Genomic DNA, 57671 nt, shown 5'->3' on the forward strand with positions numbered 1-57671 from the left:
CATTGGCGATGAGCTGCAAGTGGCGCTTGGTCGCTCATTCAGAAGCTCATGAACAACCCGCCATTCACCGGAATATTCGCCCCGGTGATGAACCCCGCATCCTCGGCGGTCAAAAACTCCACCGTGCGCGCGATCTCGCTGGGCTTGCCGAGCCGGCCGACCGGGACGCTGTCGATGATCTTGCTGCGGATGTCTTCCGGCACCGCCATCACCATCGCGGTTTCGCAGTAACCCGGCGACACCGAATTCACCGTCACGCCCTTGCGCGCGACCTCGCGCGCCAAGGCCATGGTGAAGCCGTGCATGCCGGCCTTGGCCGCGGAGTAGTTGGTCTGGCCGAACTGGCCGGTCTGGCCGTTGACCGAGCTGATGTTGACGATGCGGCCGAAGCCGCGTTCGGCCATGCCGTCGACCGCGTGCCGGCACAGGTTGAACACGCCGTCGAGATTGACGTTCAGCACTTCGTCCCAGGCGCGCTTGTCCATCTTGCGCAGGCTGCCGTCGCGGGTGATGCCGGCGGCGTTGACCAGGATGTCGACGCCGCCGTCGCGCGCGCGGATGCGTTCGAACGCCGCGCCGCAGTCGTCGTAGTCGGCGACGTTGGCCGCTTCGAAGCGGATGTCGAACCCTTCGGTCTGCGCGGCGAACTCGGCGATGCGTTCGCTGCGCGCGCCCAGATCCAGCGCCACCACGCGGCGGCCGGCGCGCGCCAGCGACAGGCAGATTTCGCTGCCCAGGCCGCCGATGCCGCCGCTGACGACGGCGATGCGTTTGTTCATGCGTTGTCCCCACTGCACGGCGCGCGCGATGGCGCGAGCCTCAAGTCATACGGAAGGGGCGAAAGGCTTGCGCGTCGACGCGGAGGATTCACGCGTCCCGGCACCGTCCCCACGGCCCGCGAACGGATGCGCGCCGGCGCGCGGCGCGCAAGAAAAAAGCGCGGCTCAACGCTCGCGCTTGGTGTCGGGCTTGCCGTCGGCCTTCGGCTTGGGCGTGACCGGCTGGCCGACGCTGCCGGAAAGGTTCTGCTGGAACTCTTTCCACAGGGTGAGGTTGCGCTCGGTAAGCTGATTCATCATCGCCCACGGGGTCTGCCCGAGCATGCCGCCCATCTGGTTGCGGAACTGCTGCTGCTGATCGAGAAACACCTGCATCGAGCGTTCCAGGTAGTTGCCCATGAAGCCCTGCAGCGAGTCGCCGTAGAAACGGATGATCTGGCTGAGCAACTGGGTGGACAGCACCGGTTCGCCGTCCTGCTCGTGCTCGGCGATGATCTGCAGCAGCACTTGCCGGGTGAGGTCGTCGCCGGAGCGCGCGTCGCGCACTTCGAACTCTTCGCCGTCGACGATGAGCTGGCGCACGTCCTCGATGGTGATGTAGCTGGAGATCTCGGTGTCGTAGAGGCGACGGTTCGGATATTTCTTGATGACGCGAGTCGAGGCCATTGAGCTTTGGCTCTAAAACGTGGTGCCTTGCAGCATGGCGCAGGCCGAGAGGGCTTGCAACAGGGGCGTGGCCGGAAGCGCGCGCGGCGCGGGCGAGGGCGTGCGCGGCAGCCGCGCGAGCGGCGTTGCGCGCCTGCGGCGATGCCTGCGCGAGTGAGAAAAACCCCTTCGAATCAGCGCGAAAACGCGCAAGCGCCGGCGCCGTCCGAACGGTCGTGAACCGTGCGGGTTAATGAACCGGGCGGTTCGCGATCCGCGCGCCGGGGACGGTCTTGCGCGGTCGCTTGCGCGGAGCCGGAGACCTGAACAGGCCTCCGGTCCACGCCAGGCGCGGGCTTACCAACCCATGTACTGGCCGCCGTTGGCGGACAGATTGGCGCCGGTGATCCAGCTGGCTTCGTCGGGGATGAAGAAGCCCACCGCGTAGGCGATTTCTTCCGGCGTGCCCAGGCGGCCGGTCGGAATCTGCGCGACGATCTTGTTGCGCACGTCCTCGGGCACGGCCATCACCATGTCGGTGCCGATGTAACCGGGCGAGACGGTGTTGACGGTGATGCCGAACTTCGCGTTTTCCTGCGCCAGCGAAATCGTGAACCCGTGCATGCCGGCCTTGGCGGCGGCGTAATTGGCTTGGCCGTACTGGCCTTTCTGGCCGTTGATCGAGCTGATCTGCACGATCCGGCCCCACTTGCGCTCGCGCATGCCCTCGATCACCGGACGGGTGACGTTGAAGCAGGAGTTGAGGTTGGTGGTGATGACGTCGCTCCACTGCTGCGAGGTCATGCGGTGGAAGGTCGAATCGCGGGTGATGCCGGCGTTGTTGACCAGGATGTCGACCGGGCCGAGCTGGCGCTCCACATCGCGGATCAGCGCTTCGGCGTGTTCGGGCGAGGACACATCGCCGTGGGCGATGGCGACATCGATGCCCTGTTCTTTCAATTGCGCCTGCCAGGCGCGTCCTTTGGCTTCGTCTCGGTAATTGGTCGCGACCTTGTGCCCCATCTTGGCGAGGCGTTGGACGATCGAGGTGCCGATGCCACCGGTACCGCCGGTGACGAGTGCAACACGGGACTGCATGCTGAGCTCTCCTTGACCGCGAAGGGCGGTCTCGGCCCGATTCTAGACAGCATTCGTGCGATGGTCGTTGTGCATCGCGGCGAGACCGGCGGCGGCTTGCGGAATCTGTGCCGGACTGAACGAAACCCGTGCCGTATCGAGCAATTGCGTGACAGTTTCCACCGCAATCAATGCCTGTTCGTCCTGGCCCAGCGCCCGCCAGACCGCGCGCAGCGCCGGCAGCGGATCGCTCGGGTCGAGCGGGTGGGCGGCGTCGGATTTGGACAGTTTGCGGCCCTGTGCGTCGACCAGCAGCGGCAGGTGCGCGTAGCGTGGGGTCGCCAGGCCGAGCGCGCGCTGCAGCAGGATCTGGCGCGCGGTGGAGTCGAGCAGGTCGGCGCCGCGGACCACGTCGGTGATGGCCTGATCGGCGTCGTCGACCACCACCGCCAATTGGTAGGCCCAGTAGCCGTCGGCGCGGCGCAGTACGAAGTCGCCGACCGTGGCGGCCACGTCCTGGGATTGCTTGCCGAGCAGGGCGTCGTCGAAATCGACCGTGGCCCCATCGGCCACGCGCAAGCGGATCGCCGGCTGCGGCGCGCCGCCGGCACGCGCGCTCACGCAGCGGCGATGAATGCCGCCAGTGGCGGCGAGGTCGCTGCGGCTGCAATGGCAGGCGAAGGCCAGACCGCGGTCGAGCAGGTCGGTCAATGCGGCCTCGTACAGTGCATGGCGCCGGCTCTGCCGCACCACCGCCTCATCGCTGAGCAGGCCGAAACCGGCCAACGCCTGCAGTTGCCGGTCGGCGGCGCCGGGAACTTCGCGCGGCGGGTCCAGGTCTTCTATCCGTACCAGCCAGGCGCCGCCGGCCTGGCGCGCCAACAACCAACTGGCGAACGCGGCCAGCAGCGAACCCGCGTGCAGGTCGCCGGTGGGCGAGGGCGCGAAGCGGCCGCGGTAACCGGCGTCGGCGGCGGAAGCATGTCCGGACAATGAACGGGAACTCACGCAGCGGCGGGATCGGTGTGGATTCTCGTTGAATTAACGGCGACTTCGCCACATTTCAACGCAGACGGCGGGATTTCAGCGAATCCGCCGGGCCCGACAGGGATCGTCGAAGCAAGGCCGCGCCGGGCGCGCGGCCCAACGACGAGACGATTCGACTACGACCATGTTCAAACGCATAGCGCTTTTCCTCGCCACCAACCTGGCCGTCCTGGCCTTGCTCAGTATCGTCATGGCGGTGCTGCAAGGCGTATTCGGCATCCGTCTGAACAACACCGGCGGCTTGCTGGTCATGGCCACGGTATTCGGCTTCGGCGGTTCCTTCATTTCGCTGGCCATGTCCAAGTGGCTGGCCAAGCGCAGCACCGGCGCGTACGTGATCGAGCAGCCGCGCAACGAAACCGAGCGTTGGCTGGTCGACACCGTGCGCCGTCAGGCCGAGGCGGCCGGCATCGGCATGCCCGAGGTCGCGATCTACGACGCGCCGGAAATCAACGCCTTCGCCACCGGCGCCAGCCGCAACAACGCGCTGGTCGCGGTATCGACCGGCTTGATGCGGGCGATGGACCGCGACGAAGCCGAAGCGGTGCTGGCGCACGAAGTCAGCCACGTCGCCAACGGCGACATGGTGACCATGGCCTTGGTCCAGGGCGTGCTCAATACCTTCGTGATCGTGCTGGCGCGTCTGGTCGGCCGGGTCATCGACGGTTATCTGGGCGGTAGCCGCGACGGCGCGCCGGGCCTGGGTTACTACGTGATCGTGTTCGCGCTCGACATGATCTTCGGCTTGTTCGCCAGCATGATCGCGATGTCGTTCTCGCGTTACCGCGAGTTCCGCGCCGACGCCGGTGGCGCGCGTCTGGCCGGCCGGCAGAAGATGATCGCGGCGTTGCAGCGCTTGTCGCAGACCTATGGCGAGAGCACCTTGCCCAAGCAGGTGCAGGCGTTCGGCATCAGCGGCGCGGTCGGGCATGGGCTGTCGAAGTTGATGCGCAGCCATCCGCCGCTGGAGGAGCGCATCGCGGCGTTGCGCAACGCGGCCGATGAGCCGGTGCGGGCTTCGGGGCGGGTGGTGACTCGCTGAGGGGCGCGGTGGATCGGCGGGGCGGCATAAGCCGCTCCTGCGGTTCGCCGGGATACCGCTGGTTTCGCAGCGGTTACAGCTTCGCGGTCGCGGCTTGCGCCGCTCCTACAGGCAGTCGCCGCCGCAGCCGAAGCCCCTGTAGGAGCGGCGCAAGCCGCGACTGCGAGCCTTCGACTACGGTGCGAGCAAACCCGCCCGATCAAAGCAAAAAGCCCGCCGATCGGCGGGCTTTTCATTGCGCAAGTCTTCAGCTTTTTGAATCCCGAATCCCGGCCTTACTGGAAGTCGTAATCCATCTCCGGCCCCGCCGCCGCCAGGAAGTGGCCCTGGGCGTAGTCGAAGCCGGCTGCGAACAGAAAGCTCATGCTGGCCGCGTCCTGGACGAATTCGGCGATGGTCTGCCGGCCCAGTTCGCGCGCCTTTTCGGCGATCTCGCGCACTCGCTGCTGGTGGTCGGGGTTGGAGGTGAGGTCTTCCATGTAGCTGCGGTCGATCTTCAGGAACGCCGCATCGAAATGGTTGAGCAACTGGAACGAATTCAGGCCCGCGCCGAATTGCTCCAGACCCACGCGCACGCCGTAGTGGTAGATCCGCGACTGGAACTCCTGCGCCGCGCGCAGGTTGGTGAACACCTTGGATTCGGGCAGCTGCAACACCAGCAGCTTGCCGTCGGCGCCGTGCTTGGCCAGTTGTTCGACGATGTGCTGCTGCAGGCTTTCGTCCTGCAGCGAGGCCTGGGTGATCTTGACCAGCAAGGTGGTCCGCCGGCCCTGGCGCATGCGCTCGCCGATCACCTGGATCGCGCGGCCGACCACCCAGCGGTCGATTTCCCACAGCAGGCCGTGTTCTTCGGCCACCTGCAGGAACGACAGCGGCTGGACCAGCTCGCCGCCGCCTTCGTCGGCGCCCAGGCTCTGCATGCGCAGGTAAGCCTCGTACATCTCGATCGGCTCGCCGTGCAGGTTGATCAGCGGCTGGTAGTTCATGACGAAGCGGTCGGCGTCGAGCGCGTCGCGGATGCGCGCGACCCAGGCGGCGATGCGTTCTTCCTCGGCGCGGTCGGCCGCGCCGGGGTCGAACAGTTCGATCCGGTTGCCGCCGATGTCGCTGGCCGATTGCAGGCATTGCGCAGCCTTGCCCAGCACCGCGGTGACGCTGGCGATCTTCTCGCCGATCTGCACGCCGCCGACGCTGGCGGTGGCGCTGAGCGAGAGGTGGTCGGTTTCCAGCACGCTGGCGGCGAAGGCCGCGCGCAGCTTTTCGGCCAGGCCGGAGGTGTGCGAATGGTCGCTGTGCAGGGTCAGCACCGCGAACTGGTGCTCGCCGAAACGCGCGGCGATATAGTCCGGGCCGATCGCGCTGCGCAGGCGCTCGCCGCAGGCCTTGATCAGCTGGTCGGCCTGGTCCAGGCCGATTTCCTGCAGCAGTTGGTTGTAGTGGTCAGGTTCGATCAGCAGCAGGCCGTGATGGGCCGAGTTCTGCGCCGCATCGGCGACCGCGTCTTCCAGCGAGCGCAGGAAGGTGGCGCGGTTGAGCAGGCCGGTGACCTGGTCGCGCTGGCGCAGCGCTTCGACCTCGCGCGCCAGTTCCGGATCGACCTCCTGCCGGCGCAGCACCACCTGCAGGCATTGCTCGCCCTCGTAGGTGGCCGCGGTGAATTCCATGACCGCCGGGAAGGCGTTGCCGTCCAGCGCGCGGGCCTGGGTTTCGTAGTTCGGCGGCGGCGCATCGCCCTTGCTGAGCTGCTTGAGCAATTGCTTGAAGCCGTCGACCTGGCTCGGCGCGACCAGATCGAGCAGGGACATGCCCTCGATGTCTTCGAACGACTCGAACCCGAAGATTTCCAGGTACGCCGCGTTGGCGCGGATGTGCATGCCTTCGTGGATGTAGGCGATCGGATCGCGCGAGGAGTCGATCAGCGCGTCGCAGCGGCGTTCGGTTTCGCGCACCTGGGCTTCCAGGCGGCGCAGCGAACGGCGCGCTTCCAGGTCGGCCCATTCGGCGCGGACCACGTTCTGCAGGTGGCCGATGTTGGAGCGCAGCACCACCCCGCGCGCGCCGATTTCCATCACCCCGAGCAGGGCGGCTTCATCGACGGCTTCCATCAGCACCAGCACCGGCAGGTCCTTGCCGCTGGCGTCCACGCTTTGCATCAGTTTGAGCAGCGAGACGTTGCGCGAGTTGCGCGCGGCCAGGACCAGATCCGGCGGGTGTTGCAGGATCAGCGCGGCCAGTTCCTGCTCGTTTTCCGGGCGGGTGGGCCGCACCGCGATGCCGCTGTTGCGCAGTGCGCTGACGATGGCTTCGGCCGCCTCGACGCTGTCGTCGACGATCAGCAAGCGCAGCACCATGTCTTTGCCGAATTGCATTAACCACCTCCGTGGGCCGGTTTTATGACACGAAGCGCCGGCCTCGTCCATGCAAGGACGAGAATCTGTGACCTGTTGAAGGGTTCGATCACGCCGTGGATGCTTTGCCCGCGCGCTTGTGCTTGCGCCGACGTGCTACCGCTGCGTTCCCCGATCAAACCCCAGCCAGATTACAACCTTACAACGGACGCTTGCCTGGGTCGCCTGTCACTTCTCGCACCAGCTTGGGCACCAGGTAGCCGGAGATGCGCGCGGCCAGGGCGCGGTGCAAGTCGCGCGCGGCCTGATCTTCGATCTCGAAATGGGCCGAACCCTGGACCCGGTCCAGTTGGTGCAGGTAATAAGGCAGCACGCCGGCGGCGTAGCTGCGCTCGCTCAGCGCGGCCAAGGCCTCGACGCTGTCGTTGACTCCACGCAACAGCACCGCCTGATTGAGCAAGGTGGCGCCGGCGGCGCGCAGGCGTTGCATCGCCGCGTCGACATCGGCGTCGAATTCGTTGGCGTGATTGGCATGCAAAACCACCGCGACCGGCCAGGGCAGGGCCTGCAGCCATTGGGTCAGCGCGGCATCGACGCGTTCGGGCAGCACCACCGGCAAACGGGTGTGGATGCGCAGCCGCTTGAGGTGGGCGATCGGCGCCAGCGCGTCGGTCAGTTCGATCAGCTTGGGCGTGGCCAGCGACCAGGGGTCGCCGCCGGACAGGATCACCTCATCGATGTCCGTATCGGCGGAGATCGCCGCGACCGCGTCGCGCCAGCCGGCGGCGGCGGCGGTTTCCTCGGCGTAGGGGAAGTGGCGGCGGAAGCAGTAGCGGCAGTGGATGGCGCAGCTGCCGGTGGCGATCAGCAGGGCCCGGCCGCGGTACTTGCGGATCACCCCGTGGCCGGCCTTGGCCGCGCCGTCGCCGACCGCGTCCAGGCTGAAACCGGGCATCGGCCGCATTTCCTGGTCCAGCGGCAGCACCTGGCGCAGCAGCGGGTCGGCCGGATCGCCCGGGCGCATCCGCGCCACGAAGCCGCGCGGCACCCGCAGCGGGAACTGCGCGGCGGCCTCATCGGACAGGCCCAGCGCGGCCTCGGACAGGCCGAGCAGGGCCAGCAGCTCGCGCGGATCGCGCACCGCATCGCGCCACAGCGCCTGCCAGCGCGGCGGGGCGGCGGCCCCCTGGGGGGCGGCCGGATGCGGGACGGGTTGCGCTGCAGGTATCATGTGGGGCTAGCCTTCAGGGTTCCGATTACGGCGCCCGGGCTCCGACCACGCGGAAAACCGCTGCGGACGGGGCTGGCGCAGCCCGACATTCTAGCCTTCCGTCGCCGGCATGGCGGTCCGCACGCGCTTCAGGCGCCGGCGGCCCGGCCGCGGACGGGGCCGGCGCGGGGCGGCGCCGCGACGACGGCAGCGGACGGTCCCGGCCCAGCGGCGGGGGCGGCCGGACCCAATCACCGCCACATTTTCATTTGCAGGAGTTTCAGCATGGCCAGCCTAGGCATGAACGACGTCAAGACCGGACAGAAGATCCTGGTCAATAACGACCCGTGCGTCATCACCGAGACCGAGTACGTCAAGCCGGGCAAGGGCCAGGCCTTCACCCGCATCAAGTACCGCAGCATCAAGTCCGGCCGCGTGGTCGAAATGACCATGAAGGCCACCGACAGCGTCGAACAGGCCGACGTGGTCGACACCGACATGCAGTACCTGTACTCCGACGGCGAGTACTGGCACTTCATGAATCAGGAGTCGTTCGAGCAGGTCCAGTCCGACAAGAACGGCATGGGCGGTGCGGAGAAGTGGCTCAAGGGCGAGGAAGAGTGCGTGGTGACGTTGTGGAACGGCGTGCCGATCGCGGTGCAGCCGCCGAACTTCGTCGAGCTGAAGATCACCGAGACCGACCCGGGCGTGCGCGGCGATACCTCCGGCGGCGGCGGCAAGCCGGCGACCCTGGAAACCGGCGCGGTGGTGCGCGTGCCGCTGTTCGTCGGCCAGGAAGAAACCATCAAGGTCGATACCCGTTCGGGCGAGTACGTCAGCCGGGTGAAGTGACGTTTCGGCCCGTGGCCGCCCTGGCGGCCACGGCTTTGCCGAAACGTCATCCCCGCGGACGCGGGGATCCAGTGCCTTTGCTTTTGCCGTTGCGGTCGTTTCGCCGTTGCCGCGCGCAAGCAACAAAAGCAACGGCAAAATGGGTTCCGGCTTTCGCCGGAATGACGGTGGTGGGGTGTTCCGATCCACCCAGCGCCTCGCTCCGCCCGCTTGCGCGTACGACGCGTCCGCGCAGCGAGCCGCGGCGCTAAAGCGACACCCGAACGCGGCCCGCAGCAACGGCCGCGTTTTCGCAACACCCGGCCGGCCCGGCCACGGGGCGGCATTCCCCCATGCGGCCAGCGCATCGGCCCAGACAGCGAGCAGCGTATGACTTCCGAACTCCAGCCCGTTCCCTGCGACTTGTTGATCGAAGCGGGCTGGGTGGTGCCGGTCGAGCCGCATGCGCTGGTGCTGGAAGACCATGCCGTGGCGGTCAAGGGCGGCGTCATCGTCGACCTGCTGCCGATCCACGAGGCGCGCGAGCGTTACGCCGCGGCCGAGACCGTCAGCCGCCCCGATTCGGCGCTGATCCCGGGCCTGGTCAACGCCCACACCCACAACCCGATGACGCTGCTGCGCGGCATCGCCGACGATCTGCCGCTGATGGAATGGCTGCAAGGCCACATCTGGCCGGTCGAGGGCGCGGTGATCGGCCCGCAGTTCGTCGAAGACGGCATCACCCTGGCGATCGCCGAGATGCTGCGCGGCGGTACCACCTGCGCCAACGAAAACTATTTCTTCCCCGACGTGCAGGCCGCGGTCTACAAGCGCCACGGCTTCCGCGCCCGGGTCGGCCTGCCGGTGATCGATTTCCCCACCGCCTGGGCCAAGACCTCCGACGAATATTTCGACCGCGCCGGCGAAGTCCACGACCTGTGGCGCGACGACGCGATGGTCGCCACCGCGTTCGCGCCGCATGCGCCGTACACGGTCAGCGACGCCAATTTCGAACGCATCCGCATGCTCGCCGATCAGCTGGATCTGCCGATCCATCTGCACACCCACGAAACCGCGCAGGAAGTCGCCGATTCGATCAAGCAATACGGCCAGCGCCCGTTGGCGCGGCTCGATCGCCTGGGTCTGGTCACCGACCGCCTGATCGCGGTGCACATGACCCAGCTCACCGACGCCGAAATCGCCCTGTGCGCCGAGCGCGGGGTCAGCGTGGTGCATTGCGCCGAATCCAACCTCAAGCTGGCCTCGGGCTTCTGCCCGGTGTGCAAGCTGCAGCACGCCGGGGTCAATCTGGCGATCGGCACCGACGGCTGCGCCAGCAACAACGATCTGGACATGTTCGGCGAAACCCGCACCGCGGCGCTGCTGGCCAAGGCGGTCGGCGACGACGCCAAGGCGCTCGATGCGTTCAGCGCGTTGCGCGCGGCCACCCTCGGCGGGGCCAAGGCGATCGGCTTCGACGACAGGATCGGTTCGATCCAGATCGGCAAGCAGGCCGACCTGGTGTGCGTGGATCTGAGCCCGCTGGAAACCCAGCCGGTGCATCACGTGGTCTCGCAGCTGATCTACGCCACCGGCCGCCATCAGGTCGGCGACGTGTGGATCGCCGGCCGCGCCAAGCTGCGCGAGCGTGCGCTGGTCGACATGGACACTGCGGCGCTGGTCGCGAATGCGCGGCAGTGGCGTACCCGCATCGCCGCGATCCAGCGCTGATCCCAGCGCCCGCGGCGGCGGAGCGGGGCGCGTCGTCGCGCCGCGTTAACACCCGCCGGCCCGGGCTTGATTCAAACTAGTTTCGTGCGCGCCGTCAGCGGTCGCGCGGCATCGACGGCAGTGAAGAGCAGGCAGGCATGAGCGCAGCGAGCAACCCATCCGGTTCGAATCAGCACGGCTCCGACGGGCACAGCGCTGGCGAGCACGACAACTTCAGTCAAGCCGAACTCGACAAGTTCGGCGCCCTGGCCAACCGCTGGTGGGATCCGCAGGGGCCGCAGAAGCCGCTGCACGCGCTCAATCCGGTGCGCCTGGACTACGTCGCCCAGCGCGCGCCGCTGCGCGAGGCGCAGGCGCTCGACGTGGGTTGCGGCGGCGGCTTGCTGAGCGAAGCGCTGGCGGCCGCGGGCGCGCAAGTGATCGCGATCGATCTGGCTCCGGAACTGATCAAGGTCGCCAAGCTGCATCGGCTGGAAACCGGCGTCGCGGTGGATTACCGCTTGCAGCCGGTGGAAGCGCTGGCGGCCGAGCGGCCGGGCTCGTTCGACGTGGTCACCTGCATGGAAATGCTCGAGCACGTGCCCGACCCGGGCGCGATCGTCCGCGCCTGCGCGAGTTTGCTCAAGCCGGGCGGGCGCTTGTTCCTGTCCACCCTCAACCGCACCCCGGCCGCGTTCGCGCTGGCGATCGTCGGCGCCGAGTATCTGGCGCGGCTGCTGCCCAAGGGCACCCACCAGTACCGCGATTTCATCAAACCCTCCGAGCTGGCGCGCTGGCTGCGCGAGGCCGGGCTGGAACTGGAAGACGTCAGCGGCCTGATGTACGAACCCTGGCGCAACGGCGCGCGCCTCACCTCGCGCACCGACATCAACTATCTGGCCTGCGCGTACAAGCCCGACGCCGCGCAGGCGTCGGCCGCATGAGCGCGCCGGCCGCGGCGCCGAACGGCGCGGAACGTCCGCACACCGCATTTCCCAAGGCGGTGCTGTTCGACCTGGACGGCACCTTGCTCGACAGCGCGCCGGACATGCTGGCGGTGGCCAACGCCATGCGCGCGGACCGGCAGTTGCCGCCGATGCCGATGCAGCCGCTGCGCGCGCAGGTCTCCAAGGGTTCGCGGGCGATGCTCGGTGCGACGTTTCCCGATCTCGATCCGGCCGAACGCGATGCGCGCGTGCCCGAATTCCTGGAGCGCTACGAGCGCGAACTCGGCCGGCACGGCGCGCCGTTCGAAGGCGTGGAAGCGATGCTGTCGGCGCTGGAAGCGGCCGGTTGCGTATGGGGCATCGTCACCAACAAACCCGAATATCTGGCGAGCAAGCTGATGCCGCTGCTGGGCTGGCAGACGCGTTGCGCGGTGCTGATCGGCGGCGACACCTTGAGCGCGCGCAAGCCCGATCCATTGCAGCTGATCGTCGCCGCCGAACGGATCGGCATCGCGCCGCAGGATTGCGTGTACGTCGGCGACGACGAACGCGACATCATCGCCGCGCGCGCCGCCGGCATGGCGTCGGTGGTGGCGTTGTGGGGCTATCGCCTGGACCACGACGATCCGCTCGCCTGGCAGGGCGATGCGCTGATCGACTCGCCCGCGCAGTTGGTCGAGGCGGACGCATGGCCGGCGACGCGATGAATCCCAAGCTCGCCGCCGATGTCGATGCCGCCTCGCAGGAGCATGCACCCCAGGAGCATGCATCCCAGGAGCAGGCGCTGCAGGACTTCGCCGGCAAATGGCGCGCGCGCTGGCCGGAATGGTCGGTGGCCGAGGTGTTCGTGCCGCGCGCGCAGCGCGGCGTGGCGGTGGCCTGGGCGGCGTTGCAACAAGAACTCACCGACGCCGCCTGGGGCGGCGCCGACGCCTTGCCCGGCGAGGCCAAGCTGGGTTGGTGGATGGAAGAATTGCAGGGTTGGCGGATGAACCGCCGGCGCCACCCGCTCGGGCTGGCGCTGCAGCGGCTCAATGCGCCCTGGGGCGATCTGGCCCTGGCCATGCCCGGCCTGCGCGACAGCCGCGAGCGCCCCGGCGACCGCGGCGAAGCCTTCGACAGCCTGCTGCCGCTGGCCACCGCGATCAGCGCGATCGACGCGGCTCTGTTCGAACCGGTGCCCGGGCAGCTGCCCGAGGCGGCGGTGCCGGCGATCCAGTCGAGCCTGCTGGAATCGCGGCTGGTGCTGCAGGGCGACGCGGCGGTGCCGCTGAGCGTGGTGGCGCGGGCGATGGCGCGTCCGGGCGAGGGCGCGGCGGTGGAATGGAACCGCGAACTGCTGGCGCAATGGCCGGCGCGGTTCGGCGCGACCGTGCCGCGGCGGCTGTGGACCGCGCTGGCCCACACCCGGCTGCAGCGCGGCGACGCGGCCCGGCCGCTGTCGCCCTGGACCGCCCTGCTGGCGGCCTGGCGCGGCGCCCGCAACTGAGCGTTGCAGGGCCGGGCGGGGGCGATCCGGCCCGGCCCGGTAGAATGGCGCCGTTGCGTTGCCCCCCACGCGCCCCCATTAGTTGCGTTGTGAATACTCCCCAAACCCCCTCGCGTTCCGCCTTGCCCGATGTCGCCTTCGACGCCGCCGCCGCCGCGCGCGCGCTGGACTGGGTCGGCATGTCCAACATCGCCTTGCCGCTGCGCATCGCCGGCAGCGACGGCCAGCCGATCCAGGTCGCCGCCTCGGTCGACGTCTCGGTAAATCTGCGCGACGCCAACGCGCGTGGCATCCACATGTCGCGGATGTACCTGCATCTGCAAAACGCGTTCGCCAGCGAAACCCTGACCCCGGCCGGCCTGCGCCGCGCGCTGCAAAGCCTGATCGACGGGCAGGGCGGCATTTCCAGCGCGTCGCGGCTGGTGCTGCGTTACGAACAACTGCTGCTGCGCCCGGCGCTGGCCAGCCAGAACGCCGGCTGGAAGCGCTACCCGGTGGAGATCGACGCGCGCCTGATCGACGGCCATCTGCACCTGGGCCTGCGTTTCTCGGTCGAATACTCCAGCACCTGTCCGGCCTCGGCGGCGTTGTCGCGCCAGCTCAACGCCGAACGTTTCGCCGCCGATTTCGCCGCCGCCCATCCGCTGTCGACCGCGGTGGTCAGCGATTGGCTGGCCTCCGAGCGCGGCCTGGCCGCGACCCCGCACGCCCAGCGCAGCCGCGCCGACGTGCGCGTTGAACTGCGTCCGGCCTTCGATGAGCTGCCGTTGGTGGGCTTGATCGATGCGCTGGAACGCGCGCTCGCCACGCCGGTGCAGACCGCGGTCAAGCGCGAGGACGAACAAGCCTTCGCCAAGCTCAACGCCGAGAACCTGATGTTCTGCGAAGACGCCGCGCGCCGCGTGGCCGCGACCCTGTCGGCCGATCCGCGGATCGAGCGCTTCGACGCCGAAGTCGCGCACTTCGAAAGCCTGCACGCGCACGATGCGGTCGCGCGGGTCACCGGGCAGGGCGCGCGCGAGTAAACGCGCCGACCGATCGCGGGACACCGCGTTGAATCCGCCCGGATGGGGGCCAGGATCGGCCCGTTCCGGTAGCCGTGGCACATGCAGGGCACGGTGTAGGATCACGTTCTGATTCGGCAGAGTTGGTGCGGCAATGCATGGAGGCGTGTGCGCGGACACACTGCGAGGCGGAAACCGTGATGGTCCCCACCCCCGGGATGCAGGGCCCTTGGGCTATGCTCCGATCACCAGACTAGTGACCGGAAGGGGCATGGGGAAACCCTGGCGTCGTGGCTGGCAGGCCCTGTTGGTTCTGCTGGGGATATTTGCGGTGGCGGCGATCGCGTCGGCGCAAGACGTAAGCCTGCCTCCCGCCGATGCATCGGCCAATGCCATCGCGCAGGCCCCGGTTCCGCTCGAGCGTCCGGCGCCGCTGACCCGTTCCGACCGCGAACCCTACGACCCCAGTTCCTACCGCGCGCCTTCGCTGAGCCTGGCCCGGCTGGGACAGGATCCGGTGCCCGCGCGGGTGATCGCCGGCGAATTCGATCGCCGCTTCGAGGCGGTGTCCGGCAATGAAATCTGGGCGCCCAAACGCCAGCCGGTGTGGTGGCGGGTCACGCTCAATCAAGACGTGGATCCGATCGATTCGCCGCAGCTGACCATCTCGCGTCCGTATCGACGCGAAATCGAACTGTGGCGGCCCGGCGACGAATTGCCGTTGCGGCGTTCGATCTACGGACCCGACACCGACCTCAACCATTCCACCCGCAAGATCGTGTTCCCGTTGCCCCTGGGCTTGCGCAAGGGCGACACCCTGTACCTGCGGGTGATGGCGACCGATCTGTCGCCGTCGAAGGTGACGATCCAGCCGCTGGCCCAGGTCCAGCGCGACGACATGCGCCATGTCGCCCTGCGCAGCGTGGTGCTGACCGCGATGGGCGTGGTCGCGGTGCTCGCGTTCGGCTTCTGGGCCGGCTTGCGCGAACGCGGTTACGCCTATCTGGGCCTGACCCTGGTGCTGCAGATCCTGACCTTGACCTCCGACGGCGGCGAGATGCGGGTGGTGCCCTGGCTCAACGAGATCGCGCCCGACACCCGCGCCAACATCGTGCTCAACACCGCCGCGGTCTTGGCCAGCATCCGCTTTCTGATCTTCTTCCTCGGCTTGCGCACCACCCAGCCGCGGGTCGCGCAGATCCTGGATTGGTGCAGCATCTCGCTCGGCGCATTGCTGGCGCTGACCTTGTTCCGCACCTTCAAGTACAGCGCGCTGTACGGCAATCTCAATCTGCTGATCGTGATCGTGGTGATCCTGTACTGCGGCTTCGTCGCCACCTGGCGGCGGCAGCGCGAAGCGTATTTCCTGTTGCTGGCGTGGTTGCCGTTGATGGCGCTGCTGGTGGCCCTGGTCGGTTCGCGCCATCAGTGGTGGCCGGAGTTCGCCTGGCTGGAATACACCTTCCCGATCGGCCTGGCCTTCGGCGGCCTGGGGCTGCTGCTCGGCCTGACCACCAAGCTGCAACAACTGCGCCGCGACCGCGACACCGCCAACCGTCTGGCCACCTACGACAGCCTGACCGGCGCGATGACCCGCGCGGCGATTTCGCAAAGCCTGCGCACCGCGGTGGAAAGCGCGCAGCGTTCGCACCGGCCGTTGTCGGTGGTGTTCTTCGATATCGACCACTTCAAGCGCATCAACGACGAGCACGGCCATCGGGTGGGCGATGAAACCTTGCGCATCGTGTCCTTGCGCACCCGCAATCGTCTGCGCGCTTACGACTTGTTCGGCCGTTACGGCGGCGACGAGGTGTTGGTGGTGTTGGCCGATACCCATCTGCGCGACGCGGTGCGGGTGGCCGAGCACTTGCGCGAATCGGTCAGCGGCAGCCCGCTGTCGATCGACGGCCGCCTGTTGCCGGTCAGCCTGAGCCTGGGCGTGGCCGAGCTGATGCCGGGCGAAACCCCGGAGCAGTTGCTCGAACGCGCCGACGCGGCGCTGTACACCAGCAAGTCCGCCGGCCGCGACCGGGTCACCGGGCACAGCGTGGAGATCGAGCGCGAGGTGGTGTCGTGATGCCCGACGGCGGCTCGCCGGCGCTGGCGTTCCAGGCCGCGCAACTGCGCACCGGCGACGTGCTGCTGATGCGCGCGCGCGGCCCGCTGGCGGCGTTGACCGCCTGGTTCGGCGAGAGCGCTTACAGCCACGTCGCCTTGCTCGGCCGCGCCGGGTATCTGATCGAAGTCGCCGCCGGCGGCGTGGTCGAACGCGCGTTGTCGCAGCGCCTGGACGATCCGGCGCTGATCGCGGTGGACGCGCGCCGGCCGATGGGCACGGCCATCGACCTGCAGGACAACGAGCGCATCGCCGTGCTCGCGCATGCCTTGTCGCTGCGCCGTCAGGGCTTCGCCGGCGATGCGCTGGCCGCGCTCGGCCGCGCCGCGGCGCTGCGCGACCGCAGTCTGCCGGCGTCGCCGCAACTGCGCGCGGTGCTGAGCGAAGCCTTGGGCCACGCCGCGGCCGAACCGGCGGGGGCGATGAGCGCGAGCGAATTCGTGTACCGCTGCTTCGCCGAAAACCCGGCCCAGCCGCGCGGACGGCTGGCGCCGCTGCTGCCGCTGGCCGCGCCGTCCTCGGCGCCGTTTCCGTCGTTGGATTGGGACGGGTTGTGGCGCGAAATCGCGCCTTGTTTGCGGCCGGCGCGGCGCGAAGCGTTGCGTCTGGACGAACACGGCCAACCGGCGTCGGCGCAGCACGTCGGCGAGGACGAATTCGCCGAAGCGCTGGCCCAGGCCCGGCAGCGGCTGGGATTGATGGAGCGCGGCAACGGATTTCTGGCCGCGTCCGGGCCGCGGCTGCCCAATCCCAAGTGCGTGCGTTTGCGCGATCTGGAATCTTCGCCGTCGTTCGCGCCGCTGGGCGCGCTGCTCGACGCCGCCCCGATCTGATCGGCCGGCGTTACTGCGTCGCCTTGGCGCGCTCCAGCACCAGCAGCGGATCGATCCGCACATCGAACCAGTTCATGCCCCAATGCAGATGCGGGCCGGTCGCGCGTCCGGTCGCGCCGACCGCGCCGATGACCTGACCTTGGGCGACCCGATCGCCGAGCTTCACATCGATCCGCGACAGGTGCAGAAAGTTCGAACTCACCCCGTGCCCGTGGTCGAGCAACACGGTGCCGCCGGTCAGGTACAGATCGGGCCCGACGAAGGTGATCACGCCCGCGGCCGGCGCCTTGATCGCGGTGCCGGTGGGCGCGGCGATGTCCATGCCCGAATGGCCGGAGCCTTTTTGCCCGTTGTAGACGCGCTGATTGCCGAAGCGTCCGCTGATCCGCCCCTGCACCGGCCAGATGAAAGGCTGGGCGAAATCGGCGCGATCGTCGTCGCGCGCGCGCGCCGCCACCACCTGCGCCTGTTCGCGCTCGATCCGCGCGGCGATCTCCGGCGGCGGATTGACCGTCTTGGGCGGAACGCCCTGGATGTATTCGGTCGGAAACTCGCGCGGCGTCACCGCGATGCGCGCGGTTTCGGCCCGGCCCGGCGCGATCTCCACCTGCACCGTCAGCGGCCCGGTCGCGTCGCGGCCGACGCCGAACACCACGCTGCCGTAGCCGGTGGTGCGCAACTGCCTGTCGCCGTAAGTCACCTTGCTGCCGGCGGGCACCTTGCCGATCACCAATCCGCCTTGCGAAACCGCCGACGGGAACACCACCCGGGTATCGGCCGGAGCGGCCGCGGCGGCCGGGGTTTGCGCCAGCGACGCCGCGGCCGGCGCCAGCAACGCCAGCGCCAGACTCAATACAGCCAACTTCATCGATCGAAGGCCAGTCGCTGCCCGTTCGGCGTGCCGACCAGTTTGGCGCCGTCCCAGGCCAACACGCCGTTGACCCAGGTCGAGGCGATGCGCGAGCGGAAGGTGCGGCCTTCGAACGGCGACCAGCCGCACTTGGACAGCACGTCCTCGCGCTGCACGGTGTAGGGCGTGTCGTCGATCAGCACCAGGTCGGCGAAGTAGCCCTCGCGCAGAAAGCCGCGGTGCTCCACGTCGAACAGCTTGGCCGGCGCGTGGGCGAATTTGTCGACCACCTGGGCGGTGCTCAAACGGCCTTCGTGGACCAGTTCCAGCGCGGCGTTGAGCGCGAACTGCACCAGCGGCAGGCCGCTCGGCGCCGAGGTGTAGGGACGCGCCTTTTCTTCCAGCGTGTGCGGGGCGTGGTCGGTGGCGAGCACGTCGATCACGTCCGCGGCGACCGCGCGGATCAGCGCTTCGCGGTCGGCCGGGTCCTTGATCGCCGGGTTGCACTTGATCAGATGGCCGAGCTTGGCGTAATCCTCGCGGTCGAAGCGCAGGAAGTGGATGCAGGTCTCGGCGGTGATGCGCTTGCCTTCGATCGGGCCGGGCTGGAACAGCGCCAGCTCATCGGCGGTGCTGATGTGCAGCACGTGCAGGCGGGTGTTGTGCTTGCGCGCCAGCGAGATCGCCAGCTCGGTGGATTTCTTGCAGGCCTGGCGCGAGCGGATGTCGGGATGGAACTCGGCCGGGATGTCGTCGCCGTACTTCGCCTTGTAGATGGCGAGCTCGGCGTCGATCATCGGCGTGTCTTCGCAGTGGGTGATGATCGGCGTGGGCACGTCGCGGAAGATCGCGTCCAGGGTGACCGGATCGTCGACCAGCATGTTGCCGGTGGACGCGCCCATGAACACTTTCACCCCCGGCGCGGTGCGCGGATCCAGCGACTGGATCGCGGCGAGGTTGTCGTTGCTCGCGCCCAGGTAGAACGCGTAGTTGCCCCAGGCGCGGCCGGCGGCGCGGCGGTACTTGTCCTCCAGCGCGGCCGCGTCGAGCGTCGGCGGGTTGGTGTTGGGCATGTCCATGAAGGTGGTCAGCCCGCCGGCCACAGCCGCGGCCGACTCGGTGGCCATGTCGGCCTTGTATTCCATACCGGGTTCACGGAAATGAACCTGATCGTCGATCATCCCGGGCAGCAGGCGCCGGCCGTTCGCGTCGATCACGGTTTCGCCGCCGCGTCCGGACAGGCCCGCGCCGATCTGGGCGATGCGGCCGTCCTCGATGCGCAGGTCGCCGTCGTACTCGCGACCTTCGTTGACCAGGCGGGCGTTGACGATCAGGGTCGATGGCATGAGCAGTGGCTTCCGGGTGGCGAAGTGGGGGAATCGGGTCGGTCGTGCGGACCGCGGTCGGCGGTGTCCTCGCCGGTGCCGGGCACCGGGTCGTAGCCGCCTGGGTGCAGAGGATGACAGCAGCCGAGGCGTTTTAGCGTGAGCCAGCCGCCCTTGAGCGCGCCGTAATGCCCGATGGCCGTCATCGAATACGACGAACAGCTGGGATGGAAGCGGCAACGTTGGCCGAGCAGCGGGCTGATCCAACGTTTATAGCCACGAAGCAAGGCGATGAGCAGGCGGGCGATCACGTTTCCTTAATGCCGGCAACGGTAGTGACAGGAGCGGGGAATAAGCGTGCGGGCGTGCCCGCGCAGGGCGCTATTTTACGCCGCGATCGGCCGCGCACCGTGCGGTTGCCGCGGGTGCCGCAGCAGGGTATAACAGCGCGCTTTCCCCAAACAAGGCAAGTGCAAGACGAAGGTCCGCCGCGGCGCGGAAACGCTGTTGCCGAGCTGCACGGACCGGGCGAAAACCGGCGTACTGTCGGATTTCACTTGCGGTCATCGAACGCATGTGCATTTGATGGCCGGGTGGGTCATGCTTGGCCCGCGATGTCTCCGGACCGCGTTCGGAGGCGCCCTCAGGGAATAGAAGGACAAGCCGCTCGTGGCAGTGAAAAAACCTGCGAAGAAGGCCGTCAAGGCCGCCAAGAAGACCGTGAAGCCGGCTGCGAAGAAGGCGGCCAAACCCGCGGTCAAGCCCGCGCCGAAGAAAACGGCCGTTACCAAGCCCGCGGCCAAGAAGGCGGCTCCGGCGAAAGCGGCGGCCAAGAAGGCCCCGGCGGCCAAGCCGGCCGGCAAGCAGGTCGCGGTGGCGAAGAAGGCGGCCCCGGCCAAGCCGGCGGCGGCCAAGAAGCCCGCCGCCAAGCCGGCACCGGCGGCGAAGAAGGCGGCGCCCGCGCCGGCCAAGTCAGCACCGGTCAAGGCGGCACCCAGTAAACCCACGGCAGGCAAGGACGTAGCAACAAAGAAGCCGGAGCTTAAAAAAGTTGAAGCGAAAAAGCCCGAAGCTGTGAAGCCCAAACCTGCGCCCGCCGTCAAACCGCCCGCGGCGCAGCCCCCCGCCCAGGAGGCGGCCGCTGCCAAGCAGGCCGACCGCATCTCCGAACAAAGCAAGAACACAGTGACCCAATCAGCATCCAGCAAGACCCCGGCGGGCAAGCCCGCCACCACGACCGCCCCCGCGGCGGCCCCGCGTCCGGCCGGCAAGGTGGCCGTGGCCGTGACGGTCAAACAGCCGTCGGCGCCCGCGCCGAAGACCAAGGTCAAGGTCGTGCCTTACAAGAACGATCCGGCCACCGGCCGTCCGCTCGTGCCGGAAGGCTATAAGCCGGCCGCCGATGAGGAATACATGAGCGCATTGCAGCTCGAGTATTTCCGTCAGCGCCTGATGCAATGGCGCGCGGACCTGGTCGAGGAGTCCAAGCAGACCATCGAGAACCTCAAGGACGAAGTGCGCGACGTCGGCGACGAAGCCGAACGCGCGACGCGCGAGACGGAGAACTCGTTGGAGCTGCGCACCCGCGACCGTTACCGCAAGCTGATCAGCAAGATCGACAGCACCCTCAAGCGGGTGGACTCCGGCGACTACGGTTTCTGCGTCGACACGGGCGAGGAAATCGGCCTGGAGCGCCTGGAGGCGCGCCTGACCGCCGAGCGCACGATCGACGCGCAGGAGCGTTGGGAGCATCTGCAGAAGCAGATGGGCGACTGATCCCAGCCGCTAGCGCGTTGCGAAAAAAGCCCGGCTCCGGCCGGGCTTTTGCGTTTGCGGCGGCGCGGGCGAAACGCCAGGGTCGGTCCACCTGCGGCGGCCGCGACGCGGATAGGCTGTGAGCGTCGATGCCACCCGGAGCCGCGCCATGAACGTCCATTCGCCCGAGCACGCCGATTCCGGCCGCATGGCGTTCATGCGCGAGGCGTTGTCGCTGGCCCGCGCCAACGCCGCCGCCGGCGGCCGCCCGTTCGGCGCGGTGCTGGTGCGCGACGGCCGGGTCATCGCGCGCGCGGTCAACCGGATCCTGGAAACCGGCGATCCGATCGCGCACGCCGAACTGCTGGCGATCCGCGAAGCCGCGCAGGCGCTCGGTCTGGTCCGCCTGGACGGCTGCACGATTTACGCCAGCGGCCATCCTTGCCCGATGTGTCTGGCGGCGATGCACCTGGTCGGGGTGGAGGCGGTGTATTACGCCTACTCGAACGAGGACGCCGAGCCGTTCGGCCTCTCCACCGCCGCGGTCTACGCGCAAATGGCGCTGCCGCCGCCGCAGCAACGCCTGCCGCTGCAGCGACTGCGCCCGGACGGAGAAGCCGGCCTGTACGCGCAGTGGGCGGGCAGCGCCTGAGTCGATCCGGCGCCGCGCGCCGCGCCCAACGCGGTTAGGATGCAGGCACCTTCGGAGAATCGCCCATGGACGACGCTTTGCTGATTCTGGGGCCGGTAGCGGTGCTGGCCTGGAACGCGCTGCTGTGGCATTGGTCGCGCGGCTACCTGCGTTATGCCGCGGTGGCGATGTTCGTACTCAACCTATTGATCGGCTCGCCGCTGCTGGGCGTGCTGTGCTGGAACCTGGCGCGTCAGGACATCGAGACCAGCATGGCCGGTGCCGACGGCGATGCGTTGGTGGCCATCGGCACGGCGTTGTTCAACGGCGTGGTCGCGTTGATCGGCGCGGTCGCGGTGGTCTTGCGCAAGCCCAAGCCGGCGAGCCCGGAGCGAGCGGAGCGAACGAAGTTGCGCAGCGACTAAGCCTTGCCAACGAAATAGCGCAACTTACCCATCAGCACCGCGCAACGCACCCATCAGCACCGCGCAACTCACCCATCGGCACCGCGCAACTCACCTATCGTCATTCCGGCGAAAGCCGGAACCCATTTTGACTTTGCTCTCATCAGCCCGAACCAGGCCGTTGTTGTCGGCGGCTCTAAGCTCACGCCGCCGTCATTGCAGATCGCGCAAATCCAGCCGCCGCAGCTTCGGCGCCAGCTTGGCCGTGGCGCCGACCACCGCCAAGGTCATGCAGCCGCCGAAGATCACCGACGGCACCAATCCCATCAGCTTGGCCGCGAGCCCGGATTCGAACGCGCCCAACTCGTTGGATGAGCCGATGAAGATGCCGTTGATCGAAGACACCCGCCCGCGCATTTCGTCCGGCGTCGACAACTGCAGGATGGTCGAGCGCAGCACCACCGAAACCCCGTCGCACATCCCCGACAGCATCAGCATCGCCGCCGAAAGCCAGAAATCGCGCGATATCGCAAAGCCGATGATGCACAGGCCGAAGCCGGCGACCGCGTAGAGCAGCAGGCGCCCGGCGTTCTTCTGCGGCGGATGCTTGGCCAGCCACAAGCCCATCAGCACCGCGCCGGCCGCCGGCGCCGCGCGCAATACGCCGAGGGCTTCGGGGCCGTAATGCAGCACGTCGTGGATGAACGCCGGCAGCAGCGCGACCGCGCCGCCGAACAACACCGAGAACATGTCCAGCGCCTGCGCGCCGAGCACCACCTGGTTGTTGAACACGAAGCGCAGGCCTTCGCCGATGCTCTTGAACACCGGCGCGCGTTCGGCCTGCGGCGCGGGCTCGGTCACGCGCAGGGTGATGATGGCGATCGCCGCAGCCAGGGCGAACGCGGCCGCGACCAGATACGCCGAAGTCTTGCCGCCCCAGGCCACCAGCACGCCGCCCAGGGCCGGGCCCAGCACCAGCCCGGTCTGCATCACCACGCTGCCGACGCCGGCGCCGCGGGCGAAGTGTTCGCGCTTGAGCACCCGCGCGAACAACGACATGTACACCGGCGACAGGAACGCGCGGACCACGCCGTTGATGGCGATCGCCGCGTAGATGGTCAGGGTCGACAAGCCCAGGCCGCCGGCCGGCAACTTGCCGCTGGCGACGCCGGCCAGCATCAAGGTGGTCAGCAGCAGGCCCAGGCAGGCGAACATGCCCAGCTTGCGCCGCGGCAGATGATCGACCGCGTAGCCGGCGAACAAAGCGAAGCAGAAATACGGGATTACCTCGGTGAGCCCGATCAGCCCCAGCGCGAACGGGTCGCGGGTCAGCTCGTACACGTGCCAGCCGACCGTGACCGCGACGATCTGATACGACAGCATCGCCAGCAGCCGGTACAGCAGCAGGCCGGCGAAGCCTGGGTTGCGCAGCAGTTGCGCGGGGCCGGTCGGAGCAGTGTCGACTGCGATATCGCCGGCGCCGTCGTTGCTCACAGCCGGCGCTGCGCCTGTTCGCGGATGAACGCCAGCAGCGCGGCCAGGCCGTTGCTGCGGGTCGGCGAGAGGTGTTTGGCCAGGCCGATGTCGGCGATGTAGTCGGCCTGGGTGGCGACGATCTCGGTCGCGCTGCGGCCCGAATACACCCGCAGGGCCAGATAGATCAGGCCCGAGACGATGGCCGAATCGCTGATCGCGTGGAAGGTGAGCCGGCTGGCGTCGCCTTCGACCACGATCCACACCATCGACTGGCAACCCAGCAGGCGGTGTTCTTCGGTTTTCCACTCCGCCGGCAGATCCGGCAGCTTGCGGCCCAGGTCGATCAGGTACTGGTAACGCTCGGACCAGTCGCCGAAGAAGGCGAACTCATCGCGGATCGTCGCCTGTGCTTCGGCGGCGGTGGCCTCGATCGGGAACGGCGAGGCGAGGGCGGCGACGCTCATCGCGAACGCTTCCAGCGCACGCCGGCCGGGGTGTCTTCCAGCAGGATGCCTTCATCGGCGAGTTGCTGACGGATCGCGTCGGCGCGGGCGAAGTCGCGCGACTGCTTGGCGGCGTTGCGTTCGTCGACCAGGGCCTGGATGCGGGCGTCGTCGTTTTCGTCGGTGGCGCCGGAGAACCACGCCGCGGGGTCTTGTTGCAGCAGGCCCAGGGCCAGGCCCGCGCCGAGCAACTCGCGCTTGAGCCGCGCCTGCTCGGCCGGATCGGTGGCCTTGCGCGCTTCGCTGGCGATGCGGGCCACTTCGGCGAGCGCGCGCGGGGTGTTGAGATCGTCGTCGAGCGCGGCTTCGACGCCCGCCGGGATGACGATAGCGCCGGCGTCGACACCGGCCAGATCGCGCAAGGTGCCGTACAGGCGTTCCAGCGTGCGCGTGCATTGCTCGATCAGATCGCGCGACCAGTCCAGCGGCTGCCGGTAGTGCGCCGACAGCAACGCATAGCGCAAGGCCTCGGGCGAATAGGTCTTGACCAGGCCGTTGATGGTCATGATGTTGCCGATCGACTTCGACATCTTCAGACCGCCGAAATTGAGCATGCCGTTGTGCAGCCACCAGCGCGCGAACACCTTGCCGCCGTGCGCGCACTCGCTCTGCGCGATCTCGTTCTCGTGGTGCGGGAACTGCAGATCCACGCCGCCGGCGTGAATGTCGATGGTCTCGCCCAAATGCGCGGCGGCCATCGCCGAGCATTCGATGTGCCAGCCCGGACGGCCGCGGCCCCAGGGAGACTCCCAGCCGGGCAGGTCGTCGCTGGAGGGCTTCCACAGCACGAAGTCGCCCGGATCGCGCTTGTACGGCGCCACCTCGACCCGCGCGCCGGCGCGCATGTCCTCGATGTCGCGGCGCGAGAGCTTGCCGTAACCGTCGAAGCTGCCGATGGCGAAGAGCACGTGGCGTTCGGCCTCGTAGGCGTGGCCGGATGCGATCAGGCGCTCGATCATCGTCACGATTTCGCCGATGTGCGCGGTCGCGGCCGGTTCCAGATCCGGCGGCTTCACCCCCAGCGCGGCCATGTCCTCGCGGTAAGCGGCGGCGAACCGGTCGGTGATGACCGAGATCGGCACGCCTTGATCGGCCGCGGCGGCGTTGATCTTGTCGTCTACGTCGGTGATGTTGCGCGCATAGGCCAGACCGCCGTAACGCCGGCGCAGCAGGTCGGCGAGCACGCCGAACACCACCGGGCCGCGTGCGTTGCCGATATGCACATAGTTGTAGACCGTGGGGCCGCAGACATACATCGTCGGGCGCGAGGGATCCAGCGGCTGGAAGGGTTCGACCTGTCGCGACAGGCTGTTGTAGAGATGCAGGCTCATGGATAGACGGCTTGGGATCGGGTTCATTCTAGCGGCCATGCGCGCCCGCGCACGCCGCGGCGAGCGAATATTCCCGGCCGATCCGGGCAAATCGGCGAACCCCGGCCCGAGCGGCGCCGAAATTTTCTCTCGCCAGGCGTGTCAACCGATCTCCCCGACGTGCGTTGGCCGCCGGCGGGACACCCAGCCCCCGGTCCGGCGAGGTTGCCATCGCTAAGCAGGACGGGGTCTAAAGGCGCGATTCAGGCCGTGGGCGGACACTGCTCTTACACTTTATTCACGAATCCACGCCGCGAGCCCGATGAACCGAATCGTCCTGCAGACCTCGATCCTGGCGCTGTCCTGCGCCGCGGCGGTTCTGTGGGTCCGGCCCGTGGCGGCGCAGCCGCAGGGCGATAACGTGCGCACCGTGATTCAGGCCGAGAACGTGCGCTTCGACTACGCCCAGGTGCTGCGGGTGACCCCGGTCTACCAGACCCTGCGCGCGACCACGGTCGAGCAGCAGTGCGATCCCGAGCCCAGCGGCAAGCCCGATTCGCGGCTGTCGCGGGTGGTCGGGGCGGTCCGCGAGGCGCTCGGCCGCGAGCGCGATCCCAAGCCCAGCACCGGCGAGAACTGCCGCCCGGTGCCGGTGGAGCGCGAATTCCGCCGGCCCATCGCCTACGACGTGGACTACGTCTACAAGGGCAGCCGGTTCCGCTCGCGCCTGCCCGAAGACCCGGGCAACAAGCTCAAGGTCCGGGTCGCGGTGACCCCGGTCGTCGCCCCGATCAGCACCGCGCGCTGAGCCCGCGCGCCTGACCCGGTTCCCGTTTCCGGCCCGCGCGGCTTGCGCCGCTGGGCCTCGCATGCGAGCATTCGCGGCCTGATGAACCCGAACTACGCCGACGCCGACATCCTGACCTCTGCCTACATGGCGGCGGGGATGACCTCGCGCGCGCGTCGACCGTTGCCCTGCCAATCCGCTGGGTGACGGCGCTCGCCGTCGTTCGTGTAACAAGCCGCACACACGAAAAGCCCAGCCTAGCGCTGGGCTTTTTTGTTTTTCCGGCCCGGAAATCGGGAAGGGGGTCGGGACGTCTCTGGCCCCTCTCGCGATTGCCGGCCACCGCGCCACCGTTTTGCCGATTCTCCATTCCCGATTCCCGATTCCCGTTCCAGGACCCGAACCGACGATGAAGCACTTCCTCAACACCCAGGACTGGTCGCGCTCCGACCTCGACGCGCTGCTGGCGCGGGCCGCCGCGTTCAAGCGCAGCAAACTCGGCGATGAGCTCAAGGGCAAATCGATCGCGCTGGTGTTCTTCAACCCGTCCATGCGCACCCGCACCAGTTTCGAACTGGGCGCGTTCCAGCTCGGCGGCCACGCGGTGGTGCTGCAGCCGGGCAAGGACGCGTGGCCGATCGAGTTCGATCTGGGCACGGTGATGGACGGCGACACCGAGGAGCACATCGCCGAAGTGGCCAAGGTGCTGGGCCGTTACGTCGATCTGATCGGCGTGCGCGCGTTCCCGAAGTTCGTCGACTGGGCCAACGACCGCCAGGACAAGGTGCTGGCCAGCTTCGCCAAGTACTCGCCGGTGCCGGTGATCAACATGGAGACCATCACCCATCCGTGCCAGGAACTGGCGCACGCGCTGGCGCTGCAAGAGCACTTCGGCACCGCCGACCTGCGCGGCAAGAAGTACGTGCTGACCTGGACCTACCACCCCAAGCCGCTCAACACCGCGGTCGCCAACTCGGCGCTGACCATCGCCACCCGGCTGGGCATGGACGTGACCCTGCTGTGCCCGACCCCGGAATACGTGCTCGATGAGCGCTACATGGGCTGGGCCGAGCAGAACGTCGCCGAGAGCGGCGGATCGCTCAAGATCAGCCACGACATCGAAAGCGCCTACACCGGCGCCGACGTGGTCTACGCCAAGAGCTGGGGCGCGCTGCCGTACTTCGGCAACTGGGGCCCGGAAAAGCCGATCCGCGACCAGTACAAGCACTTCATCGTCGACGAAGCCAAGATGGCGCTGACCAACAACGGCGTCTTCAGCCACTGCTTGCCGTTGCGCCGCAACGTCAAGGCCACCGACGGCGTGATGGATTCGCCGCAGTGCATCGCCATCGACGAAGCCGAAAACCGCCTGCATGTGCAGAAAGCCATCATGGCCGCGTTGATCGGTCAGTAACGCCGAACCACTCCCTCTCCCGCTTGCGGGAGAGGGCTGGGGTGAGGGCACGACCTCGCCCCGAACCCACACCTCCCTCGTTCGCCCCCCACCCAACCCTCCCTCGCAAAGCGGGGGCGGGCGCCAAACAAGCAGAGACTTTCCGAACATGAGCAAAGACATCGTCCTCGCCTTCTCCGGCGGCCTCGACACCAGCTTCTGCGTGCCTTACCTGCAAGAGCGCGGCTGGGCCGTGCACACGGTGTTCGCCGACACCGGCGGCGTGGACGCGGAAGAGCGCGCCTTCATCGAGCAGCGCGCGACCGAGTTGGGCGTGGCCAGCCACGTCACCGTCGACGGCGGTCCGGCGATCTGGTCGGGCTTCGTCAAGCCGTTCGTGTGGGCCGGCGAGGGCTACCAGGGCCAGTACCCGCTGCTGGTTTCCGACCGCTATCTGATCGTCGAAGCCGCGCTCAAGCGCGCCGCCGAACTGGGCACCAAGGCCATCGCCCACGGTTGCACCGGCATGGGCAACGACCAGGTGCGTTTCGACCTGGCGGTGAAGGCGCTGGGCGATTACGAAATCGTCGCGCCGATCCGCGAAATCCAGAAAGAACACACCGAAGTGCGCGCCTACGAGCAGAAGTACTTGGAAGAACGCGGCTTCGGCGTGCGCGCCAAGCAGAAGGCCTACACCATCAACGAGAACCTGCTCGGCCTGACCATGTCCGGCGGCGAGATCGACCGCTGGCAGGCGCCGGGCGAGGGCGCGGTGGGTTGGTGCAAGCCGCGGGCTGAGTGGCCGAGCGAAACCTTGCAGGTCACGCTGAAGTTCGAGAACGGCGAAGCGGTGGCCTTGAACGGCGAGAAGATCGAAGGCCACAAGCTGCTGGCCAAGCTCAACGGTTTGTTCGCGCAGTACGGTGTGGGCCGCGGCCTCTACACCGGCGACACCACCATCGGCCTGAAGGGTCGGATCATTTTCGAAGCGCCGGGCCTGATCGCGCTGCTGACCGCGCACCGCGCGCTGGAAGAAGCGGTGCTGACCAAGCAGCAGAACCGCTTCAAGCCCGACGTGGCGCGCAAGTGGGTCGAGCTGGTGTACGAAGGCTTCTTCCACGATCCGCTCAAGACCGACCTGGAAGCGTTCCTGGCCAGCTCGCAGAGCACGGTCAACGGCGAAGTGGTGCTGCAGACCAACGGCGGCGCGGTCGACGCGGTGGCGGTGAGCTCGCCGCACATCCTCAACGCCAAGGGCGCGACCTATGCGCAGGCGGCCGACTGGGGCGTGGCCGAGGCCGAAGGTTTCATCAAGCTGTTCGGAATGAGCAGCACGCTGTGGGCTGAGATCAATCGCAAAGGCTGATGCCTTTGCTAGGAGTGAGCGGGGAGGAGTGAGGAGTGGGCGAAAGCCGCTTTTGCTTCTGCACTGGCTCAGTCCTCGCTTCTCTGCGCTCACTTCTCTTCCGCCATCCAAGCGAAAGCACCGAACCAGACCATGCTCTCCGAAGTCCTAAAACATCTGCAGGCCCTGGTGTCCTACGACACCCGCAATCCGCCGCGCGATATCGGCACCGACGGCATCTTCGATTACCTGCGCAGCCAGCTGGGCGGTTTCAATGTCGAGGTGATCGACCACGGCGCCGGCGCTGTGTCGCTGCTGGCCGTGCGCGGCAATCCGCGCCGGTTGTTCAACGTCCATCTGGACACGGTGCCTTCCTCGGAAGCCTGGAGCGCCGACCCGCATACCCTGCGGGTGACCGACGACCGCGCGATCGGCCTGGGCGCCTGCGACATCAAGGGCGCCGCCGCCGGCCTGCTCGCCGCGGCCGCGGTCACCAGCGGCGACGCCGCGTTCTTGTTCAGCACCGACGAAGAAGCCAACGACGCGCGCTGCATCGCCGGTTTCCTCGGCACCGACCACGGCTTCCTGGAAGCCATCGTCGCCGAACCGACGATGTGCGATGCGGTGCTGGCCCATCGCGGCATCAGCTCGGTGCAACTGCGTTTCCGCGGCGTCGCCGGCCATGCCTCCGGCGCCAACGCGATGCAGGCCAGCGCCTTGCATCAGGCGATCCGTTGGGGCGGCAAAGCCCTGGATCATGTCGAAGCGCAGTCGCATCAGCGTTTCGGCGGGCTCACCGGCCTGCGTTTCAACATCGGCCGGGTCGAGGGCGGGATCAAGGCCAACATGATCGCTTCCAGCGCCGATCTGCGTTTCGGCTTCCGTCCGCTGCCTTCGCAATCCATCGACGGCCTGCACGAAATCTTCGGCACCCTGATCGATCCCGGCGCGATCGAGCGCTACGAAGAAACCTTCCGCGGCCCGCCGCTGCCGGCCGGCGATGTGGCCTCGGCCGAAGAACGCCGCCTGGAAGCGCGCGATCTGGCCGACGCCCTGGACTTGCCGATCGGCAACGCGGTCGACTTCTGGACCGAAGCCTCGCTGTTCTCGGCCGCCGGCCTGACCTCGATCGTCTACGGCCCCGGCGACATCGCCCAGGCGCACACCGCCGACGAATGGGTCGCGCTGGAACAACTGGAACGCTACGCCCAAAGCGTCGCGCGCATCATGGGGAGCAACGGTTAATGAGCGTTTCCATGGACAACCACCTGCAGACCCGCCAGACCATCGTGCGGCTGCTGTCGAGCATGGCCAGCGCGAAGGAAATCTCGCAGTACCTCAAGCGTTTTTCCCAGCTCGACTCGAAGCGTTTCGCCGTGGTCAAAGTCGGCGGCGCGGTGCTGCGCGACGATCTGGCCGCGCTGACCTCCTCGCTGGCGTTCCTGCAGGACGTCGGCCTGACCCCGATCGTGATCCACGGCGCTGGCCCGCAGCTGGATGAGGAACTGTCCGCCGCCGGCATCGTCAAACAAACCGTCAACGGCCTGCGGGTGACTTCGCCGGAAGCGCTGGCGATCGTGCGCCGCGTATTTCAGTCGCAGAACCTCAAGCTGGTCGAAGCGCTGCAGTCCGGCGACGGCCGCGCCACCTCGATCATCTCCGGCGTGTTCGAAGCCGAGTACCTGGACCGCGACACCTACGGGCTGGTCGGCGAGGTCAAGAAGGTCAATCTGGCGCCGATCGAAGCCAGCCTGCAGGCCGGTTCGATCCCGGTGATCGCCAGCCTCGGCGAAACCGTCGGCGGGCAGATTCTCAACGTCAACGCCGACTTCGCCGCCAACGAACTGGTGCAGGTGCTGCAGCCGTACAAGATCGTGTTCCTCACCGGCACCGGCGGCCTGCTCGACGACAACGGCCGGGTGATCGACTCGATCAACCTGTCGACCGAGTACGAGCACCTGATCGAACAGCCGTGGATCAACGGCGGGATGAAGGTCAAGATCGAGCAGATCAAGGATTTGCTCGACAAGTTGCCGCTGACTTCGTCGGTGTCGATCACCAAGCCGTCGGAACTGGCCAAGGAACTGTTCACCCACAAGGGTTCGGGCACGCTGGTTCGGCGCGGCGAGCGCGTGTTGCAGGCGCAGAGCTGGGATCAGCTGGATCTGGTGCGTCTGCGTTCGCTGATCGAGTCGGCGTTCGGCCGCAAGCTGGTCGACGACTACTTCGAACGCACCGCGCTCAAGCAGGCCTACGTCAGCCAGAACTATCGTGCCGCGGTGATTCTGATCGAAGCCGAGGGCCGCACCTACCTGGACAAATTCGCCGTGCTCGACGACGCCCAGGGCGAAGGTTTAGGCCGCGCGGTGTGGCAAGTCATGCGCGAACAGAACCCGAGCGTGTTCTGGCGCTCGCGTCACGGCAACGCGGTCAATCCGTTCTATTACTCCGAATCCGACGGCTGCCTGAAGCAGGAGAAGTGGAAGGTGTTCTGGTACGGCATGAGCGGCTTCGACGAGATCGCCGAGTGCGTGGAGTATTCGAGCCGGCGCGCGCCGACCCTGGAGGACTGAGCGATGAGCGAATCCCTCGCGGCCGCCTGGAGCGCGCAACCGCGCCTGAGCGGCGAACACGTCACGCTGGAGCCGCTGAGCGCGGCCCACGGCGACGGCCTGCGCGCGGCCCTGGCCGGCGGCGAATTGGCCAAGGCCTGGTACACCAACGTGCCCGCGCCCGAAGGCGTCGACGCCTACATCGCCAGCGCGCTGGCGATGCAGGCCAAGGGCGTGGCGTGGGCGTTCGCGGTGCTCGACGCGGCCGGTGACGTGGTCGGCAGCACCCGTTACTACGACATGGACCCGGCAGTGCCGCGGGTTCAGATCGGCTACACCTTCTACGCGCCGCGCGTGCAGCGCACCGGTTTGAACACCCAGGCCAAGCTGTTGCTGCTCGGCCACGCGTTCGAGCGGATGGGCTGCATCGCGGTCGGGTTCGAGACCAGCTGGTTCAACCTGGCTTCGCGCGCGGCGATCGCGCGCCTGGGCGCCAAGCAGGACGGCGTGCTGCGCAACCACCGCCGCCACGCCGACGGCAGCGCCCGCGACACCGTCGCATTTTCGATCATCGACAACGAATGGCCGGCGGTTAAGCGTAATCTTCAGTACAAGCTGGACCAGCACATTCAAGGAACGCCGACTCATGGCTAAGACATTGGGCATCGTAGGCGCGCGCGGACACGTCGGCGCCGATCTGGTCCGTTTGATCGCCGCGCATTCGCAGTTCGAGCTGGCCTTCGTGTCCTCGCGCGAACTGGCCGGGCAGCGTCTGGCCGATCACATTCCCGAGTACGCGGCCAAGAATCCGGAACTGCGTTACAGCTCGCCGAGCCACGAAGAACTGCCGGGGCAGGGCGCGGACGCGGTGGTGTTGGCGCTGCCCAACGGCAAGGCCGCCGATTGCGTGGCCGCGTTCGATGCGGTCGGCGCCGATCCGGTGCTGATCGATCTGTCGGCGGACTATCGCTTCGACGATCACTGGTATTACGGCTTGCCGGAGATCACCCGCAAGGACTATCACGGCCAGCGCCGGATCAGTAATCCCGGGTGCTACGCCAGTGCGATGCAGTTGGCGATCGCGCCGTTGCTCAATGTGCTGGAAGGGCCGGTGCAGTGTTTCGGCGTGTCGGGGTATTCCGGCGCGGGTACGACGCCGTCGGACAAGAACGATCCCGAGAAGCTGCGCGACAACCTGATGCCGTACGCGCTGACCGGGCATATGCATGAGCGCGAAGTGACCCGGCATCTGGGGCATCCGGTCGAGTTCATGCCGCATGTGGCCGCGCATTTCCGCGGGTTGACGATTACTTCGAACCTGCATCTGTCGCGGCGTTTCGATCGCGAGGAGTTGGTCGAGCACTATCACCGGCATTACGACGGCGAGCCGATGGTGCGGGTGCAGGAAGAGGCGCCGTGGGTGAGCAAGATCGCTGGCAAGCACCATGTCGACATCGGTGGGTTCACCTTGTCGGAGGATGGGCGGCGGGTGGTGATCGTGTCGACGCTGGACAATCTGCTTAAGGGTGCGGCGACGCAGGCTTTGCAGAATTTGAATCTGGCGTTTGGGTTCGATGAGTTGACCGGGATTGAGGTAGAACCCGCCTAAGCCCGTGCTGTCGCTGTTGCCCCCTTTGAAAAAGGGGGCGAACGGCCGCGAAGCGGACGTGGGGGATTTGCTTTTGCTTTTGCTTCTTCATAGGAAGGCAAAAGCAAAAGCAAATCCCCCCTAGCCCCCCTTTTTCAAAGGGGGGAACTGTGGAGCGGAGTGGGGTGGGTTGGGCGAGTGGGTGGGGTGCGGTTGGATTTGGAATCGGGAGTCATCATGCGTCTGTCGCGTTACCTGTTGCCGACACTGAAAGAAAACCCCGCCGACGCGCAGATCGCCTCGCACCGGCTGATGCTGCGCGCCGGGCTGATCCGCCAGGAAGCCGCCGGCATCTACTCCTGGCTGCCGGCCGGTCTGCGCGTGCTGCGCAAGATCGAAGCCATCGTCCGCGATGAAATGAACCGCGCCGGCGCGCTCGAACTGCTGATGCCGACCCTGCAACTGGCCGACCTGTGGCGCGAAAGCGGCCGCTACGACGCCTACGGCCCGGAGATGCTGCGGATCAAGGACCGCCACGAGCGCGAACTGCTCTACGGCCCCACCAACGAGGACATGATCACCGCGATCTTCCGCGCCAACGTCAAGTCCTACCGCGCGCTGCCGATGAACCTCTACCACGTGCAGTGGAAGTTCCGCGATGAGCAGCGCCCGCGCTTCGGGGTGATGCGCGGCCGCGAGTTCCTGATGAAGGACGCGTACTCCTTCGACCTCGACGAAGCCTCCGCGCGCCGTTCCTACCAGCGCATGTTCGTCGCCTACCTGCGCGCGTTCGCCCGCATGGGCATCCGCGCGATCCCGATGCGCGCCGAAACCGGCCCCATCGGCGGCGACCTCTCGCACGAGTTCCTGGTGCTGGCGCAGACCGGCGAATCGGCGGTGTACTGCGACCGCGCCGTGCTCGACCTGCCGATCCCGGGCGAGGACACCGATTACGACGGCGACCTCAGCGGCATCGTCCAGCAATGGACCGAGCGCTACGCCGCCACCGAAGACGTGCACGACATCGAGCGCTTCGAACGCGAAGTGCCGGCCGAGCAACGCGTGCAGACCCGCGGGATCGAAGTGGGGCAGGTGTTCTACTTCGGCACCAAGTATTCCGCGCCGATGAAGGCGCTGGTGACCACGCCGGAAGGCGAAGAACGCCCGATCCACGGCGGCTCCTACGGCATCGGCGTGTCGCGCCTGCTCGGCGCGATCATCGAATCCAGCTTCGACGACGCCGGCATCATCTGGCCCGACGCGGTCGCGCCGTTCAACGTCGGCGTGGTCGATCTCGACCCGGCCGACGCGCAAATCGGCGAAGTCTGCACCCAACTCATCGCCGGCCTCGACCTGCTCGGCGTCGACGCCTTGCACGACGACACCGACGACCGTCCCGGGGTGAAGTTCGCGCGCATGGACCTGCTCGGCCTGCCTTGGCAGATCGTGGTCGGCCAGCGCGGGCTCAGCCGCGGCGTGGTCGAACTCAAGCGCCGCGCCACTGGCGAGCGCATCGAACTGTCGCCGGCCGACGCGGTCGCCCGCATCGCCGCGCACCTGCATCCCTTGTCCTGACCCGACTCCACCGATTCCGAGCATCCCCCATGTCCGATCTTCTTTGGCAAAAACCCGGCGTCAAGGTCGACGCGCGCATCCAGCATTTCCTCGCCGGCGAGGACGTGATCCTGGACCGCGAGTTCTTCGTGTTCGACATCCAGGCCAGCCGCGCCCACGCGCAAGGCTTGCAGCAGATCGGCATCCTCACCGCCGAAGAACTCGACGGCCTGTCGCGCGAACTCGACGTGCTGGCCGAAGACTTCAAGGCCGGCCGCTTCATCCTGGACGAGCGTTTCGAAGACGGCCACTCGGCGATCGAAGGACGGTTGATCGAACGCCTCGGCGACGCCGGCCGCAAGATCCACACCGGCCGCAGCCGCAACGACCAGATCCTGGTCGCCACGCGCCTGTGGCTCAAGAACCACATGAGCCGTCTGTACGCACTCTGCCGCGAGACCGCCGAAGTCGCCCTGGCGCGCGCGCAGGCCGAAAGCGCGCTGCCGATGCCGGGCTACACCCATCTGCAACGCGCGGTCGTGTCCAGCGCCGGCATGTGGTGGGCGGCGTGGGCGGAAGGCTTCATCGACAATGCCGTGCGCGCCAAGCAGACCCACGATTGGGTCGACGCCAATCCGCTCGGCAGCGCCGCCGGTTACGGCGTCAACCTGCCGCTGGCGCGCGATCACACCACCGCCGCGCTCGGCTTCGGCCGCTTGCAGGTCTCGGCCGCGTACGCGCAGCTCTCGCGCGGCAAGTTCGAGCTCGGCGCCATCGACGCGCTGTCCACCGCGGTGCTCGACCTGCGCCGCCTCGCCTGGGATTTGAGCCTGTTCACCAGCGCCGAATTCGGTTTCGTCGCCTTGCCGGCCGAGTACACCACCGGCAGCTCGATCATGCCCAACAAGCGCAATCCCGACGTGATCGAACTGATGCGCGCCAGCTACTCCAGCGTCGCCGCCGCGCGCGCCGAGATCGAACACCTGCTGTCGTTGCCCTCGGGTTACCACCGCGACCTGCAATTCTCCAAGGGCGCGATCTTCCACGCCTTCAGCCGCGGCATGAGCGCGCTGGAACTGCTGCCCGACCTGCTGCGCAACCTGGAATGGAAGCCGGACAAACTGCGCGCCGCGCTCGACCCGTCGATGTACGCCACCGACTTGGCCGTGGATCTGGCGCGCCAAGGCCTGCCGTTCCGCGACGCCTACAAACAAGCCGCCGACCCCGCGCGTTGGGCGCAGGGCGACCCCGAAGCCAGTCTGGCCGCGCGCGTCTCGCCCGGCGCCGCCGCCGACCTGCGCCTGGATGTCTTGCAGCGACGCTTGCAGGCACTGACATGAGCGCGGCAGAAAGGGACTTCGCAGCGCAACCGTTACCGCCCTGGCGGCGCGCCGTGCTCAAGGTCGGCAGCAGCCTGCTCGCCGGCTTCGAAGGCGGCGGCCTCGACCCGCGTTACGCCGCCGGGCTGGCGCGCTTCATCGAAAGCGCGCGCGAACAACAGCGCGAAGTGGTGCTGGTGTCCTCCGGCGCAGTCGCCGCCGGACGCAGCCGGATCAAGGCCGGCGGCGACGGACTGGTGTTGCGGCAGGCGCTGGCCTCGCTCGGCCAAGCCTCGTTGATCGCGTTCTGGCAACAACTCTCCAGCGTGCCGGTGGCGCAAGTGCTGCTGACCCACGACGACCTGCGCAATCGCCGCCGCTACCTCAACGCCCGCGCCTCACTGCGCGAACTGCTGCGGCTCGGCGCACTGCCGGTCATCAACGAAAACGACACCGTCGCCGTCGACGAACTCAAACTCGGCGACAACGACAACCTCGCCGCCGCGGTCGCCTCGCTGGTCGACGCCGACCTGCTGCTGATCGCCACCGACATCGGCGGCCTCTACAGCGGCCACCCGCAGCGCGATCCCAGCGCGCGCCCGATCGAACGCGTCGCCGCCGTCACCCCCGAACTGCTGCTCGCCGCCAGCGGCGGCGCCGGCACCCTCGGCACCGGCGGCATGCGCACCAAACTCGAAGCCGCGGCCAAGGCCGCCACCGCCGGCGTGGCGACCGCGCTGTTCTGCGGCCGCGACAGCGACGTAGTGGACGCACTCGCGCAAGGCTCGCTGCACGGCACCTTGATCGCGGCACAGAGCGACCGCCTGCGCGCGCGCAAACAATGGCTGCGCCACGCACCGGCCAGCGGCTGCCTGCGCATCGACGCCGGCGCCGCCAACGCCTTGCGCGTGCGCGGCGCCTCGCTGCTGCCCGGCGGCGTGATCGCGGTGGAAGGCGAATTCCGCCGCGGCGACGTGGTCGAACTGCGCGTCGCCGAAAACGACGACGCCCTCGGCCGCGGCCTGGTGCAGTACAACTCGGCCGAACTGGCGCGCATCAAGGGCCGGCACAGCCGCGACATCGAATCCGTACTCGGCTTCGGCTACGGCGAATCGGTAGTGCATCGCGACGACCTGGTGATGCTGGGCGACAAGACCGCCACGGCTCCGGCGACAGCGACTCAAACGTCCATCAACAGCGAGGCGGCACCGTGAGCGGCTACGTAAGAACCCTGGCCGAACGCGCCCGCGCGGCCTCGCTGATCCTCGCCGCGCTCGAAGGCGCCGAACGCGCCGCGTTGATCGCCGCCATGGCCGACCAACTCGACGCCCAACGCGACGCCATCCTCGCCGCCAACGCCGAAGACATCGAGCGCGGCGAGACTGCCGGCCTCAGCGCCGCCATGCTCGACCGCCTGCGCCTGGACCCGCAACGCCTGAGCGCCATCGCCGGCGCCCTGCGCGAAGTCGCGGCCCAGCCCGATCCGTTGGATGGCGTTACCCGCAGCGAAACCCGCCCGAACGGTCTGACCATCGAACGCAAGCGCGTTCCGTTGGGGTTGATCGCGATGATCTACGAATCGCGGCCCAACGTAACCGCCGACGCCGCTGCGTTGTGCTTGAAGGCCGGCAATGCCGTCCTGCTGCGCGGTGGCTCGGAAGCGCGCGCCAGCAACGCCGCCATCGCCGCCGCCTTGCATACCGCCTTGCGCGAACGCGGCTTGCCTGAAGCGGCTGTATCGCTGATCGAAGACACCGCGCGCGAGCACGTGCTGGAGCTACTGCAGCTGTCCGACCTGATCGACCTGGCCATCCCGCGCGGCGGCGAAAGTCTGATCCGCTTCGTCGCCGAACATGCGCGTGTCCCGGTGATCAAGCACTACAAGGGCGTCTGTCACCTTTACGTAGACCGCGCCGCCGATCCCGCTCTGGCGTTGAACCTCTTGATCGACGGAAAGGCCTCGCGCCCCGGCGTATGCAACGCGCTCGAAACCCTGCTGGTGCATCGCGGTATCGCCGACGCGTTCTTGCCGCAGGCGCTGGCCGCGCTGGCTGCGCGTGGTGTGGAGGTGCGTGGGTGTGAGCGCGTGCGTGCATACGCGCCGTTGCTCACGCCCGCGAGCGAGGCCGATTATGCCGCCGAATACCTCGACCTCATCATCGCCGCGCGCGTGGTCGACGATATCGATCAGGCGTTGGCGCATATCGCACAGCATGGTTCCGATCACACTGAGGTCATCGCCACCGATGATGCGGCGACCGCTGAAGCATTCGTCCGCCGCACCCGTAGTTCCGCGGTAATGGTTAACGCGTCCTCGCGATTCAACGACGGCGGGCAGCTTGGCTTGGGCGCGGAGATTGGCATCTCGACTACACGGTTGCATGCCTACGGGCCGATGGGTGTCGAATCGTTGACCATCGAGCGCTTCGTCGTGCGCGGGGCTGGGCAAGTACGCCACACCGAGTCCCTGGCCCCCTGAGCGCCCGTGCAGCGCCAAGGGCTACCTGTAGGAGCGGCGCAAGCCGCGACCGCGAGTCCGCCAGTTCGCATCGCAATCCAAGATCCGAGATGAGGCAAAACGCCCCAAACCCCCGCATCTTCGGAACTATCCCTCGATGCGATAGGAAAAGACGCCTTCTCGAAGAGGCTCGTAGGAAGGGTCTGTACCGACTCGCGACGTGAAATCCGCTTCCCGAGGTACGAACAGCCCTTGTTCTCTACCGAACACAGAAGGAGTTACGAGGTAGAGCCCATCCGTCGTTACATAGACACGCTCAGGACCCAGGCGGGAAATGGCGGACGGCCAGCGCTCCGGCGGAAGCTGCCCGAATCCGGAAGTGGTTAATACCTCGGCCCCCGCCTGGCTGAGGCCCTCGACCTGACAGGTGTCGATTTCACGACCGCATCCAACCAGGCAAGCCAGGGCCAGGACAATCGGGAACTTCATGTTCGCAGTGTCGGCTCCACTCGATCATTCGGGGTAGTCCCCGGTGCCAGCTTAGTCGATGCCTCCGAAAGCGCCAAAGCGGCGCCTCATCCGGTTCGCTCGGGCTTGCGTTCCGTCGTGAACTTCACCGACCGCTTCGCAACGCCCTTGCTCCACTGAGCCTGCACCGTCAACTCATGCTGCCCTTCGGCAGGTGCGGCCAGCCAACGCTCGCGACCGTGTCCGATCTGCACGCCATCGAGCCACCACGTCAGCTGATCGTCGGGCAACGGCTGACCGGAGCTGTCGGTGAGGTTGCCTTGCAACTGCATCGGACGACCGACACGGAAGGTCCCGCCGGCGGACGGGCTGACGATGGCCAGCACCGGCTCGCGCTCGGGTAGCTCCACGGTGATCGGTTCGGATTCGCTGGAATGGAAGCCGTCGTGCGCGATCAGCCGGACTTGGATGCGATGCGGCGGCAGGCCTTGCAGCGGCAACCGCGCCTGGTTGTCGCGCAATCCGATAACCAAGCCGTGCCAAGCGTCTTTGTCGTCGCGGCGCCATTGCGCCCAGACGTCCTTGATGTCCGCAGCGTCGAGCTTCCATTCAAGCACGAGTTCTTTCTCGCCGCTCACCTTGGCCGCTACATGCGTGAATCGCGGCGGCTGCGCGCCTGCCTTGCGGCTCCAGGTCTGTTTGTCCGGTCCATCGATCCGCAGCGACGCGCCCGGCGCGACGTTACGCAGATACGCCCGGAACGCGAACGGCGGCTCATCCTTCTGGCGATGGTCATGACCACCGCAGCAGCAACCGCCGCCTTGCGGCTCGCGCCGCATCAGCACCGCTCGCGACAGAACGCCGCCTTGCTCATCCAACAGTTGCGCGCTCCATTGGGTCGGGATTCCCAGCGCAGGCGCCACCACCTGGATACGCGCGACGGAATCGACTTCGATGCGCCCGTTCTCCAACACCCAACCTTGCACGGAGATCACCGGCGTCATGCGCCACTCCGGGCCTTGATAGCGCCACGGCGGGTCGGGCCACCACAGGTGTTCGAGATAGAACGGCCGCTCCAGCGGATCGAGCTCCGGGAAGTCCGGCGGCAACCATTCCGGCGCCAGACGCGGATGGCTGAGCAGGCGTCGGTGCTGATACAGCGACATCCAGCGCGGCCGGCAGTAGCTCATGTAGTCGGCGACCAGTTGCGGGTCGTGAATCGTGCCGTCGCGGATATCGAAACCGAACTCGCCGATCGATGCCGACATGTACGGCTCATAGGTCGGATAGTTGGGATCGGTGTTGCCGTTCGAACCGCACGGCGTGTGCTGGAAACCGTAGCCGTGTCCGGTTTCGTGCAGAAACGTCTGGTCGTTTCCGTTCGCCGCCGCGCCCAGCCCATCGTCGCCGCAGCCAGGCACGCCCAGCGGTATGCCGTTCGGCAGCAAGCCGTAATACACCACGTCGTCGCGATTGCCGTCGTTGTCGCGCAACAGCGACATCGCATCGAGCAGACTGTTCCAGTTGTCCGAACACTTGCCTGGCGCGACGCGCGCATCGTCCAGCGGCAAGTTCCAAGTCATGTTCGCGCAAACCGCAAACGATCCGGTGGCCTGCACCGGCATCGCCGCCAGCGCCGTCGCCGCGGTGCTTTGCAGATCCGCCAGCGTGGGCGCCGGCAAGGTCAATTGCGTCACCGGCGCGCCCGGCGTCGACGGCGCCGAGGTGCTGTCGCCGTCGTAGGCCACCAGAATGCCGCGCACGCGCAAGGTCTGCACCAGGTGCGCGCTCACACCTACCGATTTCTCGCTGTCGTCATGGCCGGTCAGGCGCGCGGTTAAACGCAGCGTCCCGTAAAACTCGCTGGCTGGGATCACGAAATTCAAGCTGTGGTCCAGATCGCTGCGTTCGGCCCGATAGATGAGGGCCTGTTCGGCGTCGACCGAGCCACCTTGCGGCGTGTAGGTGTCGACCAACTCGTATTGCAACAGCCGATTGCGACGCGACAGTTCCAGCGTGCCGGTTACGTTGGCGATGCTGCCCAACAGCCCGGCGCGCACATACACGCGCACCCACGCGGCCTTGAACGCGATCAGCTGCACCGAATTGTCGGCGCCGCGATCGGCCGAATCGGTCAAGTGCTCGTTCGCGCGGTGGTACTGAATGGCTTGAGTGACCTCGATCCCGCTCACCCGCGCCGACCACAGCCGATAGCGCTCGACGAATGATTCCTGCCAAGCGCGGTGGATGCCGGTTGCTATCTGATCGATGAGGCGGGGAGGCATGGCAAAGTCCTTTTGCGGAACGCAGCGCAGCGTCGGCCGCTTGCGCACGGGCGTGCGCAGGGCCGATCCATGCGTTGCGCATTGCGATCTGCGGAGCGGGGCGAATGCGGAACAGGCCACTGGATACAACGTGGGCGATCCGGTCGACCGGACATCCGGCGCGGGACGCGGGAGGTGAAGCCATCGCCTCGCACGATGGATCGACCGCCTTTTGAGGCCGGTCCCGTGCTCCAAGAGGCTGGCATATCGCGGAAGCAACGTTGCGTGGAGCGCGCCGCCGCGGCGTTACGAACGCGCCCCCACTTCGACCGCATCCGGATCCTCATCGGAAGGCGCACGCAAACAAGCAGCCCCCGCCGCAGCCAACGCGCTCGCGCACGCAGCCGCCGCAAACACGGCGCCGGTGCCGCTGCCTTGCTGGGCGTGGCCGGCGACCCAAGTGCCGATGCCATACCCGCCCCACATGAACGTCGCCAGCCAAGCGAATGCCTCGGTGCGCTGCGCCGCCGGAGCGTAGCGGCTGAGCGCCAATTGATTGAGCGTGTCGCGCGCGCCGCCGATAAGCCCGGCGCCGAGAAACAACGGCGCCACCGCCAGCATCCACGGCATCGCCGCGGCGGCCAGCATCAACGCGGCAGTGGCCACATGCAGCGCCACCAACTGCATGCGCAAACCGCCGGGCAGCGGGCGCACACCGAGCGCGAGGCCGCCGATCACTTCGCCGGCAGCGACCAGCCCCAACAACAACCCCGCCGCGCCGCCGGCGCCGCCGACCGCCGCGGCGCCGATTTGCTGGCTGCCGTAGACGAACGTATCCAAGGCGATGATGGTCAGCAGCAAGCGCACCCGCGCGTCGCCGAGCGGCCCGAGCCATGGGCCCGCGGGCCGATCCGCCGGCGCGCTCGGCATCGCGCGCAGCGCCGGCGCGCTGGCCAGCAAGGCATCGCCGCACCACTTGCTCGTGCCGGCCACGGCGATGATCGCGTAGGGCGACAGGCGCAGCAGCAACGCCGCGGCCAACAGCGGGCCGATCACGAACATCGCCGAGTTCAAGGTCGAGTCCAGCGCATAGATCGTCCGCCGCTGCTCTTGCGCAACCACCCGCGACCACAGCGCGCGGGTGATCGGCGCGGCCGGCGGCGTGCTCATTCCCAACAACGCGGCCGCCGCCATCAACACGCCGGTGCCGGCGCGCGCATGCAGCGCAGCCAACAGCGCCATGTAAGCCAACGCCAGCATGATCAAGGTCGCCACCAACACGCGCCGCGCGCCCAAGCGATCGGCAAGGCGGCCGCCCACCGGCGCGAACGCCGCCAACGCCAACGCATGCGCGCTGAGCACCGCGCCGGCTTCGACATACGAGCCGCGCAAGCGCAACACCGCCAACATCAGCGCCAGGCTGACCATCGAATTGGTGACCCGGCTCAGCATCGCCGCCGCCAACAGGCGCGCGACGCCGGGCGTCGCCAGCAACCGCAAGTAAGCACGCATAGGGCTTGTTACCAGCGAACCTTTGGACGATAGTCACTCTGTTCTCGCAAGATGTGACCTGTCAAGTGACATTAACCAGTAACACGAGGCGCCAAGCCGACCTCGCCGCCGGGCTGGTGAACCTGGTGGTCCCGGGCCAATCGGGAGGCCGCGACCACGCGGGCGCCGCGGGCGCGGCCGTGACCCGCGAATTCGTCGCCGCCCTGAGCGCGGCCATGGGCCGCAAGATCGCCGCGGCAGACCCCGGCGGCCGCCGACTGCCGACGCTGGCCCGCGCCTTGCACGCCGCATTCGCTGCGCCCGACACCGCCGCCGCCGCCGGCGTATTGAACGAACTGATGCGCCGTTACCGCTCGCGCCCCTATCTGACCGAAGACGTTGGCCAACCGTTTCATCTGCACTTCCACGGCGAAGCAGCGAACGCGGTCGATTCGCTGGGCGGCGAATTCGCCACCGCGTTGGCGTTGGTGATCGACGCCTACGGACACAAACGCTTCGGCCTGTGCCAAGCGCACGCCTGCGACCGTGCCTATGTCGACCTGACCCGCAACGGATCGCGCCGCTACTGCAGCGAAGCGTGCACAGCGCGAGCGAAGATGGCCGCGTACCGCGAGCGCAAAAGCGGCGCTTGATCCTGCGGCCGCACTGACCGCGCGAACCCGCGAAAACCGCAACGGCCGTCGAGCCGTTGCGGCGTCACGCCCGTCGAAGCGGGCACGACCTATCGCCGTCAGTTCACCCGACCCGTCGCACCGGCGCCGGTGCTGGGGTTATAGAACACGATGCCATTGGGCGAGTACGTCACCCGATTCCAACCCAACGCGAACGAACCGTTGGGATAAGTGACATGCGTGGTGTGATTGCCCGCACTGTCGAGCGTACCGATCGCCCCGGCGCCGGTCTGCGCGTTGTAGTACAGGATGCCGTTGGGCGTGTAGACGATGCTGGTCCAGCCGGTGGCGAACGAGAACGCCGGATAGCTGCGGATGGTGGTGTGATTACCGTTGCTGCTGACCCGGCCGACCGCGGCCGAACCGTTCTGCGCGTTGTAGTAGAGCAGGCCATTGGGCGTATCGACGATGCTGGTCCAACCGGTGGCGAACGAACCGGCCGGCCAGGTTTGCAAGGTGGTGAACGACTGCGCTTGCGCTTGCTGCGCGGGGAGGGAAAACGCCAACGGCACCAGCAACAACGCCAACCAACTGCTCTTGTTCACGATCACGTTCGAGAGGTTCATGTTCGTTCCTTTCCTTGGGAGTGAGTTGGGCGCGGCGGTGAGTCGGCTCGCGCGTCGCGGTGCCGGGGAGGCGGTGGGTTGCTGGGCGGCACGGGGGGATTCAATCGTGCCGATATGTAGGCCGCAAACGGTCGGTGCGGGTGCTCAAATGCTGCGTGACCGTGCGCGCAGGGGCGGTGAAGAATTTGGGAAAAATGCGATGGTGGTTACCGATGCGGAAACGCGGGGGAGGGAGGATGTGCGTCGCAGGGTAGAGCGCGATGATCCCTGGTCTCGGTACAACCTCTCGGCGGTCTGTAAGTGCGACACTAGTTGCGGCGTCGAGGTAATGGCTCGAACCGTTAGCTTGAACATCTTCGATGCTCCAGCTAAAAGGCCTATACGAGTGCGCTCGGCTTGCTGTAGGTGCGCTCTAGTCGAGGTTGTAGCGTGAACGTCCGCTTTAGGCCAATAGCGGACGCGACCCAGCAGGGCCGCAATGCCGAGCCTGAGGCCGAGGTCGCTGCAGCCAGGCACGATCGAGCGATCGTTAACTCCAAGCCGGAATGCGTCGGCGAGTGGCTTGCACCCGGAGCTCGACCGCCGATTCAAGCCGTGACGGTGTTCATCGACGGGTACCGCGAGGTGCAGGGTGCTGCCGATCGCTCTGTCGACCTACCATCTGCAGGTAGCGCGCCGGGGGGATCCGTCGCGCTGTACTGCCCGCGCGGCGGGACTCGGTGTTGATCGGCCAGATCGACCGGGTGTGGACGGAGAACTTCGAGATGTACGGCGCACGCAGGCTGTGGCGCGCGCTGCATCGCGTGCAGGTCCTGGTGGCGCGCTGCAGGGGTAGCGACTGATGCGCAGGCAGGGGATTCGCGGGGTCGTGCGCGGCAAAGTGGTTAAGACTACACGGCCGCACCCGGCGCAGCCGTGTCCGCGGGGCCTGGTGAACCGGCAGTTCAAGGCGGATCGGCCGAATGCGTGTGGGTCTCGGACTTCGCGTATGTGTCGGCCTGGCAGGGGATGGTCTACGTGGCGTTCGTGATCGACGTGTTCGCGCGGCGGATCGTGGGATGATGGGTGTCGGGCTCGATGAAAGCGCAGTTCGTGCTCGATGTGCTGGAGCAGGCGCTACACGCGCGTCGTCCGGCGAAGGAAATGCTAATCCACCACAGCGATCGGGGGTCGCAATACCTGTCGATCCGTTACAGCGAACAACTGGCGGAGGTGAAGATCGCCACTTCTGTGGGGGGTGTGGGCGACTCCTACGACAACGCTCCGGGAGGTGGTACACCGCCGGAGGTGGTCGACCCGGGAGGCGTTGTAACTGGCGACGTTGAAATGGGTAGACTGGTACAGCCATCGCCGACTGCTGATGGCCGATCGGGCACATCCCGCCGGCGGAGGCCCGGGAGGCTTACTATCGGCAACAGGTCTCGCTGCCCAAGGCGGCGTGACTTAAACCAAATGACCTCCGGGATTCCCGGGGAGGTTCAGTTTTAGCATCAATCACGCCCGTTCTGATGACAGAAGATGACCGTTTCGCAGGATGCACAGCGGCTACTTGAACGCTTGACAGCGCCAATTGAAGTGGGCGTTGCGCTGCTTGAACTATTCGAGTTTTGCGCTGAGCACCGCGACGCGTGCTGGGGTTGGATTCCGTTGGGCGACGAACAAATCGAGGGCTACCCGCTCGACAAGGTCATCAGCCGCGCACGCCCAACCCTCCGCGATGCGTTTCTGGAGGGGCGTCCAGTTGAAGGGGTCGCCAAGCTAGTAGACGTCCAATCATCGCTGCGCGCTATCGCGGGTTCGGGCCAAATAACAGCAGAAAACTCCGCAGAAGTCGTGCGCGGGCTACGTGCCATCGATGACGCACTCAGGGGCTTCCACTCGGCCCGGGTGGTGGGAGTCTCAGACTCGATGCAAGCTGCTTTTCTCCGGGGACAACTCCGAACGGGAAAACCGCTTGCAGTCATTGACCAATTCGCCCTGTATCCCCGCCCGGCCCGCGCCAAGATTCCGGAGCGCGGCCAAGGTGACCCTGGGATGTTGTTACAGCATGTCGCGGTCATCCGGCGCGTCGCGGACTTCGACGTTCGCCTAGCCGTGCACCTGCAAGATGCACTCGCGGACCAGACACAGTTCAAACGTGTCGGAGTTGTGCCGGTGGTTCATCACCACAGGGAACTCGTGTGGCAACCCATTGGCTCAAGCCGATACCGAGTTGATGAGGATCCGTCCACCTCGGATGCGATCAAGAGCCGTGTTGACCGGGCGCTGGACGAGATCGCGTCGCAGGACGCGCAGGTCGTATTGATGCCCGAGCTCGTCTCTGGCCCAAGGCTTCGCTCTGCAGTCGCAGCACGTCTAGAGGAACGATCCTCGCGCGGCGAGGCGACGCCCCTCATCACCCTCTGCGGAACGAGTCTCGAGGATGTTGGGGGTACGACACGAAATCAGGCTGCGGTCCTCGACGGTGAGGGCGATGTCGTCTGGACACAGAACAAGCTTCACGCCTACCGGTTTTCTGCCGAGGAACAGAGCGCGGTTGGGTGTCCTCTCGGTCCTGCCCCTACCGACCGACAGGAAGCGATCGACATCGCGCCAAGTGCGCTGGTTGTCGTGGACCTGAGCGCGAACCTGCGCGTAGTCGTGCTCATTTGTGAAGACCTGATCCAGGCGTCGCCCCACGCGGTCGCCATCCAGCAGATGGGCGTGACGACGGTTCTCGCACCCATCATGGACAAGGCGCCAAACCTGCGTCCAAACACCGCGTTACCTGACCTGGGCTGGCTCGAGCACGGCGCGCTCGCCTATATCCGGCATCCGGGTGCCAGCACATTCATCGCGAACTCCGGGACTTTGGTGGTGCAAAACCGCGGCCACCACTGGTCTTACGCCCACGCATTCACGGTCCCCCGCAGCACGAGCGACTGGAGAGCCGTTCCCGCGGATGTGGCAACAGCTCCGCCAATTGGTTGGATCCTCGACTTGGGTTGACCGGCGGCAAGAGCAATTGTATACAATTGTTCCCATGAAGCCCCTTCCCGAAACCCTCATTGCCCTCCTTGAACCGGCCATCTACGCGGTTCGCCAAGGGACGCCTACTGAAGTAAGGGTGGTACTAAGCGAGCTGGATGCCGCTAGACGCACGCTCGCCCCCATGATCGAGAGGTTTGATTACCCCTCTTACGCTGCAGGCGCCTTCGCGTCGCTTCGTGAGGTGGTGAACACGTCGCTTCATCGCGCTGGCCTGAATTCAGTGGTCGACGGCGTGCGGTCGGCCCAACGCGGCTTGGATGTCCTGCGCGCCGCAGGCCGAGCAGTCGTGCTGGGGCAGAAGCAGTCGCAGAAGGCGCTAGCGAATCAGATCGGAATGAACGAAGGAAACTTCAGCCGGCTTGCAAGGCGTCTGATGCAAATTGGTGCGCTTGAGGTTCATCGCGAAGGCGCTTTCTCGTACTTGCGTCCCACCGCAATCGGCGAAGCCGTATTGGACGAGATGCACGCCGGTTGGCGCGCGGCCGCACCTGTCGAAGAAGCTGGCCGCCCCAAACTACAGTTGAGTCAGCCATTTGGTGCGTCTTCCGCTCAACCACGGCCGCAAGCTTTTGGGAGCATGGTTGAGTTCGGACGCAACGCCAATCGAACGGTGCCGGAGACTAATCGCCGCCGGCCCAACCTGGTCGAGCAAACAGACACGGCTGCCACTGCCTAATGAGCGTTCCGACGGCAGCGACGCTGGCGACACCGGGCCATGAGGCCGATGCCTCCATTCGCGGCTATAACTATCAGGCCTACGTCGCAGCCGTCGAGTGGTGCTCACTGGGCGAAGATGAAGAGCTGCATCTGGAAATTGCCGAGGATGTGGCGATTACCGGTCCCTCAGGCGCGCGCGTAATTCAGGTCAAAGACGTTGCGCGCCGCCTCACCCTTCGCTCAGCGCACGACTTTCTCGATCGTGTCGTGAAGCGCATAGATGGTGCGGGTGCGCAGGCTCAGTTTCGTTATCTGACGACAGCAGCGTTTGGCAGCGATCCTGGTTGGCAGGGGGGCAGCACTAAATCGTTTCTTGACGCCTGGAACCGCTATGGAGAAGCGGCGGAAACACATGATGAGTTGGTGGGCTATCTGCGCAATGCGGCGCGCTCCACCTCGCTGCTGAGTAATTGGCTCCAGAAACGAACGAATCATGAGGTCGTAGACCTTCTTTTTCCGCTGGTCCATTGGATTGCCAAGGCGCCTAGCCTCACCGCTCAAGAGCAGCGACTCGCGCACCAAGTTGCTTCGTTCTGCTCGTCTGAGTTTGGCCTTGAACAGTTCAAAGGTAGACAGTTGGGGCGAATCGTTGCCGAGCGCATCAAGGAGCTATCCGCCGCTCGTGACTCCAGCCGTCGTACGCTGCGCCGTCAGGATCTCCGAGACCTGCTGCTTCCGCATGCGAAGGTCTCGCTGGAGCCGCGTGAGTACGCAGACATGGCACAGGCCGCCCGACTGGCCAAGCAAGTGCCGGTGGAGCTTTTGACACAACAACTCGTCAGCCGACTCGATGACCTCAAGGCCGGTCGATTTTTTTCTGAGCTTGATTCAGACATCGCTGCTCAGGCACTCGCAGCTGATGCCGCGGAGGATGGGGCCTATGCCTTGGCAACGCCTGCGGTGCGTAGTGAAGTCCTTGCTTGGTGCGCACGCGTCTTGGTCCACAAGGATCTCGAAGCTGCGCGCGCGTTATTAAATGCCTCCCTAGCGGTTGCTCCTGTCCCTCAACAGCGGCTTGTAACGGCACTGATCGAAGCCGAATCTGATGTCTCCGCTGCGCTTCGCACGCTTCTTGGGCTCGACACCGGTGAAGGCCAGACGGCTCGATACCTCGTCCTGCGCCGGAGGAAGTGCCAGGACGCCGTAATCTGGCTGACCGAAGAAACGTTGACGCCATCGGACTTCGACGAAGACGGTCAGTTCATGGTTCTCAACGAGGCCCTGAATCGTTTCGATTGGGAGCTCGCCTGGAATTGGCTCGAGAGTCTTGATCGGCCCGCCGAGTCCAAACACCCGGGCCTGCTTTGGGCTGCCGGGATAGCAAATTACTGTCTGGCGCAGCCCGATTACTTGCGCGAATGGGCCTTCAATTTGCGGCCACCGGTCATCGACGCCGACCTAAGCTCGACCTCCGAAGCTGTCGCTGCAAAGCTGCGCGCCATTGACCTGTTCGATGCTCTAGAAGCTCACTGCCGCGCGCGTGGCTGGACTGCCCGAGCGGACCTCGCACTAGAACACGCGCTTTGGCTGAAGCTGCATCACCCTGATACCCGGTTTTTCGCGCAGCAGCGTGCGGCAGATCTTTTTGAAGACAACCTTCTTTCGAAGTCTTCAGGCGAGCATGCATTCCGTTGGCTCCCGTTAGCACTTGCCGCAGCGCAGGAAGTCGACACGCGCGTCGTCCTCAATCGCATCAAATCGTACGCTAAGCGTTACGGCGAATTGAACGACGACGCGGCGTGGGCTCTATTCGCCTTGATGCAGCATATTCCGCCAGAAATGGTTTTGGAGGATTGGAAGTTCTTCTACGAATCGCTCTGCGACCGCGTCAACCCCATTCAGCTGTCTTCGATCAAGGTTCAAATCCTGGCGAGGACTGGGGACCGAACTGCGGCGGCGGAGGTTCTGGCAGAGGGCGGCCTGCCGACGGAAGTTGCTGAACAGCTCGAAGCACTCTATCTCTCTGAAGAACTCTCCAAAGATCAGATTGAAGCGACATCGCCATCAGCTCGGCGCGAGATTGCCCGTCGGCAGAAGGCGTCAGGTGATTCGCCACGTGCGATTGCGACCCTCGAAGAGGTGTATCGAGAAACGTGCTCGCTCATCGACGCATGCAACTTGGTAAGTCTGCATCTCAATGAGGGATCGCTATCCCGCGCGAACGAGATCCTGCAGGGCTTGGACTTGACTTTCGACACCGAGCCTCGAGTCGCACGCCTCAAGCTGCGCCTTGCACTACAACTGGGCAATTGGCAGGAAGCACTCGATCACCTGGAAGCTTCCGAGCTCGACGAAAGCGATTGCGTGCATCGGCGCATTGAGATCGCAATCCAATCTCTGGATTGGGATCGGATCCCAGGCCTGCTGCAAAGCGCCTTGGCCGTCGCAACGGACGATCCGCACGGTCTGCTACGAGTCGCAATTGCCGCCAACGCTTTCGGGCTTACGTCGATCGCTCAAACCGCCGCTGAGGGGGCCGCAGCGCTCGCCGACAAAGATGCGTCCATTCTTATGGCCGCTTATATGCTGGCGGTAAAAGGCAACTGGGCTGAAAAACCAAACGTTGGCGAATGGTTTCTGAAGGCGATTGCGACTAATGACGCGAAGCCCGAGGGTGAACAGGTCCTTCAGCGCAAGTCGCTGCAAGAACTCGTAGATATGGCGCCCCAGTGGAACGACCGCATTCGCTCGGTCAACGAGATGGTGAAGTCTGCTGAGCTATTTCTGGCGATGGCGGCAGATGCGAGCAACGAATCGCTGACGTCGATCATCTTCCAGGCAATGCGGCGAAACGCGGCGGCTTCAGATCCGTCAGCCCGGCATGTGGTGCCGCTGTTTGCAGGCAATGACCGAGCCACACAAATTCCTGAAAGAGCAAAAGCGGCGCTCGATTGCACGTCATTGATTGTGCTCGCCTATTTGGATCTCCTCGATTCTCTCCCACACATTTTCGATGAACTCTACCTGCCGCACGACTTTGGCCTTTGGTTGCTTAACGAGCGCGATCAGAGCGCCTATCACCAGCCCTCCCGCGTTACGCAAGCTAACGATCTCATTCGTTGGGTCGTGAAGCGGGACATCGACGTTGTCCCCGCGAAGGAGCAACGCGGTCGGCTATATAAGGAAGTCGGACGGGAATTGGCCGACCTTTTCGACGCTTGCGCAATCGACGGCTCCGATGGGATGAGCTTCGTCGTACACCCCTACCCAATCTATCGCGTCAGTTCTTCCATGACGCGCCTTGCCGACTTGCCCTTGGAGGCGACGACTCGTCTGGTGAGTGTTCGAGGATTGGTAAGTGCACTGGACGCAATGGGCATGCTCAGCGCCGAAGAGATGTCCCGGGCGCGGACCTTCCTGGCCGGTCACGATAATGGATGGCCAAATGAACCGTCGATCACTTCCGGAGCAACTCTCTACCTTGATGGTCTCACGCTCTCCTACCTGCGATCGATTGGCCTGATCGAGCGCTGTATCGCGGCGCGATTCAAGCTGAAAATCCATGACGAAACGTCTCGTGAAGCGGTCGCTCTTGCTTCGTACCAGGACGACAGCTCCTACCCGCGGGAACTTTTGACCCGGCTACAGACGTTCGGGCTCAATGGGCTTAAAAGCGGGTTTATCAGAAGCCTTCCAAAATCTCGCCGCGAACCCGATGACAAGGAAGATTGGTTCGCGACACGCCTGCTTAAACAGCTCTTCGTCGACATCCCGCAGGATGCGATGTTGATCATCGACGATCGCGCGGGCAATCGTTATTCGTCGATGACCGACGCATCAGGAATCGATCATCTTGTCGCCGATACTCTCGATGTTATCGACCGCTTGCGCGAAGTCGGGATTCTGTCGGAGCGAGACATGTGGGCCAAACGGGCGCTTCTGCGCAATTCCGGTTGCGCCCTTGTTCCGGTTCGACTGGACGAAGCACGCCATGCGGCCGAAGACCTTTCCATCGTCGATGGCGAGATCCGAGAGGGGTATTTTTCACGCACCCTGCGCGAGAGTATTCAACTGCTGAAAATCTCACGTTACGTCGCGCTCCCACTGGAAGAGTTCTGGCTGACAAGCAGCGCTTCGACATTTCGCGAAACGATTACCTCGCTCTGGGATAAAGATACCCGGGTGGGTGATGACGAGCGTGCGGATTGGCTTTTCCGCTTGGGCCGATTTTCGGACTTCAGTGCTTCGTTCCTCGGGGATTTTGATGCTCGGCGCGGCTTGATGCAGGAAGCGCTCGAAGTAGCACGTTACCTTGTTGATCCTTCGCAGACCCGGAATCAAGCCTACTGGACGTGGGTTGATGAACATCTATGCAAGCCGCTGAAGGATGATCGGCCCGCGGCGTTTAATCTCCTTCTTGAGGTGCTAAAGGCTCAACTGTTACGGCTCAAGAACGAGTACACACCAGAACTCGGCGCCTTGCTCGGAGCTAAGGAGAGTAATGCGCGCCGAGATTTGGCGGCGATTGCTGCGGCTTCTCTTTCGTCTATGCCGAGAACAGTCAAGGCGCCTTTGCTTGAAGATGAGGCATTCTGCCGCGAATTGGGCATCTCGGTTACCCGCCAGACGACCGCCCATACATCGAGCAGCCCTACGTTTGACACGGACAAGCTCTACGAAGCTGCTCGCATCGCATGGCACGGCGGTCCGTCCGCCGCGGAAGCAACCGACGATGAGCAGCGACTTTGGACGCTTGCCCGCCGCGACGAGGGCGTCGTCGCACTGCAGCAGGAGCTGTCGGAGCAGTTTGAAGTCGCATTTGCGCCCCTGCTCAGCGATCGAGTGGAGGACCGCGAGCGACATTTGTTGCAGCTCGTATCAGACGTGGGAGGTAGCGAACGCCTTGAACATCGTTGGCTGAGCCGCCTTGCCGACCGTCCGCTTGAAGTCAGTGAGGTCGGGACGCTGCGCCTTGAACTGCGCACCTCGCCCCTCGTTGTCCGATCGTCGATCAACGATGCCCTGCGGGCTAACCCGGTCCTTCCGCAGGCTCTCGTCCCGGAGGCCGAGAGCTACTTCCTCACCTTAGCCGGCCTGAGCCCCGAACACGCCAGTCTGCCCGTGGGCGGGGAGGGTCTTGCGCCTTGGGCATCTAGCGTCGCTTTAGAAGATCAGCTCAGGCTTTCGCTTTTCCGATGCATCCATTCGCGGTTTGCGCCAACGGCGCTTCTCGAGAAGGCAGGTATGGGCGAGCTTGAGCAGTGGATCCAAGCATGGATGCCAACGCTGGACGCGTGGTCGATTGTCGGGCTGATCGAAGCGCTTTGCCACAGCTCCCGGCCCGTGCAGGAGATCACAGGCGTCTTGCGACCCTTGTTAGTCCTGGCTAACGAGATCCTCGCCCCCAGTAGCACTCGAATGATCCTTTCGACTGCATTGGCAGCATTTGTCGATCAGCGGGTGGCACTGTCAGGGCTGCTAGGCGGAGTTTCACCGAGCGTCAGACGTCTCGCATCGTTTTCGCACGCGGCGATGATCGAGGCTGAGGTGCTGGATGCGCAGATCGATATCGCTCCGTTCGCCGACTGGCTTGAGCAGTTCCAAGCGCCTTTTCACGCCGTAAGTCTTGCCGACGTGCATTGGGAGCCGAGATGGAGCGCTGTGCTTCTATCCCCCGCTCAGCTGGGTTTCGAGTTGACCGGGCGCGTGGCGGCCGCGGTCAGATTGCGCCCTGAGATCGCCGAGACTGAAGAGCTTCGGGGGCTGCTGCACGATCCCGACGGAGTCGTGAGCCGCCACCATCTGGTGTATGGCGGTCTGCCAGGTCCCTTGGAGGGTGCGAGTGACCTGGAGCAAGCGTTACCCGAGCATTTCCAGGATCAGTTGCGAGAGTCTCTCGACGCACCAGGCGCAAATTTGGTCGAAGGGATTCGGTTAGTGGGACACGTCGGGTTGCTTGGACGAATCGATTCCGATATCACGCGTCGCGTGTGCGACGGGTTGACCACACTGATCGATTCCGATGCAACGCTCCTCGGGGCCGAAGACAGTGGGCAAGCATATGTGATGCTCTGTCACCTAGCGGCGTCGCTGCGAGACACAGAGTTGGCCAGGCTTTTGAATCGTGCAATGAATGACGAGGTCACATTGTCGACAGGCTTGAGAATCTATCTCAGATTCCTCTGCTGCGCGGCGAACACGGATCGTGCAGCTTGGGCCAAGGCTCTCGACCAACTCGTCTTTGAACTGAGTCGGGACGCGGGATCGCCGGCAGCGCGCCATGCGTATTTCATCCTGAAGTCCATCTGCTTAGTTCGAACCGACGTAGTGCCGCTCGTCCAGCACCGACTCGCGAGCTATATTGAGTAACGGCGATTCACGCGGTCGCGGGAAAGCTGTGACTAAGGCACAGCTGCCGGGCCACCTAGGCGCAACTGACGCCCGGCTGGCTGGCCTGCTCAGCCGTTCCACGCTTGAACTCCGCACCGAACTTCCTTCGCTTCGACATGAACACTCCTCATGGCCTGGATCGGCCTTCTCGTAAGTGTCCGTGATAGCAGAGGTGAACCCAGTCGCTACCGAAACACTGATGGCTGACGGCGAAAGAGGCGATTGTTGGTTGAAAGGCTTGCTAGACGAGGGGCGACTCTTGGTCGAATTGGGCAAGGATGTGCTTTCCGCTTGCCGGCCAGTGGCAGGACTGACTCAGGTAGGGGTTTAAGATCACGCCCGCAGTGCATCCCCACGGACATCTAGTAGGCGGGGTGTTTGAACTGCCAAGCCTCCTCAGTCGTGACGCGATGTCCGCTTTGGGTCGAGAGCAAATGTTGTCGCTGCCAGACTAATGTTTCCGGAATGCCCTCTGCAGTAATACGTATTTGGCCGATGAATTCGGACTTGTCTGATTGACGGTCGTTGGGCGGTTCCGCAAAGTCGCGACCAAGGAGCCTCTATACTCCTCAAACAGCGGAACCCACCTCCGAAAATCGGTGGGTTTTTCATGCCTGAAGTCTGGGTATGGTCGGCGCTGCGTCCTGCGTTGGGAGGGCGGCTAATACAACACCCGAAAGGGGAATACGCCCGCCGTCTGTTTGCGGTTAGAGCCTCCCGACACCCCGCCGGCCGCATTCCGCGCCGCGCGGGTTTCCCGCTCAAGGACAGGAGTGCCGCGTATGCCCCGTAAATCCGAACCCACGCCCCCGCAAGAAGGGGTGGTCATGCCCGTTGATGCGTTCAAAGCGCTTTCCGCGTTCCAGCAGGAGTTGCATGGGATCGCGCGGACGTTGCAGCCGGAGGTGTTGGTCGAAATCGGTTATCCCGCCGGGCAGGACCATCGGTTGCTGCGGGAGGTGTTCCAGGCGCTTGCGCGGCGGCTGGATCCGGTGATGGATGCCTGTGTGTGGTCGCCCGCCGGGGACGGTGGGGTGGGTCCGGTGGCGCCGGGGCGTCTGCACTGATTGGTGGGTGCCTTGGCCCGGTAGCGGGCAGGGCGGTGGCGACTCGCCAAGTCTCGCGGGTGTTTCGCTGGGGCTTGGTTTCGGCCCGGGTCGCTTCATCGGGTCTGGCGGATCATCCGCCGGTGTTCCGCCAGGTCATCGTGATGAGCCAGATGGAGAACAGCTGAGTCAGGTCCGAGATATTGGGCTCGAACTTCGCGCGCGTCTTGAACGTAAGGAAGTGCTCGGGTTCGACGACGCCGATCACGGTGTCGCCGAGGAGGATGTCGTAGCCGCGTGTTATCGGCGTTTGCGATCTCACCAGCAGGACTCCCTCTTGGCAGGTCAGGAGGTAGCCGTTTCGAAATAATCCGCGCGTCTTCGCGGAGGCGAGGGCGTTTCCGTCGCGCTCAAGGGTCCAGCATGGGTTGATCCAGCCTTCTTTGCGGACGCGGAGCTTGGTGTCGCCGAAGGCGATGGCGCCTTGGTCGGAAAAGGGTTCGAGCGTGAGGTGCGCGACGCCGGTGGCAAGGCCGGATACCGAAAAGTTCCACGAGAATGTCGATTGTGGGGCGCATATCAGCGTCATCGATGTGGGCTTTGCCGTGGCTAGGGTTTAAGTATGCTCTGCGTCGGATCGGCTTGGGGGCGGGCACGTCGACTTTCTTGGTGTGTGTAGAGCCTGTCTGCTCATTTGGTGAGCGAGGACAGGGGGGGGCGGCGGCCCTCACCCCAACCCCTCTCCCGCAAGCGGGAGAGGGGCTCGTTCGTTGCGGGGTGGTGCTTTATTTCTTGCACGCCACATTTGGGTCGGCCTTGACCGCATCCGCGCCCCACAGACAGACGATGCGATCCAACGCCAAGCCGCTACGCGAGTTGCTGAAGAACACGATGCCGTCGCCCGATGCGGGGCGCATCAGAAAGTTCGCGCGAAAGCCGGCTTGGTTGCGGCCGTCGTGGCCGATGGCGACGCTGCCGTCGGGGAGGCGTTCGATGAAGTGGCCCAGGCCGTAGACCTTGTCGTCGGGTGCGCGCGGTGCGCTCAACGGCGCGGGCGTGTGCATCTGCGTCAGCTGCGTGCGGTCCAGCGGGTGCGGGCCGGCGGTGTCTTGCATGCCGGCGATCATCCAGCGGGCGAAGTCGTTGACGGTGGTGGTCAGGGTCGAAGGCGCTTGTTCGACGTAGTAACGCATCGGCACGGGGCTGCCGTCGTCGCCGTGGCCTTGCGCGGCGCCAGCGAGGACGGCGGGCGTCATCGCGACGCTGCTGTGTTTCATGCGCAAGGGTTTGAACACCAGGGTGCGCGCGAGGTCTTGGTACTTGCGTCGGGTGGTGCGCTCGATGGCCAGTTGCAACAAGGTGTAGCCGCCGCCGGAGTATTGGAACTTGCTGCCGGCGGGGGCGAACAGTTCGACTGCGCCGCGGCCGTTGGTTTTGCCGGCCAGCGATTGTTGCAAGGTCGGCAGTTCCTTGAAGTCGAGCCAGCCTTGGTAGCCGCCCAAGGTGGTTCCGGCGGTGTGCGAGAGTAGGTGACGGACGGTGATCTGGTGGTAGTCGAATTGGTTTTGCGATAGCGGCCACGGCGACACGAGGTCGGCGACGGGTTCGTCGAGTTCCAGATCTCCGCGTGCGGCCAATCGCATCGTGACCCAGCTGGCGATGGGCTTGGCCAGCGACGCGGCGACGAAGACGGTGTCGGGGGTTACCGGTTGGGTGCCGGCGTGGTCGGCGTAGCCGAATCCGCGTGCGTAAACCAGTTTGCCGTCGACGATCAGGCCCACTGCGACGCCCTGGATTTTGGCGGTTTTCATCAGCGCGGGAACTTCGCGTTCGATGACTTGTGCGAACTCGGGCGGGGGCTGTGCGGTGGCGTGGGCGCTGACGCTCAGTGCGGCCAAGAGGGCGAATGCTGCGAGCGGTTTGGCTGCGGATGAAGCGGCGGCGCGGGCCGGGTGTCCGTCGGGTTCGTTGTGCATGGCGTCCTGTCTGGGCGTTGGGTGTGGGTGCGCGGCTGCGGTTCGACGAAAGCAGGGCTTTCGCGCAGGCGCGGCGACGCGGTGGCGTGCATGGGATTCGGCGGTCGGTTCCGTGCGCTGCGCCTGGGGATCGGCGCGGCGCGAGGTTGGGACACGGCTTGGATGCACGTCCGGTGGGGTGGGTTTAGTGCCGCTGACAGGGCTATGGGTTGGCGGGTGACAGGCAAATCAAAATGGGTTCCGGCCTTCGCCGGAATGACGGGGAGGGGAGGGCGTGGAGGGGTGGTTAGGTTTGCGGTCTTGGTTGCAGCGCTTGATGCGGACGCGGTGTTGGTGCGCGCTCCATTGGCATCTCCAATTCCAGCGTCGTGTCGCCGCTCAGCTTTGCCGCCCAGCGTCCCGCGGCGACAGAGCGCAGCTCATACAGTCCGAATGGGGTGACCAGCGCTGCGCGCGATAAGGCGCCGTCGTTGGTCAAGGCGACGATGCGCAGCCTGCCGCTCGGCCATGCGGTCGCTTTGGCGAAGTAGTCGCGGAGCGGCCCGGTTGCGGACAATTCGCCGACACAGCGGCCCTGTTCCAGATGGAATGTGGCCTGCGCATCGAAGCGAACTTGCTTGAGCGTGCCGGCCAAGCTGCCCGAGGCTGGGCAGGCCGCTGCGATCAAGCCGGCCGGTTGCGGCCGGAACGGTGCCGCCAGGACCGCGGCCGTGGATTCCATCGACGACACCCACAGCGCGTTCGACAGCACGCTCACTGCGGT

General features: G+C 66.1%; 46 protein-coding genes and 1 pseudogene (1 of these 47 running past the window's edge). 29 read left to right on the top strand and 18 right to left on the bottom strand.

Going from position 1 to position 57671, the window contains the following annotated elements; genetic code table 11:
* Positions 1-38: 38 nt before the first annotated feature.
* The 4 genes from phbB (V7787_RS18215) to gluQRS form a co-directional block, all read right to left on the bottom strand.
* A complete protein-coding gene (gene phbB / locus V7787_RS18215) occupies positions 39-779 on the bottom strand; it encodes an acetoacetyl-CoA reductase (protein ID WP_336088926.1) in 741 nt (246 codons plus the stop codon).
* Positions 780-944: 165 nt separating this feature from the next.
* On the bottom strand, positions 945-1445 hold the full coding sequence (gene phaR, locus V7787_RS18220; RefSeq protein ID WP_336088927.1) for a polyhydroxyalkanoate synthesis repressor PhaR: 501 nt from the start codon (positions 1443-1445) through the stop codon (positions 945-947).
* Between the two features lie 336 nt (positions 1446-1781).
* Positions 1782-2522: an acetoacetyl-CoA reductase gene (gene phbB, locus V7787_RS18225; protein ID WP_336088928.1), complete on the bottom strand. Its 741-nt coding sequence runs from the start codon at positions 2520-2522 to the stop codon at positions 1782-1784.
* Positions 2523-2564: 42 nt separating this feature from the next.
* Positions 2565-3509 carry a tRNA glutamyl-Q(34) synthetase GluQRS gene (gluQRS, locus tag V7787_RS18230; protein ID WP_336088929.1) on the bottom strand — a complete coding sequence of 315 codons (945 nt, stop codon included), beginning with the start codon at positions 3507-3509 and terminating at the stop codon, positions 2565-2567.
* 163 nt (positions 3510-3672) lie between these two features.
* On the opposite strand from gluQRS, the gene htpX reads away from it, so the two are divergent.
* Positions 3673-4590, top strand: a complete 918-nt coding sequence (gene htpX, locus V7787_RS18235; protein ID WP_336088930.1) for a protease HtpX — start codon at positions 3673-3675, stop codon at positions 4588-4590.
* Positions 4591-4865: 275 nt separating this feature from the next.
* On the opposite strand, the gene V7787_RS18240 is transcribed toward htpX, so the two are convergent.
* On the bottom strand, positions 4866-6959 hold the full coding sequence (locus V7787_RS18240; protein ID WP_336088931.1) for an EAL domain-containing response regulator: 2094 nt from the start codon (positions 6957-6959) through the stop codon (positions 4866-4868).
* A gap of 178 nt (positions 6960-7137) precedes the next feature.
* Complete coding sequence (gene epmB / locus V7787_RS18245; RefSeq protein WP_336088932.1) at positions 7138-8169, bottom strand: EF-P beta-lysylation protein EpmB; 1032 nt, start codon at positions 8167-8169, stop codon at positions 7138-7140.
* Between the two features lie 264 nt (positions 8170-8433).
* On the opposite strand from epmB, the gene efp reads away from it, so the two are divergent.
* The 8 genes from efp to V7787_RS18285 all read left to right on the top strand — a co-directional run bounded on the left by efp (position 8434) and on the right by V7787_RS18285 (position 17078).
* Positions 8434-9000 carry an elongation factor P gene (gene efp, locus V7787_RS18250; protein WP_336088933.1) on the top strand — a complete coding sequence of 189 codons (567 nt, stop codon included), beginning with the start codon at positions 8434-8436 and terminating at the stop codon, positions 8998-9000.
* Between the two features lie 369 nt (positions 9001-9369).
* Positions 9370-10710, top strand: a complete 1341-nt coding sequence (locus V7787_RS18255; protein WP_336088934.1) for a TRZ/ATZ family hydrolase — start codon at positions 9370-9372, stop codon at positions 10708-10710.
* 137 nt (positions 10711-10847) lie between these two features.
* Complete coding sequence (ubiG, locus tag V7787_RS18260; protein WP_336088935.1) at positions 10848-11633, top strand: bifunctional 2-polyprenyl-6-hydroxyphenol methylase/3-demethylubiquinol 3-O-methyltransferase UbiG; 786 nt, start codon at positions 10848-10850, stop codon at positions 11631-11633.
* Positions 11630-12343, top strand: coding sequence for a phosphoglycolate phosphatase (locus V7787_RS18265; protein WP_336088936.1), 714 nt, complete (start codon positions 11630-11632; stop codon positions 12341-12343). Before ubiG ends, V7787_RS18265 begins: the two co-directional genes overlap by 4 nt.
* Entirely contained in the window at positions 12340-13125 is a 786-nt protein-coding gene (locus V7787_RS18270; protein WP_336088937.1) for a hypothetical protein, read from the top strand. The genes V7787_RS18265 and V7787_RS18270 overlap by 4 nt, the downstream gene beginning before the upstream one ends.
* Before the next feature lie 89 nt (positions 13126-13214).
* The gene (gene folE2, locus V7787_RS18275) at positions 13215-14150 is read left to right on the top strand and encodes a GTP cyclohydrolase FolE2 (protein ID WP_336088938.1); all 936 of its coding nucleotides are present in this window, start codon (positions 13215-13217) and stop codon (positions 14148-14150) included.
* A gap of 250 nt (positions 14151-14400) precedes the next feature.
* Positions 14401-16206, top strand: coding sequence for a diguanylate cyclase (locus tag V7787_RS18280; RefSeq protein WP_336088939.1), 1806 nt, complete (start codon positions 14401-14403; stop codon positions 16204-16206).
* Positions 16206-17078, top strand: a complete 873-nt coding sequence (locus V7787_RS18285; protein WP_336088940.1) for a hypothetical protein — start codon at positions 16206-16208, stop codon at positions 17076-17078. The genes V7787_RS18280 and V7787_RS18285 overlap by 1 nt, the downstream gene beginning before the upstream one ends.
* Positions 17079-17088: 10 nt before the next feature.
* Here the strand turns inward: V7787_RS18285 and V7787_RS18290 are convergent, their stop codons facing one another.
* The 3 genes from V7787_RS18290 to yidD are packed head-to-tail and all read right to left on the bottom strand — an operon-like array spanning position 17089 to position 19561.
* Positions 17089-17946 carry a M23 family metallopeptidase gene (locus V7787_RS18290; protein WP_336088941.1) on the bottom strand — a complete coding sequence of 286 codons (858 nt, stop codon included), beginning with the start codon at positions 17944-17946 and terminating at the stop codon, positions 17089-17091.
* The gene (locus V7787_RS18295; protein WP_336088942.1) at positions 17943-19274 is read right to left on the bottom strand and encodes a dihydroorotase; all 1332 of its coding nucleotides are present in this window, start codon (positions 19272-19274) and stop codon (positions 17943-17945) included. Before V7787_RS18295 ends, V7787_RS18290 begins: the two co-directional genes overlap by 4 nt.
* Entirely contained in the window at positions 19259-19561 is a 303-nt protein-coding gene (gene yidD, locus V7787_RS18300; protein WP_336089002.1) for a membrane protein insertion efficiency factor YidD, read from the bottom strand. The genes V7787_RS18295 and yidD overlap by 16 nt, the downstream gene beginning before the upstream one ends.
* Positions 19562-19922: 361 nt before the next feature.
* On the opposite strand from yidD, the gene dksA reads away from it, so the two are divergent.
* The 3 genes from dksA (at position 19923) to V7787_RS18315 (ending at position 22064) form a co-directional block, all read left to right on the top strand.
* Positions 19923-21029, top strand: a complete 1107-nt coding sequence (dksA, locus tag V7787_RS18305; RefSeq protein ID WP_336088943.1) for an RNA polymerase-binding protein DksA — start codon at positions 19923-19925, stop codon at positions 21027-21029.
* Positions 21030-21177: 148 nt separating this feature from the next.
* Positions 21178-21660 carry a nucleoside deaminase gene (locus V7787_RS18310; protein ID WP_336088944.1) on the top strand — a complete coding sequence of 161 codons (483 nt, stop codon included), beginning with the start codon at positions 21178-21180 and terminating at the stop codon, positions 21658-21660.
* A 65-nt stretch (positions 21661-21725) separates the two neighbouring features.
* Entirely contained in the window at positions 21726-22064 is a 339-nt protein-coding gene (locus V7787_RS18315) for a hypothetical protein (protein WP_336088945.1), read from the top strand.
* A gap of 192 nt (positions 22065-22256) precedes the next feature.
* On the opposite strand, the gene V7787_RS18320 is transcribed toward V7787_RS18315, so the two are convergent.
* The 3 genes from V7787_RS18320 to cysS are packed head-to-tail and all read right to left on the bottom strand — an operon-like array spanning position 22257 to position 25353.
* On the bottom strand, positions 22257-23537 hold the full coding sequence (locus V7787_RS18320; protein WP_336088946.1) for an MFS transporter: 1281 nt from the start codon (positions 23535-23537) through the stop codon (positions 22257-22259).
* A complete protein-coding gene (locus tag V7787_RS18325; RefSeq protein ID WP_336088947.1) occupies positions 23534-23983 on the bottom strand; it encodes a SufE family protein in 450 nt (149 codons plus the stop codon). Before V7787_RS18325 ends, V7787_RS18320 begins: the two co-directional genes overlap by 4 nt.
* A complete protein-coding gene (cysS, locus tag V7787_RS18330; protein WP_336088948.1) occupies positions 23980-25353 on the bottom strand; it encodes a cysteine--tRNA ligase in 1374 nt (457 codons plus the stop codon). Before cysS ends, V7787_RS18325 begins: the two co-directional genes overlap by 4 nt.
* 301 nt (positions 25354-25654) lie before the next feature.
* On the opposite strand from cysS, the gene V7787_RS18335 reads away from it, so the two are divergent.
* The 11 genes from V7787_RS18335 (at position 25655) to V7787_RS18385 (ending at position 38349) form a co-directional block, all read left to right on the top strand.
* Positions 25655-26140, top strand: a complete 486-nt coding sequence (locus tag V7787_RS18335) for a hypothetical protein (RefSeq protein ID WP_336088949.1) — start codon at positions 25655-25657, stop codon at positions 26138-26140.
* A gap of 388 nt (positions 26141-26528) precedes the next feature.
* Positions 26529-27533: an N-acetylornithine carbamoyltransferase gene (locus V7787_RS18340; protein WP_336088950.1), complete on the top strand. Its 1005-nt coding sequence runs from the start codon at positions 26529-26531 to the stop codon at positions 27531-27533.
* Positions 27534-27681: 148 nt separating this feature from the next.
* Positions 27682-28878 (top strand): argininosuccinate synthase, encoded by a 1197-nt coding sequence (locus tag V7787_RS18345; protein WP_336088951.1) that lies wholly within the window; start codon positions 27682-27684, stop codon positions 28876-28878.
* 132 nt (positions 28879-29010) lie between these two features.
* Positions 29011-30102, top strand: coding sequence for an acetylornithine deacetylase (locus tag V7787_RS18350; RefSeq protein ID WP_336088952.1), 1092 nt, complete (start codon positions 29011-29013; stop codon positions 30100-30102).
* On the top strand, positions 30102-31430 hold the full coding sequence (locus V7787_RS18355; protein WP_336088953.1) for an acetylglutamate kinase: 1329 nt from the start codon (positions 30102-30104) through the stop codon (positions 31428-31430). Before V7787_RS18350 ends, V7787_RS18355 begins: the two co-directional genes overlap by 1 nt.
* Before the next feature lie 3 nt (positions 31431-31433).
* A complete protein-coding gene (locus V7787_RS18360) occupies positions 31434-32063 on the top strand; it encodes a GNAT family N-acetyltransferase (protein WP_336088954.1) in 630 nt (209 codons plus the stop codon).
* A complete protein-coding gene (gene argC, locus V7787_RS18365) occupies positions 32056-33018 on the top strand; it encodes an N-acetyl-gamma-glutamyl-phosphate reductase (RefSeq protein WP_336088955.1) in 963 nt (320 codons plus the stop codon). The genes V7787_RS18360 and argC overlap by 8 nt, the downstream gene beginning before the upstream one ends.
* A 216-nt stretch (positions 33019-33234) precedes the next feature.
* Positions 33235-34572 carry a proline--tRNA ligase gene (proS, locus tag V7787_RS18370; RefSeq protein ID WP_336088956.1) on the top strand — a complete coding sequence of 446 codons (1338 nt, stop codon included), beginning with the start codon at positions 33235-33237 and terminating at the stop codon, positions 34570-34572.
* A 29-nt stretch (positions 34573-34601) separates the two neighbouring features.
* Positions 34602-35891, top strand: a complete 1290-nt coding sequence (argH, locus tag V7787_RS18375; RefSeq protein WP_336088957.1) for an argininosuccinate lyase — start codon at positions 34602-34604, stop codon at positions 35889-35891.
* The gene (gene proB, locus V7787_RS18380; protein ID WP_336088958.1) at positions 35888-37084 is read left to right on the top strand and encodes a glutamate 5-kinase; all 1197 of its coding nucleotides are present in this window, start codon (positions 35888-35890) and stop codon (positions 37082-37084) included. The genes argH and proB overlap by 4 nt, the downstream gene beginning before the upstream one ends.
* Positions 37081-38349 carry a glutamate-5-semialdehyde dehydrogenase gene (locus V7787_RS18385; protein ID WP_336088959.1) on the top strand — a complete coding sequence of 423 codons (1269 nt, stop codon included), beginning with the start codon at positions 37081-37083 and terminating at the stop codon, positions 38347-38349. The genes proB and V7787_RS18385 overlap by 4 nt, the downstream gene beginning before the upstream one ends.
* Positions 38350-38903: 554 nt before the next feature.
* Here the strand turns inward: V7787_RS18385 and V7787_RS18390 are convergent.
* Both V7787_RS18390 and V7787_RS18395 read right to left on the bottom strand, forming a co-directional pair.
* Positions 38904-41315, bottom strand: coding sequence for a M66 family metalloprotease (locus V7787_RS18390; RefSeq protein ID WP_336088960.1), 2412 nt, complete (start codon positions 41313-41315; stop codon positions 38904-38906).
* Between the two features lie 51 nt (positions 41316-41366).
* Positions 41367-42572: an MFS transporter gene (locus tag V7787_RS18395; RefSeq protein WP_336088961.1), complete on the bottom strand. Its 1206-nt coding sequence runs from the start codon at positions 42570-42572 to the stop codon at positions 41367-41369.
* Between the two features lie 179 nt (positions 42573-42751).
* Between V7787_RS18395 and V7787_RS18400 the strand changes: the two genes are divergently transcribed.
* Positions 42752-43204, top strand: a complete 453-nt coding sequence (locus V7787_RS18400; RefSeq protein WP_336088962.1) for a CGNR zinc finger domain-containing protein — start codon at positions 42752-42754, stop codon at positions 43202-43204.
* A gap of 98 nt (positions 43205-43302) precedes the next feature.
* Here the strand turns inward: V7787_RS18400 and V7787_RS18405 are convergent, their stop codons facing one another.
* Positions 43303-43809 carry a hypothetical protein gene (locus tag V7787_RS18405; RefSeq protein ID WP_336088963.1) on the bottom strand — a complete coding sequence of 169 codons (507 nt, stop codon included), beginning with the start codon at positions 43807-43809 and terminating at the stop codon, positions 43303-43305.
* A gap of 570 nt (positions 43810-44379) precedes the next feature.
* Here V7787_RS18405 and V7787_RS18410 point away from each other — a divergent pair.
* The 5 genes and pseudogenes from V7787_RS18410 to V7787_RS18430 all read left to right on the top strand — a co-directional run.
* Positions 44380-45251: pseudogene (locus V7787_RS18410) on the top strand (IS3 family transposase); the annotation flags it as partial.
* A gap of 76 nt (positions 45252-45327) precedes the next feature.
* A complete protein-coding gene (locus V7787_RS18415) occupies positions 45328-46797 on the top strand; it encodes a hypothetical protein (protein ID WP_336088964.1) in 1470 nt (489 codons plus the stop codon).
* 34 nt (positions 46798-46831) lie between these two features.
* The gene (locus tag V7787_RS18420) at positions 46832-47515 is read left to right on the top strand and encodes a hypothetical protein (RefSeq protein ID WP_336088965.1); all 684 of its coding nucleotides are present in this window, start codon (positions 46832-46834) and stop codon (positions 47513-47515) included.
* On the top strand, positions 47515-53865 hold the full coding sequence (locus tag V7787_RS18425) for a tetratricopeptide repeat protein (protein ID WP_336088966.1): 6351 nt from the start codon (positions 47515-47517) through the stop codon (positions 53863-53865). The genes V7787_RS18420 and V7787_RS18425 overlap by 1 nt, the downstream gene beginning before the upstream one ends.
* Positions 53866-54668: 803 nt before the next feature.
* Positions 54669-54953 (top strand): hypothetical protein, encoded by a 285-nt coding sequence (locus tag V7787_RS18430; RefSeq protein ID WP_336088967.1) that lies wholly within the window; start codon positions 54669-54671, stop codon positions 54951-54953.
* 112 nt (positions 54954-55065) lie between these two features.
* Here the strand turns inward: V7787_RS18430 and V7787_RS18435 are convergent, their stop codons facing one another.
* The 3 genes from V7787_RS18435 to V7787_RS18445 form a co-directional block, all read right to left on the bottom strand.
* A complete protein-coding gene (locus tag V7787_RS18435; RefSeq protein ID WP_336088968.1) occupies positions 55066-55521 on the bottom strand; it encodes a hypothetical protein in 456 nt (151 codons plus the stop codon).
* 196 nt (positions 55522-55717) lie between these two features.
* Positions 55718-56908 (bottom strand): serine hydrolase domain-containing protein, encoded by a 1191-nt coding sequence (locus tag V7787_RS18440; RefSeq protein WP_336088969.1) that lies wholly within the window; start codon positions 56906-56908, stop codon positions 55718-55720.
* Between the two features lie 286 nt (positions 56909-57194).
* Positions 57195-57671, bottom strand: the 3' portion of a protein-coding gene (locus V7787_RS18445) for a serine hydrolase domain-containing protein (RefSeq protein ID WP_336088970.1). It continues 1044 nt past the right edge of the window; only the last 477 of its 1521 coding nucleotides appear in the window; its start codon lies off the right edge, out of view — the gene reads right to left on this strand; the stop codon is at positions 57195-57197.

It is taken from the genome of Pseudomonas sp. CGJS7, from assembly GCF_036961695.1.

Coding starts and splice junctions, on each gene's coding strand:
- phbB (WP_336088926.1), bottom strand. CDS start 779: ATGAACAAACGCATCGCCGTCGTCAGCGGCGGCATCGGCGGCCTGGGC.
- phaR (WP_336088927.1), bottom strand. CDS start 1,445: ATGGCCTCGACTCGCGTCATCAAGAAATATCCGAACCGTCGCCTCTAC.
- phbB (WP_336088928.1), bottom strand. CDS start 2,522: ATGCAGTCCCGTGTTGCACTCGTCACCGGCGGTACCGGTGGCATCGGC.
- htpX (WP_336088930.1), top strand. CDS start 3,673: ATGTTCAAACGCATAGCGCTTTTCCTCGCCACCAACCTGGCCGTCCTG.
- V7787_RS18240 (WP_336088931.1), bottom strand. CDS start 6,959: ATGCAATTCGGCAAAGACATGGTGCTGCGCTTGCTGATCGTCGACGAC.
- epmB (WP_336088932.1), bottom strand. CDS start 8,169: ATGATACCTGCAGCGCAACCCGTCCCGCATCCGGCCGCCCCCCAGGGG.
- efp (WP_336088933.1), top strand. CDS start 8,434: ATGGCCAGCCTAGGCATGAACGACGTCAAGACCGGACAGAAGATCCTG.
- V7787_RS18255 (WP_336088934.1), top strand. CDS start 9,370: ATGACTTCCGAACTCCAGCCCGTTCCCTGCGACTTGTTGATCGAAGCG.
- ubiG (WP_336088935.1), top strand. CDS start 10,848: ATGAGCGCAGCGAGCAACCCATCCGGTTCGAATCAGCACGGCTCCGAC.
- V7787_RS18265 (WP_336088936.1), top strand. CDS start 11,630: ATGAGCGCGCCGGCCGCGGCGCCGAACGGCGCGGAACGTCCGCACACC.
- V7787_RS18270 (WP_336088937.1), top strand. CDS start 12,340: ATGAATCCCAAGCTCGCCGCCGATGTCGATGCCGCCTCGCAGGAGCAT.
- V7787_RS18280 (WP_336088939.1), top strand. CDS start 14,401: ATGGGGAAACCCTGGCGTCGTGGCTGGCAGGCCCTGTTGGTTCTGCTG.
- V7787_RS18285 (WP_336088940.1), top strand. CDS start 16,206: ATGCCCGACGGCGGCTCGCCGGCGCTGGCGTTCCAGGCCGCGCAACTG.
- V7787_RS18290 (WP_336088941.1), bottom strand. CDS start 17,946: ATGAAGTTGGCTGTATTGAGTCTGGCGCTGGCGTTGCTGGCGCCGGCC.
- V7787_RS18295 (WP_336088942.1), bottom strand. CDS start 19,274: ATGCCATCGACCCTGATCGTCAACGCCCGCCTGGTCAACGAAGGTCGC.
- V7787_RS18310 (WP_336088944.1), top strand. CDS start 21,178: ATGAACGTCCATTCGCCCGAGCACGCCGATTCCGGCCGCATGGCGTTC.
- V7787_RS18315 (WP_336088945.1), top strand. CDS start 21,726: ATGGACGACGCTTTGCTGATTCTGGGGCCGGTAGCGGTGCTGGCCTGG.
- V7787_RS18325 (WP_336088947.1), bottom strand. CDS start 23,983: ATGAGCGTCGCCGCCCTCGCCTCGCCGTTCCCGATCGAGGCCACCGCC.
- cysS (WP_336088948.1), bottom strand. CDS start 25,353: ATGAGCCTGCATCTCTACAACAGCCTGTCGCGACAGGTCGAACCCTTC.
- V7787_RS18335 (WP_336088949.1), top strand. CDS start 25,655: ATGAACCGAATCGTCCTGCAGACCTCGATCCTGGCGCTGTCCTGCGCC.
- V7787_RS18340 (WP_336088950.1), top strand. CDS start 26,529: ATGAAGCACTTCCTCAACACCCAGGACTGGTCGCGCTCCGACCTCGAC.
- V7787_RS18345 (WP_336088951.1), top strand. CDS start 27,682: ATGAGCAAAGACATCGTCCTCGCCTTCTCCGGCGGCCTCGACACCAGC.
- V7787_RS18350 (WP_336088952.1), top strand. CDS start 29,011: ATGCTCTCCGAAGTCCTAAAACATCTGCAGGCCCTGGTGTCCTACGAC.
- V7787_RS18355 (WP_336088953.1), top strand. CDS start 30,102: ATGAGCGTTTCCATGGACAACCACCTGCAGACCCGCCAGACCATCGTG.
- V7787_RS18360 (WP_336088954.1), top strand. CDS start 31,434: ATGAGCGAATCCCTCGCGGCCGCCTGGAGCGCGCAACCGCGCCTGAGC.
- argC (WP_336088955.1), top strand. CDS start 32,056: ATGGCTAAGACATTGGGCATCGTAGGCGCGCGCGGACACGTCGGCGCC.
- proS (WP_336088956.1), top strand. CDS start 33,235: ATGCGTCTGTCGCGTTACCTGTTGCCGACACTGAAAGAAAACCCCGCC.
- argH (WP_336088957.1), top strand. CDS start 34,602: ATGTCCGATCTTCTTTGGCAAAAACCCGGCGTCAAGGTCGACGCGCGC.
- proB (WP_336088958.1), top strand. CDS start 35,888: ATGAGCGCGGCAGAAAGGGACTTCGCAGCGCAACCGTTACCGCCCTGG.
- V7787_RS18395 (WP_336088961.1), bottom strand. CDS start 42,572: ATGCGTGCTTACTTGCGGTTGCTGGCGACGCCCGGCGTCGCGCGCCTG.
- V7787_RS18405 (WP_336088963.1), bottom strand. CDS start 43,809: ATGAACCTCTCGAACGTGATCGTGAACAAGAGCAGTTGGTTGGCGTTG.
- V7787_RS18415 (WP_336088964.1), top strand. CDS start 45,328: ATGACCGTTTCGCAGGATGCACAGCGGCTACTTGAACGCTTGACAGCG.
- V7787_RS18420 (WP_336088965.1), top strand. CDS start 46,832: ATGAAGCCCCTTCCCGAAACCCTCATTGCCCTCCTTGAACCGGCCATC.
- V7787_RS18425 (WP_336088966.1), top strand. CDS start 47,515: ATGAGCGTTCCGACGGCAGCGACGCTGGCGACACCGGGCCATGAGGCC.
- V7787_RS18430 (WP_336088967.1), top strand. CDS start 54,669: ATGCCCCGTAAATCCGAACCCACGCCCCCGCAAGAAGGGGTGGTCATG.
- V7787_RS18435 (WP_336088968.1), bottom strand. CDS start 55,521: ATGACGCTGATATGCGCCCCACAATCGACATTCTCGTGGAACTTTTCG.
- V7787_RS18440 (WP_336088969.1), bottom strand. CDS start 56,908: ATGCACAACGAACCCGACGGACACCCGGCCCGCGCCGCCGCTTCATCC.